Below are 48,281 nucleotides of genomic sequence, written 5' to 3' on the forward strand. Positions count from 1 at the left end.
CCCCCCCCCCCCCCCCCCCCCCCCCCCCCCCCCCCCCCCCCCCCCCCCCCCCCCCCCCCCCCCCCCCCCCCCCCCCCCCCCCCCCCCCCCCCCCCCCCCCCCCCCCCCCCCCCCCCGCCCCGCGCCCCCCCCCCCCCCCCCCCCCCCCCCCCCCCCCCCCGGCCGCTCGACCTGTCCACCCCGCCGGTGGCGACCGTCCCGGCGTCCCCTCTCCCCGCCGCACCGGCGGGCCACGTACCAGGAGCACACCCGTGACCACCCGCTCGCAGACGGCCCCTGTCCCCGGCTCCCGGGTCCGGCGCAGGGCGTCGGCCGTCGTCCTGCCCGCCACCCTGCTCGTGGGCTGCACCGCGACACCTCCGGAGCCGGAGCCGGGTCCGGGGGCCGCACCCTCGTCCACGCCCGTGGCAGTGGCCGCCGGTCACGTCCACGGGGTGGGGGTGGACCCGGGCGACGGCGCCCTCCTCGTCGCGACGCACGACGGCCTGCTCCGGCTGCCTGCCGGCGGGGACGCCGTGCCGGTCGGTCCGGTCATGGACCTCATGGGGTTCACCGTGGCCGGGCCCGGGCACTTCCTCGCCTCCGGCCACCCCGGTCCGGACGTCGACCTGCCCCAGCCGATGGGGCTGATCGAGTCGACCGACGGCGGGCGGACGTGGAGCCCGGTGTCCCGGCAGGGCGAGTCGGACTTCCACGCGCTCACCGCCAGCGCGGCCGGCGTGCTGGGCTACGACGGCACACTGGTCCGCAGCAGCGACGGCAGCACCTGGGAGCAGCTGGCCATCCCGGCCGAGCCGCACACGCTCACGGCGTCCCCGGACGGGCAGCTGGTGCTCGCCACGACCGCCCGGGGCCTGCTCCGCTCCACGGACGCCGGTGGGACCTGGGCGGCGGTGGGCGGCGCTCCACTCCTGCAGGTCGTGGACTGGGCCGACCAGGGCACCGGCGTCGCGGGGGTGGACCCGTCCGGCATCGTCTGGACCAGCAGCGACGCCGGCGCCACCTGGCAGCAGGGCAGCGAGCTGGGGTCCGCTCCGCAGGCGGTGACCCTGGCCGGCACCGACGACGGCGCCTCCCGCCTCGCCGTGGCCACCGACACGGCCCTGGTCGAATCCGTCGACGGGGGACGGACGTTCGACGTCGTGGCGGAGTGGTGACCGGCGCCTCGGCGCTGCCCGAGGTCGGACACGGCACGGTGACCCGGGAGCACGCAGCTCAGCCGGTCCGGGCCCGGCGGTAGCCTCCTCCCGGTGCGCGCAGCGGATTCGGGCAGTTCCACCCCACCGGTCCCGACGGAACGGGTGACCGCTGCGCCGGGCCACGTCCTCCGGGGCATGGCGATGGGCGTCGCCGAGGTCGTGCCCGGCGTCAGCGGGGGGACCGTCGCCCTCGTCCTCGGGATCTACGAGCGGCTCATCGACGGCGCAGGCCACGTCGTCACGGCGCTGCGCCTGTCGGTCACGGGACGGTGGGCGGAGGCCCGCGCCGAGCTGGGGCGGGCTCACTGGATGACCATCGTGCCGGCGCTCGCCGGGATGGTGACGGCTGTCCTGATCGCCGCCCGGCTGGTGGAGCCGGTGATCGAGGACCATCCGGTTGGGTCCCGCGCCGTGTTCTTCGGACTGGTGCTGTTCTCGATCGTCGTGCCGGCCCGGATGGTGGGCCGTTGGGCGACGCGGGACGTCGCGACCGCCGTGGTGGCCGCCGGCGCAGCCTTCGTGCTCACCGGCCTGCCGCCCGGCGGCGACGTCGCCCCGCGGCTGGTGGTGGTCACCCTCGCCGCAGCGGTGGCCATCTGCGCCCTCGTGCTGCCCGGGGTGTCGGGTTCCTTCCTCCTGCTCACCCTTGGCCTCTACCAGCCCACTCTCGCCGCGGTCAACGACCGGGACGTGGTCTACCTCGGCGCCTTCGCCCTCGGGGCGGCGGTCGGGCTGAGCCTCTTCGTGAAGGCGCTGCAGGCGGCTCTCCACCGACACCACGCCCTGACACTGGCGCTCATGACCGGCCTCATGGTGGGGTCGCTGCGCGCGCTGTGGCCGTGGCAGGAGGAGGACCGCGGCCTGCTCGCCCCGGACGACGGCGCGCTGCCCGTGTTCGCCCTCACGCTCGGTGCGGGGCTGGTGGTCACCGCCGTTCTCGTCCTGCAGGCGCATGCCGAGCGCCGTGCGACGGCTGCCGCGCTCGCCGGCCAGGCGCGCCGGGACCACTGAGCGGACGCCCGTCGGCTGCCTCCCTCCGTCCCGGGCCGCGCTCCTCCGAGAGGCGGTGCACCCGCCGGTGGGTGGTCGCGACGGGACGGGCCCATGGCGCCGCCCCTGCCAGGCCGGCCCTCCGCATCGCTCAGGGACGCCGGCAGAGCCTCAGGTGCCCGCGGGGGAGTCCTCTTCGGCCTCTCGACGGCGCCGGCGGACGACGTCCGCGAGGTGACCGACGACGAGGACGGCCATGCCCGCGGCCGACCACCAGAGACCCCCGATCGCCGCGACGACCCCGATGACGACGGCCACAGCCATCACCGACCAGCGTTTCGGGCCACTCCACGTCGTCGCCTGCATCCCCTGCAGGCTAGGCGCCGCAGGACGCGTCGTCATGCGGGCGGGACCGGCCCGGTGTCGCGCGCCACCGGCGGACGGGACGTCGCCCCGGGGCGTCGGCGACCGGCGGCGGTGCCCCTCCGGACGTGGGAGCCCCGGGCCCAGCCCTCCGGCTGCGGGGGTCGGAGGTCAGCGGCCGCGGCGCCAGGGGCCGATCGCGCCGGACCGGGACTACGGCACCATCTCCGTGTGCCGACTCTCCGCATCGCCCAGGACCCCGCTGCCGACGAGCTGCTGGGCCGTGACCCGCTGGCCCTCCTGATCGGGATGCTGCTGGACCAGCACATGCGTCGACGAAGCAGCTGAAGAAGTCGACTGCAGTTCGACCCGCCGCGACGAGAAGGGCCGGTTCTGACCGGGGCTTCCCGCGGAGCGGCCGCGGCGCGAGAGTCACTCGCTACCCGCGTGGCCCCTGGAAGGGCGGCAGCCGACGCGCCCGGTGACCCGTGACAGGTGGAGTTCGCGCTCCGTGCCGCATGGGCGGGAGAGGCGCTGGCGACCTTGCGGCGGTAGCGCCGGGATATTGGATCTGGCCGGTTCCTGGGGCGAGTCCGCGGAGCAGCCCCAGGAACCGTGATCCATGTCAGGCGACGAGCTTGGCGGTCACCTCGGCGAGGCGGCGGCCCTGGTAGCGGGCCGCGGCCAGCTCGGCCTGGTTGGCGGTCGCCGCCTGGCCGCCCGAGGCGTTGGAGACGCCGTAGGGGTTCCCGCCGGCCTCGAACAGCAGGGGGTCGGTGTAGCCGGGCGGCACGATGACCGCCCCGAAGTGGGAGAACACGTTGAACAGTGTCAGGATCGTCGACTCCTGGCCGCCGTGGACGTTCTGCGCGCTGGTGAAGGCGGTGGCGCCCTTGTTGGCCAGCTTCCCGGTGAACCAGAGCCCACCGAGGGTGTCGATGAACTGCTTCATCTGGGCTGCAGGGGTGCCGAATCGGGTCGGCGTGCCCAAGGCGTAGCCGTCGGCCCACTCGAGGTCCGCCGGCGTGGCCACCTCGACCTGATCGGCGGTGGTGTCCACGTGGGCGCGCCAGAGCGGGTTGGAGTCGATGGCCTCCTCGGGAGCCAGCTCGGGGACTCGACGCAGGCGAACCTCGGCCCCGGCTTCGCGGGCGCCGTCAGCAACAGCGGCGGCGAGCTGGTGGACGTTCCCGGTCGACGAGTAGTAGACGACAGCGATGTTGGGCACGGTTCTCCCTGTAGCGCGTTGGTTCGGACATGGCGGGCAGCAGTCGGCGCATCTCATTGAATGCTCAACTACTGCTCCGACGCTACCGCGCGCCGGCTCGTTATGCATGTCGGGAAGTGGCGCCCGGCGCCCAGGATGCGGACGGCGTGGTGGTGACCGGGGTGGAGCGAAGCCGGAAGTCAGCGCTCGTTCACAAAACCTGGAACGAGCTCTCTGGCAGGCACATCGTCCACCGGCGGAACCGTACGGCCCGCGGTGCTCGGTGGTGATTGCGACGGGATCGCTCTACGGCACCATCTCGGGTGTGCCGACCCTCTGCATCGCCCAGAACCCCGCTGCCGATGAGCTGCTCGGCCGCGATCCGCTGGCCCTCCTGATGGGGATGCTGCTGGACCAGCACATGCGTCAACGAAGCAGTGACCTTTCCCGAAGTGGCTCCTGAACTGGTCGGCGGTGCCGGTGGACCGGCCGATCGTGCACCGGTCACGAGGTGGGTCATCGTGACCGGTGGGCCTTCGGCCGGAAGGTGTAGGGCAGCGGCCAGGCCAGCGCCCAGATGACCACGCCGGCGGTGAGCCCGTTGATCCAGCCGGTCAGGTGCGCCGTGCGCGCGGCATCGTCGACGGCGAGGACGGCCAGGCCGAGCAGGCTGCAGGCGACCGCCCACCCGGCGAGCGCGCGGGCCCACAGCTTCCACTCGTGGCGAGCGCGTGCCTGCCCGTACTTCGGGGGGCGCACGGGTGGCGGGCCGCCTGCGAAGCGGTGGGCGAAGCGCTGATCGGCCCACCGCAGGGTGAGCGGCCCGAACGCCACGGAGAAGCCGATGTAGACGGCGGCGAGCCCGTGCGCGGCGCCGGCTGTGCTGCCCGAGCGGAGGTCGAGGACGGAGGCGATGAGCAGGACCAGGTCGAGCACCGGGGCGCCGGCCAGCAGGACCGCGCTGGTGCGGCGCAGGCGCAGGAGGTAGCGGGTGACCAGGCCGGTGCCGAGCAGGCACCAGAAGCCGATCTCGCAGGCCACGATGACGGCGATCAGGAATCCGCTCACCTGATGGGCTCCGCTCCAGCTGCCGTCCCGGTGGCGGCAGGGCCCGCGTCGGCCGGGCGTGGCGCACGGTGCATCAGCCAGGTGCGTGGACCACCGTCGGGCAGGTCGACGACGTCGGTCACCGTGAAATCGAGGCGCTGGTAGAAGCGCACGTTGCGCGCCGCGCTGGTCTCCAGGTGCACCGGCAGCCCGTATCGATCGGCGCGGGTGAGCCCTGGTGCGAGGGCGACGGCTCCCAGGCCCCGCCCTTGGTGGCTCCTGTCCACGCCGACGCTGGCCAGCAGGAGATGTTCGCCGCCGCGCCGGTGTGGGCCGAGCACGGCGTCGGCTGCGGCGGCCGTGGCCGCGCGGTCACCGGACAGGTCGGCGACCGTCGGCCCGATCTCCCGCCACACCTCGTCGGGGACGGCGGTGCCGGGCAGCCAGACGGCGACCGTCGTCAAGCGTTCGGCGCTGTAGCCGAGGTCGACGTGCCCGTAGGGCAGGGCGACGGCGGTGAGGTACAGCTCCTGCAGCGTGGTCAGCCGCCGGTCGTGGTCGTCGGCGGCGACGGTCCAGCGGGTCCAGGGGTAGTCGGTGAAGGCGTCGGCGAGGAGCCGGGCCGCGGCCGGGAGGTCGCCGGCCGTGGCGGGGCGCAGGTGGAGCGTCATCAGTTCTCCGGCTGGGGGCGGACGGACGTGAGGTGGCGGTAGGCGGCGGGAGTCCAGGCGGCGAGCACCTTGGGCCGCAGGGTGGCGCCGAGGCGGCGGTAGAAGCGCTGGGCGTCGGCGTTGTCGACCTCCATGCCCCAGCGGATGAGCAGCTGTTCGGGCGCGGCAAGAGCGGTGAGGGCGGCCATGAGCTGGCGGCCGACGCCGGCGTCGCGATGGCCGGGGCGGACGTAGAGGTCATCGAGGTTGAGCACGTCGTCGCCGGTCCACAGGTGCAGCTGGCGAAGGGCGGAGACGTAGCCGACGGCCCATCCGGCGCGCTCGGCGAGCAGCACGACGACATCGGGGCGGTGGAGCAGCCGGCGCCACTGCTCCGCATCGATGTGCACGTGTGCGCTCTGGTCCTCGTGGGCGGCGATCTCGCCGACCATCGCGGCGACGTCGGCGGCGTCGGCGGGTGCGGCCCGCCGGACCGCGACGGGCGGGGTCGTCGTGGCGAGGGCGCTGCCGTCGGGCGCGGGCAGATGGGTCATGGTCGGCTCCTGCAGTGTGGCGTGGACTCGGGGTGCACCGGGTGGAGGTCGGACGGGCTGCAGCGGGGTGGTGCCGTTGCCGGTCCCAGGGGCGGCCGGGCCCGGCAACGGGCGCTCACCGGGTGGCGATGGCGGTGAGCACGTCGAGCCGCGCGGCACGGCGGGCGGGTGGCAAGCCGGCGGCCAGGCCGCTGGTCATGGCCGCGGCGACGATGACCAGCAGCTGCCCGAGGGGAACCTCCATCACGAACGGGTTGTCCCCGGAGAGTCCGGCCAGGGTGGCCGCGGCCAGACCGAGGCCGAGGCCCAGCCCGACGACCGCGGCCACCGCGGCGATCAGCGCCGCCTCGGCGCGCACCATCGACGACAGCTGAGCGCGCGTCATGCCGACCGCCCGCAGCAGGCCGATCTCGCGGGTCCGTTCGACGATGGACAGCGCCAGCGTGTTGGTGATGCCGAGCAGCGCGATGAGCACGGCGAACCCGAGCAGCACGGTGATCAGCCCGAGCACCTGGTCGACGGCGGCGGCGCGACCGGCCGCGGCCTCGGCCTGGTCGAGCACCTCGGCGTTGGGGAAGTCGGCAACCGCTGTGCGCAGCGCCGTTCGCGCGTGGGCCGGGTCCGCGCCGTCGGCGAGCGCGACGTAGACGGTGGCATCGACGTTCTCGCTGAAGTGCTGCGCGAAGGTGTCCAGGGAGATGACGTAGCTGGTGGACAGCGCGCGGGCGCAGCCGTCCGCCATCAGCCCGACCACCCGCAGCCGCTGCTCGCCGTCGCGCGAGAAGGTCAGCGCGAGAGTGTCGCCGACGGACAGGCCGCGCTCGGCAGCAACGCTGTCGGCGAGCACTATGCCGCCGTCGGTGAGGGCGGCCAGGTCGCCGGCGGTCATGTCGATGTCGGCGACACGGGGCAGGGTGGCCGGGTCGATCGCGGTCAGCGCGCTGGTCGTGCCCGCGTCGAGCCAGTGGCCGTAGCGCACGGGGGAGACGGCGGCGACCTCGGTCAGGGCGGCGACGCGGGCGGCGACCTCCGGGGACAGGCCGCCGAGCATCTCGTCGCGGCTGCTCTGCACGAGCAGGTCGGCGGTGATCGCCTCGCCGCTGGTCGCCCCGATGGCCTTCACCGAGCTGCCGAGCACGGTGACGAAGCCGATCAGCGCCAGGCCCAGGGCCAGGGCCATCGCGGTGGCTGCGGTACGCCGCGGGTTGCGCACCACGGACTCCCGGGCCAGTCGCCCGGGCACGCCGAGGCCGGTCAGCGGCCGGCCGACCGCGCGCGCCAGCCGCGGCGTCAGCACAGGGGCGAGCACGAGCAGGCCGGTCAGCAGCAGCGCCGCGCCGATGGCGACGCCGGCGATGTCGCGGAGCAGCGCGGCGGTGAGCAGTGCCGCCAGGCCGAGCCCAACGGCCGTCCACCCGGTGATCCGCCGGCCTCGGCGGGGGCGCAGCGGCGCCGGGGCGGAGGCCCGCATGGCTTCCACCGGGGCGGTGCGGGCTGCGCGACGGGCCGGGCCGAGCACGGCCAACAGCGTGATGAGCGTGCCTGCGGCCAGGCCGACGACGATCGTGCGGGCGGTGACGGTCAGCGGGCCGTTGGGCAGCGCCAACCCGACGCCGGAGGCCAGCCCCCGCAGGGCGTGGGCGGCGCCGACACCGGCGGCGGTGCCGCCCGCGGCGCCGGTGACGCCGACCAGCAGCGCCTCACTGAGCACGGAGGCGAAAACCTGCCGGCCGGTGGCTCCGGCGGCACGCAGCAGCGCCAGCTCCCCGGCGCGCTGGGTGAGCACGATGCCGAAGGTGTTGGCGATCAGGAACCCGCCGACGACGAGACCGGCGGCGGCCAGCGCCAGCAGCACGACGCGCAGGTAGTCGATGCTCTCCTTGGCGGCGTCGGCGCTCGCGGCGGCGGCGTCCTGGGCGTTGCTGACGGCGTACTCCCCGCCGAGGGCGGTGGCCAGGTCCCCGCGCAGTTCGGTCACGGCGACGCCGTCGGCGGCGAGCACGTCGACCGAGGTGAGACCACTGCCGAGGCCGAGCAGCGCCTGCGCGGTGGGCAGGTCGAGGAGCACCACGGTGCTGGTGGCCAGGCCGTCGCCGTCGCCGACGCCGGTCAGGCCGACCACCCGCAGCTGCCGGCTCGCGGTCGCCGACACGGTGACGATGTCGCCGAGCTCGATCCTGAGCTGCGCGGCGGTGGCCGCGTCGAGCACCACCTCCCCGTCACCGGCCGGAGCGCGACCCGAGCGCAGGGTGTAGGCGGTGAACGGGGCCTCTGCCCAGGTGTCGAGGACGGTCGGCCCGGCGGGGGCGACGGCCTGCCCGGCGACCTGCAGCTGCCCGGGGCCGGAGGCGACCGCCCGGACCCGGTCGACGCCCGGGGTGGCGGCTACGCGGTCGGCGAGGTCGGCAGGCAGGGGGTCGCGCTGGACCTCGACCCCCATCGCGGCGTCGAAGGCGGCGGCACCTCGGACGATGAGGTCGACGCCGGCGGAGGTGGTGCGGAACTGCTCGTCGAGCAGCCGGCTGCTGGTGTCGGTGAGCACGAGGCTGCCGGCGGCGAACGCGACACCGAGCGCGACGGCCAGCCAGGTCAGCGCGAGCCGGGACCGGTGCGCGAGCGCGTTGGCGAGAGCCAGACGGAACATCTCGGCTCACACCCCCGCTCGCGTGTCGAGGCCGGCCATGCGGGCGAGCACCGTCTCGGCGGTGGGGTCGGGCAGCTCGTCGACGATGCGGCCGTCGGCGAGGAAGACGACGCGGTCGGCGGAGGCGGCCGCGACCGGGTCGTGGGTGACCATGACGATCGTCTGGCCCAGCGTGCGGGTGGCGTTGCGCAGGAAGGACAGCAGCGCGGCGCCGGCGCGGGAGTCGAGGTTGCCGGTCGGCTCGTCGGCGAAGACCAGCTCTGGGCGGGCGATCAGCGCCCGGCCGACGGCGACGCGCTGCTGCTGCCCCCCGGACAGCTGCGCCGGGCGGTGGTCGAGCCGGTCACCCAGGCCCAGCATCGCCACCAGCTCCTCCTGCCACGCCGGGTCGGGGCGCTTGCCGGCGAGCGTGAGCGGCAAGCTGATGTTCTCGGCGGCGGTCAGCGCCGGGATGAGGTTGAACGCCTGGAAGACGAAGCCGATCCGCTCGCGACGCAGCAGGGTGCGGTCGCGCTCGGACAGCGCGGTCAGGTCGGTGTCCCCGAGGAGGACCTGGCCGGAGTCGACGCGGTCGAGGCCTGCGAGGGCGTGGACCAGGGTGGATTTGCCCGACCCGGAGGGGCCCATGACGGCGGTGAACGCACCGGCGGGGATCGCGACCGAGGCGCCGTCGAGGGCTCGGACGGTGGCCACGCCGCGGCCGTAGGTCTTGACCAGGTCGACGGCGCGGGCGGCGATCGGCGGCTCGGTCTCCGTCGCCGCGGTGGCCGGGACGGCGGAGGTGGGGCACTCGATCTTTCCTGCAGGGGCGAGCCGCGGGGGCGGCGGGAGAAGGGGGCGGGCGGGCATGGCGTCTCCTGGGGGCGTGTGAGGCGGGTGGTCAGCGGGTGCGGCGGCGTGGGGAGCGGATCTGGGCGGCCCGGGCGAGCCGGTGGGTGCGGGCGTCGCGGAGCAGTTCGGCCTGGCGGGCACGGAAGAGCTCCTCGTGGAGCAGGTGCACGGCGGGTGTCTTTTCGTGCGGGCGGTGGAGGGAGTGGAAGGGCGCCGGCGGCAGAGGCGTGAGCTCCCGCCGCCGGGCGGTCAGGGCACGACGCGGTAGCCGGCCGCCTCGATCGCGACGGCGATGTCGGCGCGGTCCACCGGCCGGGTGGCGGTGACGGTGGCCATGCCGCTGGCCAGGTCGACGGTGACGGTCTCGACGCCGTCGACGGCGGCGATCTGCTCGGTGACCGCCTGGCGGCAGTGCGCGCAGGTCATCCCGGTGACGCGGAAGGTGGTGGCGCCGATGAAGGTGCGCGGGGTGCCGGACAGCATGGGGAGCTCCTGGTGCGTGGGTGCGGCGTCGGTCGGGAGGAGCCTCGGCGCCGGGGTGGGTGCCTCCCACCGGGGAAATTGCCGGTATCTGTGCTGGGATCGGCCGGGTCAGTGCCCGTGCCCGTGGCCGGCGGTGCCGGCCGGGGGCTTGCCGCCGGGAACGGCGAGTGCGGTGAGCACGAACAGCGCGGCGAGGACGGCGGCGGTGACGGCGAACGCCCGGCCGTAGCCGTCGATGAGCCCGGCGGAGGTGGCGAGGTTGCCGGCGACGGCGGTGAGCGCGGCGACGCCGAGGGCGGCGCCGATCTCGTGGCCGGTCATCATCAGCCCCGAGGCCAGCCCGGAGCGCTCGGCGGGCACGTCGCTCATCGCGGCGACGGCGATGGCCACGAACATCGGGCCGACGCCGGCACCGACGAGCAGGAAGCCGGGCAGCACGTGGGCGGCGTAGGAGGTGCCGCCGGCGCTCGTGGCCAGCAGCAGCACGCCGGCGGCCAGCACGACCAACCCGCCGAGGATGAGGGCGCGGGCGCCGAGGTGGCCGATGACCTTCGACGCGGCGGCGGCGGCGAGGGTGATCGCGGCGGCCAGCGGCAGGAACTGCAAGCCGGCCACGACCGGCGTCGAGCCCACGATGGCCTGCAGGTACAGCGAGGTCAGGAAGATCGCGCCGACCACCACACCGGTGACACCGGCCATCACCGCCGAGGCCGAGACCAGCGACCGCATCCGCCAGGTGGCCGGCGGGATGAGCGGATCGGCGGCGCGCCGCTCGAGCCGGGCGAACGTCGTGAGCAGGGCGGCGGCGGCGGCCAGCGCGAGCCAGGTGCGCGGCGCGGCCCAGCCGGCCGAGCGGGTGGCCTCGATGCCGAACACCAGGGCCAGCAGCCCGCCGACCAGGGTGAGCGCACCGGGCACGTCGAGGCGGCGCAGCGCACCGGTCCTCGAGTTGCTGCGGGTCACGGTGCGCAGGGTGCCGAGCACGACGGCGATGCCGATCGGCACGTTGATGAAGAAGACCGCCCGCCAGCCCAGCGCGCTGGTCAGCGCCCCGCCGAAGAGCACGCCGGCGGCGATGCCGAGGCTGCCGACGGTGCCCCACACCGCGAGCGCGGTCTGCCGCTGCTTTCCGGCGTAGGCGGTCATGATGATCGACAAGGCGGCCGGGGTGAGCAGTGCCGCACCGGCACCCTGCGCCGCCCGGGCTCCGATGAGCGTGAGCGGGGTCTGCGCCAGACCGCTGACCAGCGACGCGGCGGTGAACAGGGCGATACCGGCGAGGGCCGCGCGGCGCCGGTCGAGCAGGTCGGCGATCCGGCCGCCGAGCAGCAGCAGCCCGCCCGACAGCAGCACGTAGGCGCTGATCGTCCACTGGTAGTCCGCGGCCGACAGGCGCAGGGACTCGCTGATGGACGGCAGGGCGACGTTCACCACCGACACGTCCAGGATGACCATGAACTGGGCGGCGATCATCAGCGCGAAGACCGTCCACGGCCGGCGCGGCTCGTCCGCGGCAGGTGCCGCGTGGCCGTGGCCGCAGGCGTGCGGGTGCTGGTGAGCGGGCGCCGCCGGTTCGATGGTGGGGTGGGCTGACATGGCTCCTCCTCGGGGTGGGTCTGCGGGTCTGGCTGCCACGCTCGCCGCCGTCGGGGGCCCTCACGCCGGGAAAACCACCGGGATCGCGATTACGGGACCTGTCCGCTGCGGTCGGTACGGTCCCGTTCGTGCTGGCCGGACGGGATGCCGAACGCGCGGCGATCGCTGCGCTGCTCGGCGCCGCCCGCGCCGGGGCCGGCGGATCCCTGGTGATCCGCGGCGTGGCCGGCTCGGGCAAGTCGACGCTGCTGGCCGACGCGGTCAGCGCCGCGGCCGGCATGCGGGTGCTGCGCACGTCGGGGGTGGAGTCGGAGTCGCCGCTGGCGTTCGCCGCGTTGCAGCGGCTGCTGTGGCCGCTGCGCGCCCGCCTGGACGCGCTACCGGCGCGGCAGGCCGCCGCGCTGGGCGCGGCACTGGGCGAGGCCGACGGCGAGGGCGATCGGTTCCTGGCGTTCCTGGGGACGCTGAGCCTGCTCGCCGACGCCGCCGAGGAGGCCCCGGTGCTGGTCGTGGTCGACGATGCGCACTGGCTCGATGACGCCTCGGCCGCGGCGCTGCTGTTCGTCGCTCGCCGGCTGCAGGCCGAGCGCGTCGCGCTGCTGTTCGCCGCCCGCGAGGGCGAGGCCTACGGCTTCGAGGCGCCCGATCTTCCCACCGCTGTGCTCGGTGGCGTGAGCGGTGCCGACGCCGAGGAGCTGCTGACCGCCCAGGGCAACGGTGAGGTCGACCCGGCGGTGCGCGACCGGCTGGTGGCCGCGACCGGTGGCAACCCGCTCGCGCTCGGCGAGCTCGCCGCCGCGCTGACCGGTGACCAGCTGGCCGGGCGGGCGCCGCTGCCGACCCCGCTTCCGTTGACCGGCGGGGTCGAGCGCGGGTTCCTCGACCGGGTCCGTCGCCTGAGCGCGCCGGCCCAGCGGCTGCTGCTCCTGGTCGCAGCCGACGACACCGGCCGGCTGACCGTGGTCCGCGACGCCGCCTCGCGTCTCGACATCGCCGACGATGCCCTGGACGAGGCGGAGGGGATCGGGCTGCTCCGCGTCGACGGCGACACCCTGGCGCTGTACCACCCGCTGGTCCGCTCGGCGGTGTACCGGGCGGCCACCAGCGCGCAGCGCCGCGCTGCCCACCGAGCGCTGGCCGACGTCCTCGGCGCCGACCCCGACAGGCGCGCCTGGCACCTGGCCGCGGCGGCCGATCGGCCCGACGAGACGGTGGTCGGCGCGCTCGACGGCGTCGCCGAGCGCGCCGCCGCCCGCGGAGGACACGAGGCCGCCTCCGCCGCCTGGGCCCGCGCCGCCGAACTGACCGTCGACAGCGACGCCCGCAGCCGGCGGCTGTTTGCGGCCGCCTCCTCTGCCTGGCTCGGTGCCCATCCGTCCCGGGCCGCCGGACTGGCCGCCGCCGCCGACCTCACCGACCCCGTGCAGCGGGCCCGGCTGCTGCTGCTGAAGGGCCAGATCGAGTGGAACACCCACTCCCTCGACGACGGCTACGACCTCGTCCTGGAGGCCGCTACCCTCGCCGCCACAGCCGACGAGGCGACCGCGCGGCCGCTGGCGATGCTCGCCGCGGCGCTGTCGGCGTTCGGGGCGCGCTCCCCGCGCCCGGTCGACCCCGCCACGCTGGTCGGCCAACCTCCCGCCGACGCACCGGCCACCGGCCGGGCGGCCTGGGAGCTGCTGCAGGGGTTCGCCGCCGTCGGCCGGCGGGACTGGGCGCACGCCGCGGCAGCGTTCCGCCGCGCGTTCGACCTGACCGACGCCGAGCCGCTCGACGGCGACCACGTGCTGCAGCCAAACCTCGGCATCGCCGCCTGGCTCATCGACGACGACGAGCGCAGCCTGCGGCTGCACGAGGAGCAGTTGACCGCCGCCCGCCGCGCCGGCGCGCTGAACATGGTGGAGCACGCCCTCACCCGCGGGTTCCACGCCCAGCTGGCGATCGGCGCGTGGACGAAGGCGGCCGGTGCCGCCGCCGAGGCGCTGCCGCTGGCTGCCAGCACCGGCTCCTCCGGGCTGACCGCGCTGCCCACCGCGCAGCTGGCCGTGCTCGCAGCCCTGCGCGGGGACGACGTCGCCGACCGCCACCTCGCCGACGTGGCCGCGGTCCGCGCGGCGCATCCGGTGGGCATCACCGACAGCCTCGTCACCGACCTGGCCCACTGGGCGCAAGCGCTGCGCACCGCCGGGCAGCCGGCTCCCGCGCTGCACCATCTGGAGCAGCTGCAGAACCCGATGCTGCGCCGCATGGCCGCCCTGGACCTGTTCGACCTCGCGGTCAGGGCCGGCCGGACCGACCTCGCCGGCGCCTGGCTTGCCGAGGTCGAGGAGTTCGCCGCCGCTACCGGCACCGCGCCGGCGGTCGCCGTCACCGAGCACGGTCGGGCCCTGCTCACCGGCGGACCCGACGCCGAGAAGCACTTCCTCGCCGCGCTGGATGCGCACGCCGCCTCCCCGCGGATGCCCGACCGGGCCCGCACCCAGCTGGCCTTCGGCGAGCACCTGCGGCGCGCCCGCAGGCGAGTCGATGCCCGCGAGCACCTACGGGCCGCCCTCACCGTCTTCGAGGAGCTCGGCGCGGCGCCCTACGCCGAACGCGCCGCCCAGGAGCTGCGCGCCTCCGGGGAGACCGCCCGCCGCCGCGACGTCACCACCACCACCGAGCTGACCGCGCAGGAACGCCAGGTCGCCGGGCTGGTCCGGCAGGGGTTGTCCAACCGGGACGTCGCGGCGCGGTTGTTCGTGTCGCCCCGCACCGTCGACTTCCACCTGCGCAACGTGTTCAACAAGCTCGGCGTGGCCTCCCGCGCCGAGCTCACGGCCCTTCCGCTCGACTAGTCGTCGCGACCAGGGCCTGCTTCGGCGAGGTGCAGGCGCCGGCGACCAACCTGGCGGTTTTCCCGGCGTGAGGCCGCCGGCACGCTCGTAGCGTCCGAGCCACACCAGTTCGGACGCGAGGACCTCCGATGACCAGCACCGTCGCCACCCGCACCCCGCCAAGAACCCTGCGCCGCGCCGCCGCCGGCCCGCCGGCGTGTGCGCCACGCTCGTCCGCCGCTGGCCCACCGGCGTCGGCGTCGCGGCGGTCGCCGCCAGCCGCACCGCCCTGGCCGCCCGGCTGACCGCGGACGCCGCCGAGCCGCACCAGCGCACCGAGCCCGGTCCCGAAGCGGCGACCCCGGCGGTTCTGCCGGCGTGACGCCGGCGACGCCTTCCCAGTCCGGCCCACTCACATCCCGGCCGGACCACCGACTCGCCACTGACCCTGCCCCGACCGCCCCCGCCCTTGAGGAGCCCGCGATGACCGCCCACCGCACCACTCGTCCGCGTCCCCGGCGGACCGGGCTGCTCGCCGGTCTGCTCGCCGCCGCGGCCGGTGAGATCACCGCCTCCGCCACCCGCCGCGGCCGCTCACCTTCCTCCGGCCTGGCCCGCGGCCTGGTCGACGCTTCCCCGGCGGTGCTGGTCGACAGCGGCGTGGCCCTCGTCGGCCGGGCCGACAAGCCGGGCCTGGCCGTGCTCGCGGCCGGTGCCAGCGGCCTCGCCGCGGCCGCTGGCGGCACCCTGGCCGGCCGTCGGCCGGTGCTCGGCGCCGCCGTGGCCGCTGCTCCGCACGCCGCCGGCGGCTACCTCGCGCTGCGCCGCGGCGACGCCTCAGCCCGGGACACCGCCGCGGCCGCGGCCGCCGGCATGCTCACCGCCGCGGCCGCGATCGCCCCCGTGCCGGTACCGCCGCCGGCGGTGGTGGCCGCCGCCGCCGCGGCCACGGGCGTGGTCGTCGCCGCGGACCGACGCGTCCGCCGTCGTGGTGCCGTCGCGCTGCGCGACCAGGTGCCCTTGCCGACCGCCGTCCGGTCGCTGCCGCCGGTGTCTGCCGCCGACGCGGCGCCGCAGCTGGGCGTGGCCCCGCTTCTGGCCCAGCCCGGCGAACTGGTCGTCATCGACGTCACCGTGCCCGAGCCGCGCACCGACCTCGGCACCTGGCGACTCGAGGTGGACGGCGAGGTGGAGCGGCCGCTGTCCCTTCCCCTCCGCGAGCTGCTCGCGCTGCCGCTGGAGGAGCGGGACCTGCTGATGATCTGCGTGCACAACCCCGTCGGCGGCCACCGGATGGGCTGCGCCCGTTGGGCCGGCATCGGCCTGGCCGACCTGCTCGAGCGGGCCGGCGTCAGTGCCGACGACGGCTGGCTGGTCGCCGAGGCCGTCGACGGCTACACCAACGTGCTGCCGCTGGACGCGGCCCGCCGGCACGGCTTCCTCGCCGTCGGCATGGCCGGGCAACCGCTGCCCCGCGAGCACGGCAGCCCCGCCCGGCTGCTCGTCTCCGGCCGGCACGGGCAGGACGGCAACCTCAAGTGGCTGCGGCGCCTCACCGTCACCGCGACACCTCCGCCGTCCTACTGGGGCTCGCGTGGCTGGACCGACGGCACCTACCCGGTACACCCGGCCTCCCGGATCGACGCCCCCGGCCCGCACGCCCACGCCCAGCCCAGCGAGGTCACGATCCGCGGTTACGCCTGGGCGCCGCCCGTCGGCGTCGACCGCGTGCAGGTGCAGATCGACGGCGGCCCGTGGACCGACGCCACCCTCGGCGTCGACCTCGGCCCAGACGCCTGGCGGCCATGGACGGCCCGCTGGGCGGCCACGCCCGGCCCGCACCGGCTGCGCGTCCGATGCCGCACGACCACCGGGCAGTGGCAGGAGGAGACGGCCACGACACCCTTCCCGCACGGTGTCCGCGGCCTCCACGCCATCGCCGTCCACGTCGGTGGCAGTCCAGCCCGTGCGGCGCTGCGCCGACTGGTCGGCCTGGGCGTCACCCGTGCGAGCTGGGCGGCGCGGAGTGCCGCCGCATGGCGCCATCGGAAGCCCAGCGGTTCCGCGGCCGCCCGGGCCGCCAACCCGGCCAGCTGACCACTCGCATCGCCACGGACCCACACCATCCACTCCGACCGTTCTGCGCCGTTCGCAGGAGAGGTGCTCCGGTCAGCGCTCCGTCCTCTGGCCTGACGGGGCCTCGCTGTCACAGCGCTGCCCGTGATTGCGCCGGGCCGGGACTACGGCACCATCTCCCTCGTGCCAGCCCTCCGCATCGCCCAGAACCCTGCCGCCGACGAGCTGCTCGGTCGGGATCCTCTCGCCCTGCTGATCGGGATGCTGCTGGACCAGCAGTTCCCGATGGAGCGCGCCTTCGGTGCCCCGCGGCTGCTGGCCGACCGGCTCGGTGTGGAGACGTTGTCGGCCGGGCAGCTGGCCGACATGGACCCGGAGGAGCTGGTCCGCGTCTTCCAGGGGCCGCCGGCGCTGCACCGCTACCCGGGCTCGATGGCCGGCCGGGCGCAGGAGGTGTGCCGCGCCCTGGTCGAGCACCACGACGGGCGGGCGGAGGGGCTGTGGGCCGACGTCCCCGACGGGGCCACGCTGCTGAAGCGGCTGAACGGGCTCCCCGGGTTCGGCGCGCAGAAGTCGAAGATCTTCCTCGCGCTGCTCGGCAAGCAGTACGGCGTCACCCCGCCGGGCTGGCGCGAGGCGGCGGGCGACTACGGCACCGAGGGCTCGCGGCGCTCGGTCGCCGACATCACCGGGCCGGAATCGCTGGCCGAGGTGCGGGCCGTCAAGCAGGAGCAGAAGCAGGCGGCGAAGGCGGCGAAGCAGGCGCCGGGGAGCTGAGCGCGCGGCTCCTGCACGGGCCCCGTCCCGGTGGCACCATGGGAGTGGTCCGGGAGCCGGCGGGTCACCCCCCGCGACACCCCGGCCAGCGGAGGGAAGAGTGCCTGTGGCCTCGAGCCAGCAGTTCCACCGGTCGCGCGGACCGGAGCCGGTGCTGATCACCGAGGCGGCTCCGAGCATGACCGACCAGCAGGCGGCCCGGAAGCGGCGCTACGCCATCACCATGGGCATCCGCAGCCTGGCGCTGGTGCTGGCCGCCGTCTTCTACCAGACCGTCTGGCTGATGATCATCCTCGCGGTCCTCGGCACCGTGCTGCCCTGGATCGCCGTGGTGATGGCCAACGACCGGCCGCCCAAGCCGAAGACCCGCCTCAGGGGCGTCGACGCGCGTCCCGACCGCGTCCTGGAGAGCTCCGCCCGGTCCGGACGGATCATCGAGGGCTGACCGTCCCGGCCGGCGTCCGCATGTGGTGGCGCCCGATCGGCAGCATCAGCGGCCGGCCCGACGTCGGGTCGACCACCACCCGGCTGTCGAGGCCGAAGACCGCGCGCACGCACTCCTCGGTGAGCACGTCCGCCGGGTCGCCGGCCGCGTGCAGCCGTCCGGACGTCAGGGCGATCAGGTGGTCGGCGTAGCGCGCGGCCATGTTGAGGTCGTGCAGCACCATGACGACGGTCGTGCCGCGCGCGCGGTTGAGGTCGGTCAGCAGGTCGAGGACCTCGATCTGGTGGCTGACGTCGAGGAACGTCGTCGGCTCGTCGAGCAGCAGCAGGTCGGTCTGCTGGGCCAGCGCCATGGCGATCCACACCCGCTGGCGCTGCCCGCCGGAGAGCTCGTCGACGGCGCGGTCTGCCAGCTCGGTCGTCTGCGTCGCGTCGAGGGCGGCCGCCACCGCCGCGTCGTCCTCCGGGCGCCAGCGGGTGAAGACACCCTGGTGCGGGTGGCGGCCGCGGCCGACGAGATCGGCGACCGTGATGCCCTCCGGCGCGATCGGCGACTGGGGGAGCAGGCCGAGCGTGCGGGCCAGCTCCTTGGCCGGCATCCGGTGCACTGCCTTGCCGTCCAGCAGCACCCGGCCCTCCCGCGGGGCGAGCAACCGGGACATCGACCGGAGCAGGGTCGACTTGCCGCAGGCGTTCGCCCCGACGATCGCGGTGATCCGGCCAGGGGGCACGACCAGGTCCAGGTGCTCGATGACCGTGCGGTCGCCGTACCCCAGTCGGAGGTCCTCGGCGGCGAGGACGTGGGTGGCGGTCATGGTGTTCTCCGTTCGCTTCCGCGGGGCGCTCCGCTCCTCGCTCGCTGGCGCTCGCTGCGATGCTCACGCACCTGTCCGCTCACAGCGAGCCTCCGGCGCGGTTGGTGCGGACGATCAGGTAGATCAGGTACGGGGCGCCGAGCACCCCGGTGACGACGCCCACCGGGTAGCGCGTGCCGAGCGCGAACTGGCGGGCGAGGTCGGCGACCAGCACTAGGAGCGCCCCGACCAGCGCGGCGGGGACGAGCAGGGAGCCGTTCGGGCCCACCACCCGGGCGGCGATCGGGCCGGCGAGGAACGAGACGAAGGCGATGGGGCCGCACGCGGCGGTGGCGAAGGCGATCAGGCCGACCGCGGCGACGATCGCGACGAGCCGGGTCTGCTCGACCCGGACGCCCAGGGCCGAGGCGGTGTCGTCGCCGAGCTGCAGCGCGGAGAGGTCCCTGGTCCGGGACAGCAGCACGGGCGCGAGCACGACCAGGGCCAGCAGTGCCGGGAGGGTCGCCTCCCACGTGGTGCCGTTGAGGCTGCCGGTGAGCCAGCGCAGCGCCTCTGCGTAGTCCCAGGCGCCGGCCTTCGACAGCACGTAGGAGGTGACGCTCGTGGACATGGCCGCCACGCCGATGCCGATGAGGATCAGCCGGGTGCCCGCGACGCCGTCCTTGAACGCCAGGGTGTAGATCAGCAGGGCCACGCTCAGCGCCGCGACGATCGCGGTGAGCGAGACCGCCGCCCCGGACCAGCCGAGGATCACGATGGCGAACGCGGCGGCCGCGCTCGCGCCCGAGCTGATGCCGATCACGTCCGGGCTGGCGAGCGGGTTGCGCAGCATCGTCTGGAAGGTCACACCGGCCAGGCCGAAGCCGAGCCCGGCCACCAGGGCCAGGGTCGCGCGGGGTAGCCGCAGCCGCCCGACCGTGAACGTCGCGCCGGGGACCTCCTCCCCGAGGACGACCCGGAGCACGTCACCGGGCGGGTAGAACGTCCGCCCGACCATCAGGCTGGCCGCGTACGCCGTGACGACGATGACGGCCAGCGCGACGACGACCAGGCGCCGGCGGGAGGAGCGGCGGACCCGGCCCCGGGCGACGGCGTCGACGGTCGACGGCGGCGGGGTGGCGACGGTGGTCACAGCTCGCGCACCTTCTGCCGGCGGACGATGGCGATGAAGAAGGGCGCGCCGATGAGCGCGGTGATGATGCCGACGTCGACCTCCGTGGGGCGCGCGATGATGCGGCCGAGCACGTCGGACGCGGTCAGCAGGCAGGCCCCGGTCAGCGCCGAGAACGGCAGCAGCCACCGGTGGTCCACGCCGACCAGCAGCCGGCACAGGTGGGGGACGACGAGCCCGACGAAGCCGATCGGCCCGGCGACCGCGGTGGCCGCCCCGCACAGCAGCACCGAGCCGCCCGCCGAGACCGCCCGCGCGAGCGCGACCCGCTCGCCGAGCCCGGCGGCCAGCTCGTCGCCGAGGGCGAGGGAGTTGAGGCTGCGCGCTGACAGGACGCTGACGGCGGCGCCGGCCAGCAGGAAGGGCAGCACGGGGCTGATCGTCGCGAAGGTCGCGCCGCCGACGCCGCCGACCTCCCAGGACTGGACGCTCTCCGCGATGTCGCCGCGGGGGAGGGCGATCGCGGTGATGAAGGAGACCAGGGCGGCCGACGTGGCCGCGCCGGCCAGCGCCAGCTTGAGCGGGGTCGCACCGCCGCGGCCCAGGGAGCCGACGGCGTAGACGAACACCGCGGCGAGGGCGGCTCCGGTGATCGCCGTCCAGATGATGCTGGTCGCCGAGAACAGTCCGAACCAGGCCAGCCCGACGACCACGGCCAGCGACGCCCCCATGTTGATGCCCAGCACGCCCGGGTCGGCCAGCGGGTTGCGGGTGACGCCCTGCATGACCGCGCCCGCCAGCCCGAGGGCGGCGCCGACGAGCACCGCCAGCACGGTCCGGGGGATGCGCTTGGTCACCGCCGCCTCCTCGATGGTCTCCGCGGACCCACCGAGGGCGGCGACGATGTCCGACCAGCCGACGCCGCGCGACCCGATCGCCACCGAGGTGGCCATCAGCGCGACCAGGACGGCGAGGACCACCAGCAGCCACAGGAACCGGACCGACCCCGGACGTCGCGCGAGGGCGGCGTCCGGGGTCGGGGTGGTGTCGACCAGGGTCACGACGCCTTGGCGGCAGCCTCGGCGAGCATCCCGACATAGTCCTCGAGGACCCACGGGATGGCGAGCGGGGTCGGGTTCGCGGCGGTGCCCAGCGGGGTGTTGGGCAGCAGCACGATCGCCCCGTTGCGGACCGCGGGCATCTGCGACAGCAGCGGGTCCGCCTCCAGCGCGTCGACCAGCTCCTGGTCGCCGTAGGTCACGATTATCTCCACGTCACCGAGCGTGTCGATCTGCTCGGCGCTGATCGAGCCGGAGAACTGCTCCGGGTCGGTCGACGCCGCGGCGATGCTCCCGGGGGTGGCGAGCCCGAGGTCCTCGAAGAACGCGGCCCGGGTGTCCGCCGGGGTGTAGTAGCTGACCTCGCTGAGGTCGGTGGTGTCCACGTGGGTCATGAACATGGTCGCCGTCCCCTCCAGACCGGGGTGCTCGGCGACGGCGGCGTCGATGTCCGCCTGGAGGCTCTCGATCAGCTCCGCCCCCTCCTCGGCCATGCCCATCCCCGCGGCGTTGACCTCGATCATCTCCTGCCACGGCGTCGCCCACGGCGCCTCCGGGTAGGCCACGACCGGCGCGATCTCGCTCAGCGTGTCGTAGTCCTCCTGGGTCAGCCCGGAGTAGCCGGCGAGGATGACGTCGGGGTCGGTGTCGGCCACGGCCTCGAAGTCGATGCCGTCGGTCTCGTCGAAGAGGACCGGGGTCTCGGCGTCGAGCTCCTCGAGCCGCTCCGCGACCCAGGGCAGCAGCCCGTCGCCGTCGTCGTCACCGAAGTTGGCGGCGGCCATGCCCACGGGCACCACGCCGAGGGCCAGCGGCACCTCGTGGTTGGCCCAGGCGACCGTCGCGACCCGCTCGGGCTCCGACTCGATGGTCGTCGTGCCGAGCGCGTGCTCGATGGTGACCGGCGTCCAGTCGGCCGAGGCCTCGGACTGGTCCTCCGAGGCGGCCGAGGAGCAGGCGGGGAGCGCGACGGTCATGAACGCTGCCGCGGAGAGCGCGACCAGTCGTGAGGGGCGGTGCATGGGGTCCTTCCGGTCGGATCTGCGGATGCGCTCAGGTGAGGCTTGCCTAACCTAGGCGATGCCCCACCGGGCAGTGATCACGATCGGGTAACGGCGGGTGGATCGTGGCCGGGATCAGCGGGCTCCGGGGCGGCGCACGACGTCGGCCGCGCAGGCCAGCCCGGCGTCCAGGGCGGCAGAGGGGGAGACCTCCGGCGTCCCCAGCCAGGCCGCCAGCAGGCCGGCGGCGAACGCGTCGCCGGCCCCGGTGGTGTCCACGACCGTCGTCGGGTGGGCGGCGCGGTGCACCACGTCGTCGCCGGTCGCCCACAGCGCGCCGTCCGGCCCGAGCGTCACCACCGCGATCGGGTGCCGGCCGGCCAGGTCGCGGGCCGCGTCCTGGGGGTCGGTGCAGCCGGTGAGCAGCCGCGCCTCGTCGGCGTTGGGCAGGAGGAGCGTGGCCCCCGCCGTGTCCGCCAGCCAGCGCTCCACCCCGTAGCCGAGCAGCGGGCCGGTCGACGCCGGGTCGACCGAGACGGTGCACCCGGCGTCCGCCGCCGCCCGCAGGGCAGCGAGCCCGGCCGCACGCGGGCCGGGGTCCAGCAGCGTGTACCCCGACAGGTGCAGGTGGCCGCCCGGGGCGGGGGCGGGGACGTCCGCCGGCCGCAGCGCGAGGTTCGCGCCGCGGTCGGCCAGCATGCTCCGCTGCCCGTCCGGCTCGACCAGGCTGACGATGGTGCCGGTCGCCGCGCCCGGCACGGTGCGCACCCGCAGCTGCACCCCGGCCCCGGCCAGCTCGGCGGCCAGCCCGGCACCGGCGGCGTCGTCCCCGACGCAGCCGGCCAGCACCACGGGTGTGCCGAGCCGCGCCAGGTGTGCCGCCACGTTGGCGCCCGCGCCCCCGCCGCGGCTGACGATCCGCGCGGGCCGGTCCGATCCGGGCGCGGGCTCCCCGGACAGCACCACCACGACGTCGGTGGCCACGTCGCCGACCACGACGACGGGGGTGCGCACGGCCGTGCTCAGGCGGCGCGGGCGGCCAGCGCCGACGCGATCCGGCCGGCCAGCTCGGCGTTGCGCAGCACCAGCCGGACGTTCACCTCGAGCGTGGCGCCGTCGCTGGCGCGGTGCAGGTGGTCGAGCACGAACGGGGTGACGTCCTTGCCCCGCACCCCGGCCGCGTGCGCCGCGGCGAGCGCGTCGGCGATGACCCGGTCGTGCAGTCGCCGGTCCAGCTGCTGGTCGGCGGGCAGCGGATTGGCCACGACCACCGCTCCGGGCGCCAGCCCGCGGCGGGCCGCGAAGACCGCGGCAGCCTGCTCGGGGTCGGCGACCGACCAGTCCACCGTCGAGCCGGAGTCGGCGACGTAGAAGCCCGGGAACGTGGTGGTGCCGTACCCGACGACGGTGACCGACAGGGACTCCAGCCGCTCCAGGGTGGCCGGGACGTCGAGGATCGACTTCACGCCGGCGCAGACCACGACCAGGGAGGTGCGGGACAACGCGGTGAGGTCGGCGGACTCGTCGAAGGTGTCGGCCGCCTGCCGGTGCACGCCGCCCAGCCCGCCGGTCGCGAAGACGGCAACGCCGGCGGCCTCGGCCAGCAGCGCGGTGCTGGACACGGTGGTGGCGCCGCTCATGCCGAGCGCGGCCGCGACGGGCAGGTCTCGGACGCCGAGCTTCGCCAGGTCGGGATCGGCGCAGACCCGGTCGACCTGCGCGGACGTCAGCCCGACGTGCGGCACCCCGTCGAGCACGGCGATCGTGGCGGGGACGGCGCCGCCGGCCCGCACCGCGGCCTCGACGTCGTCGGCGGCCGCGCGGTTGTCCGGACGGGGGAGCCCGTGGGCCAGCAGCGTGCTCTCCAGGGCGACCACGGGACGGCCGTCGCGGAGCGCGTCGGCGACCTCGGGGGAGAGGACCGGGCGGGGAGCGGTGTTCGCGTCGTGCACCCTGTCATCATGGTCGGCGGGTGCGCCGAGCACCGCGGCGACCCCGGCCGCGCGGCCGCCGCACGACTGGACCGCCGAGCAGGGAGCCCGCATGAGCAGCAGCGACATCCTCGAGCGGCCGGACGTCCGCGAGTCGGACACCGGCAACGCCAACGAGGTCTTCCACTACGTCAAGAAGAACAAGATCGCCGAGAGCGCCGTCATGGGCACCATGGTCGAGGCGCTGTGCGGTGAGGTCTTCCCCGTGACGAAGAGCCCCAAGCCCGGCAGCCCGGTGTGCCCGGCCTGCAAGGAGGTCTACAACCAGCTCAAGAAGTAGTAGGGGAAGCCCCCGCCTGGTCGTCCCGAGTGGGCCCCGGAGGGGTCCGCCCAGGGACGACGGACGCGCTCAGCGCAGCGGGGGACGGCACGTGCCCGCGGTGCGGTCCGGAGGACCGCAGTGTCATCGCATGCCCAGTCGCCGGGCCTCCTCGTCCAGCTTGGCCTGGCGGCGGGCCCGGCGTCGCCGGTCGTGCCGGCTGAGGGGTGCCGGCCACCGGGACTGGATCGTGGCGTTGAGCTCCGCGCCGAGCAGCACGGCCATGCCGAAGAAGAAGCAGAACAGCAGCGCGCCGATCGGTGCCGCGAGCGCCCCGTAGGGGAGCGCCGTGGTGAGGAAGTCGCCGATGTAGGCGCGCAGCGCCAGCGCGGCCAGCAGGAAGAAGACGAGGCTGAGCAGCGCGCCGGGCAGCTGCCGCCGCCACGGCAGCCGGTTCGGCAGGATCACGTGGAAGAAGCTGGTGAGCGCCAGCAGCAGCCCGATGACCACGAGCGGCCAGTAGACCGCGTTGATGAGCATGACCGCGGTGTCCCGCCAGTCCGGCGGTACGAGGGCCGCGAGGGTGCCCCGGCCCAGCACCAGGAGCGGCAGCATGAGCACGGCCAGCAGCAGGCCGACGACGAACAGCCACAGCGCCTTGAGCCGGGTGCGGACCGGCCCGCGCACGTCCCGCTGGTCGTAGGCGATGACGATGGTGTTCATGAAGGTCGCCGTCGCCGAGGAGCCGGCCCACAGCGAGACCAGGAAGCCGAGGCTGACCACCTCCAGCCGGCCCGATCCGAGGATGTCGGCCAGCGTGGGGCGCACCAGGTCGTCGACGACGCCGTCGGTGAGGACCTGCGAGGAGGCGTCGAGGAGCTGGTCCTCGATCATCGCGACGGCCTCGCCGCCGATCAGGTCGCCCAGGTAGCCCAGCGAACCCAGCAGCCCGATGAGCAGCGGGGGCACCGAGAGGATCTGCCAGAACGCCGCCTCCGCCGACAGGCCGAGGATGCGGTCCTGCCAGGCCTTGGCGAGCGTCCGCCCGAGCACCTGCAGGGGCACCCGGAGGAACCCCGGCCAGCGGCGCAGCCGGGAGGGTTTCGGGGCGTCCGCCCGGGTCGCGCCGCCGCCCGTGGCGGGGGCGGCCGCCGTCGGCTCGTCCGCCCCGGCCCGGGCGGGCGAGTTGCTGGGCAGGACGGCGCTCACCTGCACAGTGTGCACGCGACCGCCGTCCCCGACCGGTGCGGTGCCGGTGGGCGGGTGCTCCCCGGCCGGCTCGGCCGACGGCGTCAGGCCGCCCGTGCCCGCCTGGGCCGCCGGCCGCCCGGCGTCGGTGCGCTGCCGGGGGTGGTGCCCTCGGGCGCGGGGGGCGCCGGCTCGGCCGGGACGCAGTTGATGATCGGCTCGGCCGCGTAGCGGGTCTGGAACGGCTCCCGCCGCAGCTCCGCGCCGGTCGCCAGGTCGCGGAAGATCCGGGTCACCGTGATGTCGAAGCCGACGGATCCCGCCTGCGGCTCGCAGGTCGGGCTGTCCGGCTTGTCCTGCACGACGGGCTGGCGCAGGTTGTACCGGTCGCTGCTGACCGACTGGATCTCGTAGCGCGGCGTCCCGTAGAAGGTCACGGTGAGCGAGCTGGGCGTCCAGGCCGTGTCGACGTAGACCCCGGTGTCGCCGTCGTTGCGCCACTTCAGGTCGATCGAGTCGTAGTAGACCGTCGCCTCGCGGCCGGCCGGGTAGCGGCTGATGTAGTAGCTGTGCGGCTTGTGGAAGACGTCCTCGAGCCCGGCGAAGAAGACGGCGTTGAACATCGTCGTGGCGAACTGGCTGATGCCGCCGCCGACGGCGGTGGTGAACTCGCCGTTGTTGATGACGCCGGCCTCCACGTAGCCCTGGGCCACCCCGCGCGGGCCGGTGAAGCCGTTCAGGCTGAACGTCTCGCCCGGCATGATCACCGCGCCGTCGACCTCCTGGGCCACCACCCGGATGTTCTCGCCGCTGGCGGCGTTGCCGATCTGGGTGGTGAAGCTGGAGATCTCCTCGCGGATGCCCAGCGCCTCGGCCTCCTCGGTGGTGAAGTCGGCCGGCACGGGCCCCAGCTCGGCGGTCACCGTCCGCGGCGCGTCGTCGGTCAGCACGGGCAGCAGCTGCTCGACCAGCCGCGCCGGGGCGATGCCGGTCCCGTCGACCGAGGGCACGACGCTCACCGCGCCGCCGGACACCTCGAACCGCGCATCCTGCGCCGGCGTGCCGAAGGCGCCGAGCCCGTCGCCGAGGGCCTCCTGGAGCGCCACGGGGTCCAGCCCGACGACGAGCTCGCCGTCGTCGGCCGGGGTGAAGGTGAGGGCGGCGGCGATCGCGTCGACCGGCACCTCGGCGGAGGTGCCCCCGTCCTGGCTGACGACCTGCACGGGCGCCGACAGGGCGGGGACGACCGTCTCCTCGAGGACGCGCTCGGCCTCCTCGGCGTCGACGGACACCGGGTTGACCTCGACGGGCAGCTCGATCGGCGTGCTCGGGTCGCCGCCGGAGGCGAGCGCGTCGGTGATGGCGTCGGCGGCGCCGTCGCGGTCCAGCGCTCGGCCGTCCAGCGGCTCCACCACCGACGGCGTGGTGCCCTCGACGGTGATCGTGGCGTCCTGGGGGGCCCGGTCGACCTGCGCGGCGATGCCCTCGATCTGCGCCTGCAGCGCGGTCTCCTCGCCGGTGATGACCGGCTCCACCTCGCGGTCGGAGAAGAGGGTGACCAGGCGGGTCCACGGGTTGAGGGGCTGCTCCTCGGCGGCGTCCACGGTGCGGGGGACGTCGAGGGTGATGCCCGCGGTGGCGGGGGAGAGGGTCGCCGTGACGTCGGCGGCCTCCACGGTGTGGTCGGCGACCACCCGGGGGGCGAGCTGCTCCTCGAGCCGCTGGGCCGCCGAGGCGGGCGAGAGACCACCGACGTCGACGCCGGCCACGACCGTGTTGCGGGGCATGTCGCCGGAGGACACCAGCAGGTCGGCCCCGTAGGCGCCGGCGAGCAGCACGAGGACGCCGGCCGGGACCAGCGCGGCACGACGACGCCACCACGGGCCACGGGGACCGGCTGCGGGGGGCTCGTCGCCCGGCGGGGGACCGGCGGGCCCTTCGGGGTCGTCCCCGCCGACGGGCGGGACGACGGCGGTGCTCGTGGCCTGGCCGGCGTCCGCCGGTGCGGGGGGCCCGGCCGAGAGGTCGATGCGCTGCGTCCCGTCGGCGTCGTCGGCGGCGTGCTCGTCGACGGGGCCGGGCTCGGCGGCCGGCTCGTCCGTGGACGGCTCGGGTGTGGACCGCAGCCACTCCCGGCTCACCGGGCGGGTGTCGTCGGGTTGCTCCCCGAACGCCGGCGAGGAGCCCGCCGGCTCCGGGCGCCCCTCGGCGCCCTCGGGGTGCATGCGCACGGTCTCGTCGTGCGCAGGGGACTGCTGGGACATGGGGGGTTCCTCCGGTCGCCGCCGACCGGGGGTCCCCGGAGACGACGGAGCCGCCGGCCCTCCGCCCGCACGGGGCGGGACGGAGGACGCGGCGGCGTCGTCGGGTGAGGCGGTCATCATCGCGGGCGCGACGATATCCCCTCCATCAGGCAGTTACGTGCTGGTCGCCCTCTGTGTCGATGATGTCGACAGCGATGTCACGGAGCTTGCTCTCGTACTCCCGGGCGTGGTGCCCGCAGAACACGAGGTCGCTACCGCTGGCGAGCACGACACGGACCTTGGCCAGGGCGCCACAACGGTCGCAGTGGAAGGGCACGACCAGGTCGTCGGCGGCGGGGGTCGTCGTCAGCGTCTGGGTCATCTGGGTCATCACTCGCTCTCTACCGCACGGACCCGCGGCTGCGGATCGGCCTCCTGCACAGCGCCAGGATGGCCCCTCGGATTCCCGTTCCCGCCCGGTTCATCCCGGACTCGCCGAAAGAGATGAGTCCGTAACACACCGGGCGTGGGTGGAGCGGGTCCAGCAGGGGACGTCACTGGGGTGGAACTGGTGGTGCACGTGCTGGTGGTGATCTGCCGGCTCGGTGGTGGACCGGGCCGACCGTGGGTCCGCTGCTGTTCTGACCGGACCCACGCTACGCCGTCTACCCGACACATGTGGCCGTACACCGGTCGCGCCCGCACCGGAACTCCTCCGGGCGAGGGGGGCCATGACACTGCGGTCCTCCGGACCGCACCGCGGCCAGGAGCCGTCCCCGGCCGTGTGGAGCCGTTGATTCGCGCCTGCGCGGAACTCTCCGGGCCCCACTCGGCGCGACCGCGGTGGTCGCCACCACGACGACCAAGGGCCCGGTGTGCCTGCGCACACCGGGCCCTCGTCGGGGCGTCCTGCTCAGTCGAGGTAGTCGCGGAGGACCTGCGAGCGGCTGGGGTGCCGCAGCTTCGACATGGTCTTGGACTCGATCTGGCGGATCCGCTCGCGGGTCACGCCGTAGACCTGACCGATCTCGTCGAGGGTGCGCGGCTGGCCGTCGGTGAGGCCGAACCGCAGCCGGACGACGCCGGCCTCCCGCTCGGAGAGGGTCTGCAGCACGCTGGTCAGCTGGTCCTGCATCAGCGTGAAGCTCACCGCGTCGACCGCCACCACGGCCTCGGAGTCCTCGATGAAGTCACCGAGCTGGCTGTCGCCCTCGTCACCGATGGTCTGGTCGAGGCTGATCGGCTCCCGGGCGTACTGCTGGATCTCCAGCACCTTGTCCGGGGTGATGTCCATCTCCTTGGCCAGCTCCTCCGGCGTGGGCTCGCGGCCCAGGTCCTGGAGCAGCTCGCGCTGGATGCGGCCGAGCTTGTTGATGACCTCGACCATGTGCACCGGGATGCGGATGGTGCGGGCCTGGTCGGCCATGGCGCGGGTGATGGCCTGGCGGATCCACCACGTCGCGTAGGTCGAGAACTTGTAGCCCTTGGTGTAGTCGAACTTCTCGACCGCGCGGATCAGACCGAGGTTGCCCTCCTGGATCAGGTCCAGGAACGCCATGCCGCGGCCGGTGTAGCGCTTGGCGAGGGAGACCACCAGGCGCAGGTTGGCCTCGAGCAGGTGGTTCTTGGCGCGCTCGCCGTCGCGGACGATCCAGTTGAGGTCGCGGCGCATCTGCGGCGACAGCTTCTGGCCCTCCTCCTCGACCTGGCGGAGGCGCTCGGAGCCGTAGAGCCCGGCCTCGATGCGCTTGGCGAGGTCGACCTCCTCCTCGGCGTTGAGGAGCGCGACCTTGCCGATCTGCTTGAGGTAGGCGCGGACGGAGTCGGCCGACGCGGTGAGCTCGGCGTCCTTGCGGGCCTGCCGCAGCGCCTCGGACTCCTCCTCCTCGTCCCACTCGAAGTCGGTGCCGCCCTCGGCGGTCTCCTCCTCGGCGGCGACCTCGACGCCGTCCTTGCCGGTGACGACCGTCTCGTCGAGCTTGAGGCCCTCGGAGCCGGCGTCGACGACCGCGACGGCGCCGCCCTCGGTGGCCACCGCGGTCAGCACGGCGCCCTCGCCGGTGCCCGGGGACGGGCTGATCGCCGGCTTGGTGCGGCTCTTGGCGCCGGCCTTGGCGGGCGCGCGCTTCCGTGCGGCCGCCGGCTCAGCGGCCGTCTTCCTGGCGCTGGCACGGGTACCGGCTGCGACCGTCCTGGCGGGCGAGGTGCTCGCTACGGCTGCTTCCGGTGCTGGCTGATCGGCGGGCACTCAGGTTCCTTCCCGTGCTGGGTTCGTTCCCCGGGGGACCGTGTGGTCCGCGGGCAGCGGCACCGGCCTGCGCTCTGGAGGGGGTGAGGACCCGGCGGACCGGCGCGGCGTTTGGCCACGGACGGGGCGGGGGATCCCTCCCGGCTGAAGGGCGGCGGGCTGGGGCTTCACCATTGTAACGACGTGCCCGGGCGAAACCAGCGCCTCGGATCCGAGGTCCTCGCTCCGACGGGGCGGAGCGGTCGCCCCGGGAGGGTGAGGCCGGCCACGACGGGCTCGGGCAGGTCAGGGCTCCAGGTGCTCGGCCGCGGCCAGCGCGGCCCCGACGATGCCGGCGTCGTTCTGCAACTCGGCCGGCACCACCGGGGTGCGGGTGGAGAGCAGCGGCACCCACTTGTGCGCCTTCTTGCTCACCCCACCGCCCACGATGATCAGGTCCGGCCAGAGCCCTGCCTCCAGGACGTCCAGGTACCGGTCGACGCGCTTCGCCCACTGGGGGTAGGTCAGTTCCTCGCGCTCGCGGGCGGCGGCGGAGGCCCGCCGTTCGCCGTCCTCGCCGTCGACCTGGATGTGCCCGAACTCCGTGTTGGGCACCAGCTGCCCGTCGACGAACAGCGCGCTGCCGATCCCGGTGCCGAACGTGAGCATGAGCACCACGCCACGGCGGTCGCGGCCCGCGCCGTAGCGCATCTCGGCGATGCCGGCGGCGTCGGCGTCGTTCAGCGTCTCGACCGAGCCCGGGATGCGCTGGGAGAGCCCGGCGTCGACATCGGTGCCGATCCAGCTCTTCTCGACGTTGGCCGCCGTGTGCGCCACCCCGGACTTCATCACCCCCGGGAACGTGACGCCCACCCGTCCGGCCCACCCGAAGGCGCCCACGATCTGCGCCACGACGTCGTAGACGGGCTCGGGCAGCGACGGCTGCGGCGTCTCGATGCGCAGCCGTTCGCCGACGAGTCGCCCCTCGTCCAGGTCGACCAGGCATCCCTTGATACCGCTGCCGCCGATGTCCACTCCGAAGCCCTGCACGCCGACAGGTTAGTGAGGGGCGCCACCGACCCGGACACCACTGCGGCAGGATCGCGGTCATGGCCTCTCCCCGGACCGGTGCCGCGCCCGCCCCCGAGCCCGCCGCGCTGCTCGATCTCGCCGTGGCGGCGGCCCGCGAGGCGGCCGTGCTGGTGGCCCGGGGCCGGGACACGGCGGCCGAGCACGTCACGACCAAGTCCAGCCCTGTCGACGTCGTGACGGCGGTGGACGCGGCCAGCGAGGAGCTGCTGGTGCGGCGCCTGCTGGCCGGCCGTCCCGACGACGGGGTGCTGGGGGAGGAGGGCGCCGCCCGCGAGGGCACCAGCGGGGTGCGCTGGATCGTCGACCCGATCGACGGAACGGTCAACTTCCTCTACGACGTGCCCGCATACGCGATCTCGATCGCCGCCGAGGTCGACGGCGTCGTGCGCGCCGGCGTGGTGCTCAACGTCGCGACCGGGGAGCTGTTCACGGCGACGACGGGCGGTGGGGCGTGGCTGGAGGCGCCCGGTCGCCCCGTGCGGCGGCTGGCGGTCAACCGCCCGGAGTCGCTGGACCGCACGCTGGTGGCGACGGGCTTCGGCTACCGGGTGGAGCAGCGCCGGGCCCAGGGGGCGGTCGTGGCCCGGCTGCTCCCACGGGTGCGCGACATCCGGCGGTTCGGCAGCGCGGCCCTCGACCTGTGCGCGGTGGCCGCCGGCCGGGTCGACGCCTACTACGAGCTGGACCTGAACCCGTGGGACCACGCCGCCGGCGCGCTGGTGGCCTCCGAGGCCGGTGCGGTCGTGACCGGGATGGGGACTCCGGTGGGCGAGCCGATGGTGGTCGCCGTCGCGCCGACGGTGGCGGAGCCGTTCCTCGACCTGGTGGCCGAGCTGCACCGCTGAGGCGGTGCGCCTCCGTCAGCAGTCGGCGGCGGCGTCTTCCGCGCCCGCCAGGGTCTCGGTCACCTGCTCGGGGGTGGCCAGGCTGTCCGGGAAGACGAACTCCGGGCCGAGCACCAGGTCGACGACGGCGTCGGCCCGGACGTCCCGGTAGGTGGTGGACCCGGGCAGGAAGACGGTCAGGAAGCGCGCGGCGTCGGCGCCGGGGGCGCCGTACCGCACCTCGCCGACGCCCTCGACCACCCGGTCGGTGGGGTCGTTGGCGATCTCGCTGACGGTGAACCCGCGGGCGCCGAACTCGTCGGCGACCCGCTGGGCCAGGCCGGCCTCGTCGGTCGAGTTGTAGATGCGCACCGACACGGTCGCGGGGTCCAGCGAGGGCGGTGCGTCCTCCGCCGTCTCGCAGGCGGCCGCCTCCGCGGCCTGCCGCTCGCGGTCCTGCCGCACGACCGTCCACCACACCGCGCCGGCCGCCAGGGCCAGCACGAGCAGGAAGATCAGCGGCGGGAGCGGGCGACGGCCACTGCGCGGGCGCACCGGAGGGCGGACGGTGCGCTCGGTCACGGTGATGCTCCTCGGCGAGGACCCGGCAGGAGCGGCGCCGACCGGCCCTCGGGGGGCCGGCGGAGCCAGCGTCCTGGTGCGGACAACTGTCGGTTGAGCTTAGGGGCGTGGAGCCGCACTAGATCGCATCGTCGTCCAGCGCGGCGCGTCCCAGCGCCACGCAGGGGTCGATCCGGTCGGCGTACCCGCTGGTGTCCTTGCCGGCCATGGCGCCGGCGGCGGACCGGGCCACGATGCCGGCGATGATCGCGGCGAACTTGAAGAACCCGAAGGCCACGTACCAGTTGAGGTCGGAGAGGTCGGTTCCGGTCCCCGCCGCGTAGCGCTCGGCGACCTCGCGACGGGTCGGGAAGCCGGGCAGCGCCGTGACCGTGCTCTGCGAGGACGGGCGGTCCTCGCCGGCCTCCGGCCAGTAGACGAGCATCATCCCGAGATCGGTGAGCGGGTCGCCGAGCGTGGACATCTCCCAGTCCAGCACCGCGGCGATGCGGCCGGGCGTGCCCGGGTCGAGCAGACAGTTGTCCAGGCGGTAGTCGCCGTGGGTGATCCCCGGCCGCTGGGTGGCCGGCACCGTCTCGGCCAGGCGGGCGGCCAGCGCGTCCAGCCCCGGGCGCGGGCGGTCGCGGGTGGCCTCCCACTGGGTCGTCCAGCGGCGCACCTGCCGGGCGAGGAAGCCCTCGGGCCGGCCGAAGTCGGCCAGCCCGACGGCCGCCGGGTCCACGGCGTGCAGCGCGCCGAGCGTGTCGACCAGGGCGTCGCCGATCGCACGCCGCTGCTCGGGGGTCTCGGCGTAGCCGGCGGGCAGCTCGCGGGCGGCGTGCACGCCGACGACCCGCTCCATCACGTAGAAGGGCGCACCGAGCACCTCGGTGTCGGTGCACAGGTGCAGGGTGCGGGGCACCGGCACCGGCGTGGGGCCCAGGGCCGAGATGACCCGGTGCTCGCGCGCCATGTCGTGCGCAGTGGCCAGGACCGCGCCGGTGGGCGGCCGCCGGAGGATCACGGCGTCGGCCGGGCTGCCCTCCGGGCTCACCACGTAGGTGAGGTTGGACATGCCCGCCGCGATGAGCTCGATGCGTACCGAGAGCCATCGTTCGTCCCCGAACGTGGTGGCCAGGTACGGCCCTACGACGGCTGGATCAGCACCCGGGGGAGTCGCCACCGGCGCAGGGTAACCTCTGGCGCTCCGCAGCCGCCCTCCCGTTCCCGGGCCCGATGTGTCACCTCCGCCGAGGCGGGCACAAATCGGGACCGTGCGGCGTTGGCGGGCTGCCGGCCCCGACGTCAGGAGGAGCCGGCGGAGGGGAAGGGCGCCGCACCACCGGGCTGCCCCCACACCCGACCCACCGGTCGCCCACCGGCGATCGGCCAAGGACGACGGCGCGCACCCCGCGTCACGTCAGACGAGCGGGCACGTCGCCCGCGACAACCCCGGAGGAGGGGCACACCCCATGGCCACCGACTACGACGCCCCGCGCCGCAACGAGACCGACGAGCTCGGGGAGGACTCGCTCGAGGAGCTCAAGGCGCGGCGGGCCGAGGCCCAGTCCTCGTCGGTCGACGTCGACGAGACGGACTTCAACGAGAACCTCGAGCTGCCCGGCGCCGACCTCTCGAACGAGGAGCTGACGGTCCGCGTCCTGCCCAAGCAGGAGGACGAGTTCACCTGCTCGCGCTGCTTCCTGGTGCAGCACCGCAGCCGCCTGGCCGCCACCCGTGGCGACCAGGGCTTCTGCCGCGACTGCGCCTGAAGAAGGACCCCCGTGCCCCCCGCCGCTCGCCAGCTCGCGGCGGGACCCTGCACGGGGGCCGTTCCATCCCGTCACCAGGGGGACCGATGACCGAGCAGTCGCGTACCGGCGCGCCACGTGACGTCCCGCCCCCGCGCCCGGTGCCCGCACCGGCGGGGACGCCGGCGGAGGAGGGACCGCTGACCCGGGCCGGCCGGGCCGTCGCGGACGCCGTCGCCGGACTGACCGGGGCCGGCGCCGACCGGACCGCGGGCGGCGGCCTCCGGGACGTCGTGGGCGCCGTCGCGGGAGCGGTGGTCGGCGCCTTCGGCAGCACCGGCCCGTCGGCCACCGGGCAGGCGTCGAGCGCCGACACCGGCGACCGCTCCGCCCCCGGTGACGGCCGAAACCCCGGCGCCCTGCTCGGTGACCTGCTCGCCACCGCGGTGCCCCGGCTGCCGATCCGGGACCGGGCACGGCTGCGCGCGGCCCACCCCGGCGCGTCGGACGCCGACATCGCCGAGGCGCTCGTCGAGCGCAGCGCCCGCATCACGTCCGGCATCGGTGCCGCCACCGGTGGGTTGTCCGCCGCGCACTGGTTCGCCCCGCCGTCGCTGCTCGCCGTCCCGCTGGAGCTGGGCGCGGAGACGGTGCTCGTCGCCGCCGTCGAGGTCGTGCTCATCGGCGAGCTGCACGAGCTCCACGGCCGGCCGGCCCCCGGCGACGCCGCCGAGCGGGCGCAGGCCTACCTCCGCAGCTGGTCCGAGCAGCGCGCCGTCGCCGGCCCCGGGCCGGCCGGGCTGGGCTCCCTCCTGGGGACGGCGGGGGTGCGCGCCCTCCGGCGGCGGATGACCCGCCGGCTGGCCCGCGCGGTGCCCACGGCCGCGCCGCTGCTGGTCGGTGCGGCGCTCGCCGGACGGGTCAACCGCCGGGCGACCGAGACCCTGGCCCGCCGGATCCTGGACGATCTGGGCAGCCCACCGCCGACGGACGGCGGCACGGCCGGCAGCTGACCGGCGGCCGTGCGCACCGGTGGCCGCCGCGCGGCTAGGGTCGCCGTCGTGCCCGAGCCCTCCGCCGAGCCGGACGTCCCCGTCCTGCTGACCGCGCCCGACGGTGCCCTGCCGCGCTACGCGCTGCCCGGCGACGCCGGGGCCGACCTCACCGCGGCCGAGGACGTCGAGCTGGCCCCCTTCCAGCGCCGGCTCGTCGGCACCGGGGTGGCGGTCGCGATCCCCGAGGGGTACGCGGGCTTCGTGCACCCCCGCTCGGGGCTGGCGCACCGGCTCGGCCTCAGCATGGTCAACGCGCCGGGGACGATCGACGCGGGGTACCGGGGCGAGATCATGGTCAACCTCATCAACCTGGACCCGGTGACGCCGGTGCGGCTCTCCCGCGGGGACCGCATCGCCCAGCTCGTGGTGCAGCCGGTGGCCCGGGCCCGGTTCGTGGCGGTGCGCGAGCTGCCCGCCAGCGACCGTGGCGCGGGCGGGCACGGCTCCACCGGCGGGTACCGGGCCGCGGCGCCCGGGTCCTCCGATCCATCAGCACTCGAGGGGCGGAACTGACATGCCGTTCGGACGACGGCGCAATCGCATCGACCGCAGCCTGCGCGAGCGGGGCGTCCCCCCGGAGCCCCAGCAGCGGATCCGGGACGTCGAGGAGACGACGGGGCCCTGGGACGAGGCGGACGCCCCCGACGACGGGCTGACCCGCATCGACCTGGGGGCGATCCGGCTCCCGGCGCTGCCGGGCATGGACCTGCGGGTGGAGCTCAACCAGCAGCAGAAGGTGATCGGCGCGACCCTGCGCCACGGCAGCTCGCTGCTCCAGGTCGCCGCGTTCGCCGCCCTCCGGGCGGCCGGCATCTGGGACGACGTCCGGGGCGAGCTGGCCCGCACCGCCTCGGGGCAGGGCGCGTCGCTGCGCGAGGTCGAGGGCCCGTTCGGCATCGAGCTGGCCGGCACGGTCGTCGCCGCGCCGCCGCCCCAGCCCGGGCAGCCCCCGCAGCCGGCGGTGCGCCGGCCGGCCCGCTTCCTCGGCGTCGACGGCCCGCGCTGGTTCCTGCGGGGGCTGCTCAGCGGTTCCGCGGCCGCCGGTGCCGAGGCCGAGGCCGAGGCGCTGGAGACGGCGTTCCGCGGCATCGTCGTCGTCCGGGGCGCCGAGCCCATGCCGGTGCGCGAGCCGCTGCCGCTCGCCCTGCCCCCGCAGGCGGCCGCGCAGCTCGCCGCGCAGCAGGCGTCCCAGGGCACGCCGCCGCCCGTCGGCGGCCCCGCCGCCGGGCCGGCCTGACGACGCGACGCAGCGAACACCTGTGCCTGACCCCGTGCCGTCCCGCCCGCACTACGCTGGGACCGTGACGGAGACCCGACCGGCGGGCTGGTGGTCGCGCACGTTGCAGCGACTCACCGCCGACGACCACACCATCGACGCCCAGGAGCTGCGGGCCGGGTCGGCCAGCGCCGGCTGCGAGTCGGTCAGCTCCTGCCGCAAGGGCGCGGTGGTCACGGTGACCGGGCGGCTGAAGTCCGTCGTCTACACGCCCCGGGAGACGGTGCCGACGCTGGAGGCGGAGCTGTTCGACGGCTCGGGCTCGGTGACGCTGGTCTGGCTGGGCCGGCGGCGCATCGCGGGCATCGAGCCCGGCCGCACGCTGACCGCCCGCGGCCGGTTCGCCGCCTTCGACGGCCGCCAGGTCATCTACAACCCCTGGTACGAGCTCAGCGCCGGATGACCGACGGCGGGCAGCCGCCGCGGGCACGTGCCGAGCTCGGCGGACGAGGGGGACGAGGGTGACCGCAGCAGGTCCGCCGGCCGACGGCGAGCAGGGGCGCCCGGCCGACGCCGGTGCCGACGCGCCGGTGTCGCTGTTCGACCGGGACCAGATGCTGGCGCAGCTGGGTGGCTGGCGCGGCATGGTCGACGCCACGCTGCCCACCGTCGCCTTCGTGGTGGCCAACGGCATCGGCGGGCTGCGCACCGGGATCTGGGCGGCGGTGGCCGCGGCGGTCGTCGTCTTCGTCCTGCGGCTGACGCGCCGGGAGAGCGTGCAGCAGGCGATCGGCGGGCTCTTCGCCGTCGGGATCGCGGTCGCCATCGCCGCGAACACCGGGCAGGCGCGGGACTTCTTCGTGCTCGGCATCGTGCGCAGCCTGGCGGTCGGCGTGGTGCTGCTCGGTTCCATCCCGTTCCGGTGGCCGCTCGTCGGCGTGGTCGCGGAGTTCCTCGCGCCCAGCCACCTCGGGTCGATGGCCGCCCACTCGATGCCGTGGAACCGGCGCGCGACGCCGTCCGCCGTCTCCGAGCCGGTCGCGGCGGCCCCGCCCGTCCCCGAGGCGCCGGAGCTGCACTGGCGGCACGATCCCCGGCTGCTGCGCGCCTACTCGTGGCTGACCGTGCTCTGGGCCGCCTCGTTCCTGCTGCGCGCCGGCGTGCAGTGGGTGCTCTACCGCGCCGACGAGGTCGAGCTGCTGGGCACCGCGTCGGTCGTCCTGGGCCTGCCCCTGACCGCCGTCGTGCTCGTCGTGACGCTGTGGGTGGTCGCCCGCATGCACCGCCACCGCGCGCCCGGACCGCCGGAGGTCGACCCCGGCTGACGGGGTCGGTCAGCCCTCGGCGCCGCCGGGCCCGGCGGGCGCGAAGACCTGCTGCAGCTCCTCCTCGGTGTCGCCGTGCGACACGAACAGCAGCTCGTCGCCGGACTCGAGCGGCTCGTCCGGTGACGGCGTCACGACCCGGTCGCCGCGGAGGATGGCGGTCAGCACGGTCTCGCGGGGGAGCGGGACGTCCCGAAGCGCGTGCCCCACCCACGAGGTGTCGTCGCCGAGGGTGATCTCGACGAGGTTCGCCGCCCCCTTGCGGAAGCTCATGAGCCGGACGACGTCGCCCACGCTCACCGCCTCCTCGACCAGCGCGGCGAGCACCCGTGGCGTGGAGACGGCGACGTCGACGCCCCAGGCCTCGGTGTAGAGCCACTCGTTGCGCGGGTCCTTGACGCGGGCCACCACGCGGTTGACGGCGAACTCCGTCTTGGCCAGCAGGGAGACGACCAGGTTGGCCTTGTCGTCACCGGTCGCGGCGACGACGACGTCGCAGGTGGCCAGCTGCGCCTCCTCGAGCGAGGAGACCTCGCAGGCGTCGGCCTGCACCCACTCCGCGCCCGGCACCGACCGGGTGCGCACCTTGCGGCCGTCCTTCTCGATGAGCATGACGGTGTGGCCGTAACCCAGGAGCTCCCCGGCGATGGACCGGCCGACCGCGCCGGCCCCGACGATCGCGACGCGCATCAGTGCTCACCGTCCCGGGGGCCGCGCTCGACGACCTCGTGCACGCGCGCGGTCAGCTCGTCGGTGACGGCGACGATGAGCTGGTCGCCGTCCTGCAGCACCGTGGCGGGCGTGGGCAGCTGGGCCTCGCCGAAGCGGACCAGCCAGGCCGCCCGGGCCCCGGTGGCCGCCTCGAGGGCGGCGAGCTTGCGCCCCACCCAGCCCTCGGTGACGGTGACCCGCACGAGCAGCACCTTGCCCGTGGGTTCGCGCCACAGCTCGCTGACCTTCACCGACAGCAGCTCGCGGAGCAGGCGGTTCACCGTCCACGGGACGGTCGCGACGCTGGGGATCCCCATCCGCTCGTAGACCTCGGCCCGCTTGGAGTCGTAGATGCGGGCCACGACGTGCTGCACGCCGAAGGTCTCCCGCGCGACCCGGGCGGAGATGATGTTGGAGTTGTCGCCGCTGCTCACCGCGGCGAACGCGCCGGCGGAGTCGATGCCGGCGTCCAGCAGCGTCTGCCGGTCGAAGCCCAGGCCCTTGATCTGGCGGCCGGTGAAGTCGGGGCCCAGCCGCCGGAACGACTCGGGGTCCTGGTCGATCACGGCCACGCTGTGCCCGATCTGCTCCAGGCGCCGGGCGATCGCCGAGCCGACGCGGCCGCAGCCCATCACGACCACGTGCACGTGTCACTCCCCGCATGTCCCGGTGGCGCCGGCGCCGTCCGCCCGCGCATTCCCGGCCGCGAAGCTACACCCGCGCGAGGTGCCCGAGCCCGCAGGCGGGGCGGTTCCCCCGGACGGGGCGGGCGTGCGCCGAGTCACCCGCGCGCGGGCCCCGGGCGTCCGTACCATCGCGCCGTGCCGACCCTGTCCGACCTCGGACAACTCCCGAAACGTCTCGTCCTCGGCCGCCCGGTGCGCAGCGACCGGGCGGGCGAGTCGCTGCTGCCCAAGCGCCTCGCGCTGCCGATCTTCGCCAGCGACCCGCTCTCCTCCGTGGCCTATGCCACCCAGGAGATCCTGATCATCCTCACCCTGGCCGGTACCGCGTTCCTGTACCTGGCCCCGTGGCTGGCCGCGATGGTGGTCGTGCTGCTGATCACGGTGGTGCTGTCCTACCGGCAGGTGGTGCACGCCTACCCCTCCGGCGGCGGCGACTACGAGGTCGCGATGAAGAACCACGGCCAGTTCGCCGGGCTCGTGGTGGCCAGCGCCCTGCTGGTCGACTACGTGCTCACCGTGGCCGTGTCGGTCTCGGCCGGCACCGACAACATCATCTCCGCGTTCCCGTCGCTGAACGCCTACCGCGTGCCCATCGCGCTGGGGCTGGTCGCGCTGCTGGCGGCGATCAACCTGCGCGGGGTCCGGGAGTCGGGCCGGGCCTTCGCGGCGCCGACCTACCTGTTCATCAGCGGCATCCTCGTGATGATCGTGACGGGGCTGGTCCGCTACTTCTTCACCGACGAGGGCATCGCCGCCGAGAGCGCCGGCTACGAGGTCCTGCCCGAACCCGGCTACACCTCGATGGCGGGCCTGGCGCTGGTGTTCTTCGCGCTGCGGGCCTTCGCCTCCGGCTGCACCGCGCTCACCGGGGTGGAGGCGATCGCCAACGGCGTACCGGCGTTCCGGCCGCCCAAGAGCCGGAACGCGGCGACCACGCTCGCGCTCATGGGCGGCATCGCGGCCACGATGTTCGCCGGCGTGACGGCGCTGGCCCTGCTGGCGGACGTCAAGTACACCGAGTTCACCTGCGACCTCGTCGGCTTCGCCGGGAACTGCGAGACCGATCCGCAGCGCACCGTCATCGCGCAGCTGGCCGCGGCCACGTTCGGCGGCGACACGTCGGTGGGCTTCTTCTACATCCAGGCCGCGACGGCGCTGGTGCTCATCCTCGCCGCCAACACCGCGTTCAACGGCTTCCCGCTGCTGGGATCGGTGCTGGCCCAGGACCGGTTCCTGCCCCGCCAGCTGCACACCCGGGGCGACAAGCTGGTCTACAGCAACGGCATCCTGCTGCTGGCCGGCTTCGCCGCCGTGCTGATCGTCTTCTTCGACGCCGACGTCTCGCGGCTCATCCAGCTGTACATCATCGGCGTCTTCACCAGCTTCACCATCGGCCAGTGGGGCATGGTGCGGCACTGGAACCGGGAGATGAAGAGCGCTCCCGACGCCGCGGCCCGGGCCCGGATGCGCCGCTCGCAGATCATCAACACCGTCGGCGGCTCGCTCACCAGCGTGGTGCTGGTGATCATCGTGATCACGAAGTTCACCCACGGCGCCTGGCTGGTGCTGCTGGCGATGCCGGTGCTGTTCGTGCTCATGCGGGGGATCAACCGGCACTACTCGAACGTGTCGGTGCAGCTGGAGCCCGACACCGACGCGCGCACCCTGCCGAGCAAGGTGCACGCCGTCGTCCTCGTCTCCAAGGTGCACAAGCCGACGCTGCGCGCGCTCGCCTTCGCCCGGGCCACCCGCCCCGACGCGCTCACCGCCCTGACGGTCAACGTCGACGACGCCGAGACCCGTGCGCTGCGGGGCGACTGGGAGCGGTACGACATCCCCGTGCCGCTCACCGTGCTGGAGTCGCCGTACCGGGAGATCACCCGCCCGGTGCTCGACTACGTGAAGGGCATCCGCCGGGACAGCCCGCGGGAGCTGGTGGTGGTCTTCGTGCCGCAGTACGTCGTCGGCCACTGGTGGGAGAACGTCCTGCACAACCAGAGCGCCCTGCGCCTGCGCGCCCGGCTCCAGTTCCAGCCCGGCGTCATGATCACGACCGTGCCGTGGCTGCTGGCGAGCACGGCCGGGCTCGAGGAGGCCGACGGGCGCCGCGGCGGCCCCGCGCCCGGTGACCTGCGCCGCGGGTACACCGACGACGAGCTGGACGCGACGCCGTATGGCTGACCGACGTCGTCCCGGCCGTCGTGCGGGCCGCCCGGCACCCCCGCGGGAGGACCGCGGCGGCGGCTGGACCGGGCGGGAGTTCGAGGTCGAGGTGGGCCCGGTCGCGCACGGCGGGCACTGCGTGGCCCGGCACGAGGGCCGGGTGGTGTTCGTCCGGCACACGCTGCCGGGGGAGCGGGTCCGGGTGCGGGTCACCGAGGACCGGCACCCCGGCTTCTGCCGGGCCGACGCCGTCGACGTGCTGACCGCGGCACCCGGCCGGGTCGAGCGGCCCTGCCCCTACAGCGGGCCGGGGAGGTGCGGTGGCTGCGACTGGCAGCACGTCGACCCGGCGGAGCAGCACCGGCTCAAGGCGGCGGTGGTCCGCGAGCAGCTGGTGCGGCTGGGCAGGGTCGCCGCCGACGACCCGGTCGTGACCGGTCTGGTCGTCGAGGAGCTGCCCGGCGGTGCGCTGCGCTGGCGCTCCCGGGCACGGTTCGCCGTCGACCGCACCGGGGCCGCGGGCCTGCGACGGCACCGCTCCCACGACGTGGTGGTGCTCGACGACTGCCCGATCACCGTCGAGCCGGCCGCCTCCGCGGTGCTGTCCCGCCGCTGGGCGGGCACGGGCGCGGTGGACGTCGCCATCGACGCCACCGGCGCGGTCACGACCACCCGGCTGGACCGGCGCGGTCGCCCCCAGCAGACCGAGGTGCTGCAGGCGGGGGAGGAGCTGCCCCGCGAGCCGGCCGGTCGCGCCGAGCGGCGGGCGGGGGGCCGGGACTGGGAGGTCGAGGGCACCGGCTTCTGGCAGGTGCACCCGGCCGCGGCCGACGCGCTGGTCACGGCGGTCGCCTCGTACGCCGCGGTGGGGGCCGGCGAGACCGTGCTGGACCTGTACGCCGGTGCCGGCCTGTTCGGCGGCGCGCTCGCCCCCGCCGCCGGCGAGGACGGCCGGGTGGTGTGCGTGGAGTCCGACCCCGGTGCGTGCGCGGCGGCCGACGCCAACCTGGCCCACCTGCCGCAGGCCGAGGTGTGGCAGGGCGAGGTGGACGCCGAGGGGCTCGAGGAGCTGCTCGCCGAGCTCGGTACGCCGCCCGACGTCGTCGTCCTCGATCCGCCGCGGGCCGGTGCCGGGCGGGCGGTGAGCCGGCTGCTGGCCGGCACCGGGGCGCGCGCCGTCGTCTACGTGGCCTGCGATCCGGCGGCTCTCGGCCGGGACGTCGCCGCCTTCGCCGAGGCCGGGTACCGGCTCGCCGCCGTCCGCGGGTTCGACGCCTTCCCGATGACCGCGCACGTGGAGTGCGTGGCGCTGCTGGTCCCGGCGTCGTCCTAGGCGGGCAGGCGGGTCACGGCACGGTCGGTGCGAGCCGTGACCACCTCCGCCCGGCGGGCCGGTCGGGTCAGACCAGCAGCCGGCGCTCGTCGCCGGTCCGCCACTCCAGCAGGACGATGCTCGCGTCGTCCTGGAGGTGGTCGGACTGGTGGCTGAGCACCCGGCGCATCAGCCGCCGCAGGGTCTCCGGCGCCGAGTCGCCGTCCGCGGCGGCCCGGTGGATGAAGTCCGCCAGGCGGTCCTCGCCGAAGAAGTCCCCCTCCGGCGATCGGGCCTCGACGACCCCGTCGGTGTAGAGGATGACCCGGTCGCCCGGGTGCAGCTGGGTCTCGCACACGTCGGGCTTGCGCACCTGCAGCCCGAGCGGGGGGTGCGGCTTGCAGGGCCCGAGGTCGAGCAGCGCGTCACCCCGGACGACGATCGGGTCGGGGTGGCCGGCGTTGACCCAGCGCAGCTGGCCGGTGTCCAGGTGCAGGCGGGCGATCGCGGCGGTGGCGAACCGGCTGTCGCTGAACTGGCCGGCGATCACCTCGTTCATCGCGGCGGACACCTCCGGGAGGTCCCACATGTTCCGGCGCGCGTGGCGGTAGGCGCCGACGGCCGCGGCGGACAGCAGCGCGGCAGGGAGCCCGTGACCCACGGCGTCGAGCACCATCAGGTCGACCAGCGGGCCGTTGACGGCGTAGTCGAAGGTGTCCCCGCCGATGTCGTAGGCCGGCTCGAGCGCGCCGGAGACGACCACGCGGTCGGAGCCGAAGGTGAGCGGGGGCAGCAGGTCCCACTGGATCTCGGCGGCCAGGCTGAGCGTCCTGCGCCGGCGCAGCTGGGCGAAGATGTCGGTGTACTGGTCGCTGACCACGAACACCTCGCTGACCAGCGAGACGAACGCCCGCAGCCGCCGTTCCCGCTCCGGCGTGAGATCCGGGACGAGCAGCTCGATGACGCCGAGCCGCTCCACCCCGTTCAGCAGGGGCACCCACAGGCGCGTGGACCGCGGTCCCACGGGCGAGGACAGCACCTCGACCCGGCGGAACGCCCGCCCGCCGAAGGACCCGTCGACGCTCAGCTCCTGCCGCAGGGGCACGCCTTCGCCCCGCACCGGCTGCAGCAGCAGCTGCTCGTAGTCGCTGAGGTAGACGACGGCCTCGCTGCACCCGAGCTGCCGGGCGCGGGCGCTGACGGTCGCGGCCAGCCGATCGGGCGCCAGGAGGTGGACGTCCTCGAGGAAGGCCTGCAGCGGATCCTGGTCTGTCACCGCCAGACGATCTCAGGTCGTCGGCGCGACCACACCCCCGGAGAGCGCCGACGTGACCACCGGCACAGCGGGCAGATGCCCTGGTCGCCGGCGGTGACGCGGTGTCGACGACAGGGGCCGCGGAGCGCCTCGGCTACCGTCTGGGGGTGCCCACGTGGGAATACGCCTCGGTCATCACCGCCAACGACGCCGAGTCGGAGCGAGCCGGAGTGAGCATCAAGCTCCCCGGCGGCGCGTCGGAACGGCAGCAGGGCGACACCAGCTCGGTCCTCAACAAGCTCGGTGCCGAGGGGTGGGAGCTGGTCAGCTACCACTCCAGCGGCGCCGGGACCTGGGGGTTCGAGCAGTTCTGGCTCAAGCGGCAGGTCGGTTCCTGACGGGCGGCTGCCTCGCGGGCTGAGCCGCCCGCCCGGCACGCCGTCGAACGCCTGTTCGACGCGTGCGGCAGACTGGTGTCGTGGACGCGACGGTGCCGCCGGGCTGGCCGGGGGAGGTGCGCCCGCCGGGGGCGCCCGACTGGGAGCGCACCGCCGTCGCCTGGCTGTTCGACCTCGTGCCACCGGACTACCGCGCGCACGAGGTGCTCCGCCGGTACCCGGTGCTGCTCGCCCGCTTCGCCGCCGACCACGTCGCCGCCGGACTCGAGGCCGCCCGCGCCGGGTGGCGCACGGTGCGCGTGGAGCTGGCCGACCACCTCCCGCCCGATGCCATCGAGGCGGCGATGGTGGCCTACGAGCGGGAGGGTGCGCGGCTGGCCGCCGCCGCCCGCGGTGTCGAGGTGGTCGGTGGCGCGCTGCGGGGCGAGCGGTGGGTCCCGCGCCTGTGAGCGGAGCGCCGCGGGAGCGGGGCGGGCGCTGTGACCTGCATCCGCGGATCCCGCTCGACCGGAAGAGCGGGGAAAGCGCAGTTACAGTGGGTCGGCGGCTGCCGAGCAGCTGCCGCCCGACCGAGAGGACACCGCGAGCCGTGCCGCTCCTGCGATCGCTCCGGGGTCCCGAGGACCTCCGGGCCCTGACCCCCGACCAGCTGCCCGCCCTCGCGGCGGAGATCCGCGATGCGCTGGTCACCAGCGTCGCCCGTACCGGCGGGCACCTGGGGCCCAACCTCGGCTGCGTCGAGCTGACCATCGCGCTGCACCGGGTGTTCGACTCCCCGCGCGAGCCGATCGTCTTCGACACCGGGCACCAGTCCTACGTGCACAAGATGCTCACCGGGCGCGTCGACGGGTTCGAGCGGCTGCGCCAGCGCGGCGGCCTCTCGGGCTACCCCAGCCGCGCCGAGAGCGAGCACGACTGGGTGGAGAACAGCCACGCCTCCACGTCGCTGTCCTACGCCGACGGGCTGGCGAAGGCGTTCGCCGTCCGCGGGGACTCCCGCCCCGTCGTCGCCGTGATCGGTGACGGCGCCCTCACCGGCGGCATGGCCTGGGAGGCGCTGAACAACATCGCCGCCGCTCAGGACCGCCCGGTGGTCATCGTGGTCAACGACAACGGCCGCTCCTACTCACCGACGATCGGCGGGGTGGCCGACGCGCTGGCCACCCTGCGGCTGCGGCCCGGGTACGAGAACGCCCTGCTGCAGGTGCGCCAGGCGCTGCACCGGGCACCGGTCGTCGGCTCGGCCCTCTACGACGCGCTGCACGCCATCAAGAAGGGGCTCAAGGACGTCCTGTCGCCGCAGGGCATGTTCGAGGACCTCGGCCTGAAGTACGTCGGCCCGGTCGACGGCCACGACGTCGAGGTCATGGAGTCCGCGCTGCGCCGGGCCCGCTCCTTCGGCGGCCCGGTGATCGTGCACGCCGTCACCACCAAGGGCTTCGGCTACCCGCCGGCCGAGACCGACCAGATCGACGCCTGGCACGCCACGGGGGTCTTCGACCCCGACAGCGGGACCAGCGCCCGCAAGACCGGCCGGCCCTGGACGGACGCCTTCGCCGACGAGCTGGTGCGGGTCGGTGCCGAGCGGCCCGACGTCGTCGCCATCACCGCGGCGATGCTGCACCCGACGGGTCTGGCGCCGTTCGCCGAGCGCTTCCCCGAGCGCACCTTCGACGTCGGCATCGCCGAGCAGCACGCGCTCACCTCCGCCGCCGGGCTGGCCATGGCCGGCATGCACCCGGTCGTCGCGGTCTACTCCACCTTCCTCAACCGTGCGTTCGACCAGCTGCTGATGGACGTCGCGCTGCACCGTCAGCCGGTCACCGTCGTGCTCGACCGTGCCGGGGTCACCGGTGACGACGGCGCCTCGCACAACGGCATGTGGGACATGTCGATCCTGTCGGTGGTCCCCGGCGTTCACGTCGCCGCGCCGCGCGACGAAGCCACCCTCCGCGAGGCGCTCCGCGAGGCGGTCGACATCTCCGATGCCCCGTCGGTCGTTCGCTTCCCCAAGGGCGTCCTCCCGCCGGACCTCCCGGCGCTGGAGCGGCGCGGCCCGGTCGACGTGCTGCGCCGCGGCGAGCGGCCGGAGGTGCTGCTGGTCGCCGTCGGGTCGATGGTGCCGATGTGCCTGGCCGTGGCCGAGCGCGCCGCCGACCACGGCATCGAGGTCACCGTCGTCGACCCGCGCTGGGTGCTGCCGGTGTCCGACCAGCTGGCCGAGCTGGCCGCCGGCCACCGGCTGGTCGTCACGGTCGAGGACGGCGGCCGCGCCGGGGGAGTGGGCACCACGCTGACCCAGGCGCTGCAGGACCGGGAGGCCGACGTGCCGGTGCGCACCGTCGGGCTGCCGCAGCGGTTCTTCGACCACGGCAGCCGGGGCCAGGTGCTGGCCGACGTCGGGCTCACCGAGCAGGACGTGGCGCGGCGCATCGCCGAGTGGACCGCCGTGCTGGGCGAACGCGCCGAGACCGGCGTCCCCGCCCCTGTGGACGGAGCCCAGCACTGATGATCGCCGAGATCCAGGTCGCGCCGAACCCGCCCGGCACCGCGGAGAACCCGCACGCGCACGTGGAGGCGGCGATCGCCGTCATCCAGGCGTCGGGGCTGCGCTACGAGGTGGGGGCGCTCGGCACGACCCTCGAGGGTGAGGACGACGTCGTCTGGGCCACGCTGCGGGCCGCGCACGAGGCGATGCTCGCCGCCGGCGCCTCGGCCGGGCTCTCGCACGTCAAGATCGCCTCGGTGAACCGCACGATGGACAGCCTCACCGCCAAGTTCCGCTGACGCCGGTCGCCCCCGGGGGCCTCCTGCTCGCCGGACAGCAGCCCACCTCGCGACGTGTGGCGAGGTGGGCTGCTGCATCACGGGGTCGAGGCCCCGGCTGCGGCGTCAGCTCGTCGGGAACGACCGCTCGGTCAGCCGCCAGACCTGCCCATCGGAGTCCGGCGCACCGGTCCCGGTGCCGGGGGACATCGAGTTGACGGCCACGAACACGTTGCCGAGCCGGTCGGCGACGACGCCCGCCGGCGCCGGCGCCGGCAGCGTGGCCCGGGCGCCGTTCCCCGGCACCAGCACCACCTGACCGGCCCCGTCGGCGCCGCCGAACAGCTCGCTGACGTACAGGTTGCCCGCCCGGTCCTGCGCCGCACCGGTCACCCCGGTGAAGCCGGTCCAGGTCTGCTGGATCGTCCCGGTCCGGCGGTCGAGCTCCCAGACCCGGCCCGCGCCGGGGACCAGCGACCCGAGGCCGCCCACGATGATGTCCCCGTCGCGGCTGAAGCCGAGCGCCGTCGGGACCGGGTCGCAGGAGTAGCTGCCGTCCTGGTTGGGCCGGGTGTCGCAGGCGCCACCGGTGATCGTGGGCAGGACGGCGAACACGCTGATCCGGCCGCGCTTGTCGACGGCGAGGACGGCGTTGCCCGCCGCGTCGGCGACGAGCACCTTGTCGCCGACGTCGAGCACGGCGTACGGATTCGACTCGACACCCTGGCCGTCCGGGTCGTTCGCCGCCTCGAAGGCGCGGATGTCGGCGATGACCGATGCCGGCCGTCCCGCCGCCGCGCGCAGCAGCTTGCCTTCCTGCTCCTCCGGCAGCCCCGTGATGCCGTCCGGGACGTCGACGTCCTTGGCGATGTAGATCCGGCCCAGGGTGCGGGCGCTCGCCGCGTCGTTGCCGGTCGCGCCGGCGCCGGACGGCCCGGCCTCGGACAGCAGGCCGGTCACCACGCGCTCCGCGGTGACCCCCTGGGCCTTCGCCGGGTGCCGCACGATGCTGACCGCCCCGGTGGTGCCGACGCACACCGTCTCGTCGCCCACGTCGGCGCAGTCGTCGCCGCCGGTGCCGGACTCCGCGATGACGAGGATCCCGTTGCTGGTCAGGTCCAGCTGCCGCGGGTTGTCCAGCTGCCGCGCTACCGGCACCGGGGCCCACCGCGCGTCGGCGGGACCCGCCGGCGGCGGCGCGGCGGCGGCTGGACTCATCACCAGCGTCGTGACCGCCAGTCCGGCGGTGACCGCTGTACACACGAGACGTCTCATCGTTTCCCCTGCCCAGTCCAGGAACCCGGGCCGCGGGCACGGCCCGGTCAGGGCACCGAACCTGGCAGGGGAGCTCGAAGGCCGTCAAGATCCTTCCGCGTCGCGCGCCGGAGGGCCCCGACGCCGGCGACACCGACGCTCCGCGGGACGGGTCGGCGAGGACGGCGGACGGCCCCGCACGTCGTCGTCGAGGTGCGGGGCCGTCGTCCTGGCTCACCGTGCGGGGGGGGGGGGGGGGGGGGGGGGGGGGGGGGGGGGGGGGGGGGGGGGGGGGGGGGGGGGGGGGGGGGGGGGGGGGGGGGGGGGGGGGGGGGGGGGGGG

General features: G+C 75.1%; 48 protein-coding genes. 22 read left to right on the top strand and 26 right to left on the bottom strand.

The genetic code is table 11. The features are described from left to right. Positions 1-251 precede the first annotated feature (251 nt). Both ACI79T_RS19150 and ACI79T_RS19155 read left to right on the top strand, forming a co-directional pair. A complete protein-coding gene (locus ACI79T_RS19150) occupies positions 252-1,157 on the top strand; it encodes a F510_1955 family glycosylhydrolase (protein WP_456611692.1) in 906 nt (301 codons plus the stop codon). 93 nt (positions 1,158-1,250) lie between these two features. Continuing rightward, positions 1,251-2,210: a DUF368 domain-containing protein gene (locus ACI79T_RS19155; RefSeq protein ID WP_456611693.1), complete on the top strand. Its 960-nt coding sequence runs from the start codon at positions 1,251-1,253 to the stop codon at positions 2,208-2,210. Between the two features lie 150 nt (positions 2,211-2,360). Here ACI79T_RS19155 and ACI79T_RS19160 read toward each other — a convergent pair whose 3' ends face one another. Both ACI79T_RS19160 and wrbA read right to left on the bottom strand, forming a co-directional pair. After that, entirely contained in the window at positions 2,361-2,513 is a 153-nt protein-coding gene (locus ACI79T_RS19160; protein ID WP_456611694.1) for a hypothetical protein, read from the bottom strand. A gap of 664 nt (positions 2,514-3,177) precedes the next feature. Beyond that, positions 3,178-3,780 (bottom strand): NAD(P)H:quinone oxidoreductase, encoded by a 603-nt coding sequence (gene wrbA, locus ACI79T_RS19165; protein WP_456568071.1) that lies wholly within the window; start codon positions 3,778-3,780, stop codon positions 3,178-3,180. 304 nt (positions 3,781-4,084) lie between these two features. Between wrbA and ACI79T_RS19170 the strand changes: the two genes are divergently transcribed. Then, complete coding sequence (locus tag ACI79T_RS19170; protein ID WP_456611695.1) at positions 4,085-4,222, top strand: hypothetical protein; 138 nt, start codon at positions 4,085-4,087, stop codon at positions 4,220-4,222. A 53-nt stretch (positions 4,223-4,275) separates the two neighbouring features. Here the strand turns inward: ACI79T_RS19170 and ACI79T_RS19175 are convergent, their stop codons facing one another. The 7 genes from ACI79T_RS19175 to ACI79T_RS19205 form a co-directional block, all read right to left on the bottom strand. Next, entirely contained in the window at positions 4,276-4,827 is a 552-nt protein-coding gene (locus ACI79T_RS19175) for a hypothetical protein (RefSeq protein ID WP_456611696.1), read from the bottom strand. Beyond that, positions 4,824-5,477 (bottom strand): GNAT family N-acetyltransferase, encoded by a 654-nt coding sequence (locus tag ACI79T_RS19180; protein ID WP_456611697.1) that lies wholly within the window; start codon positions 5,475-5,477, stop codon positions 4,824-4,826. The genes ACI79T_RS19175 and ACI79T_RS19180 overlap by 4 nt, the downstream gene beginning before the upstream one ends. Further along, positions 5,477-6,010 (bottom strand): N-acetyltransferase family protein, encoded by a 534-nt coding sequence (locus ACI79T_RS19185; RefSeq protein ID WP_456611698.1) that lies wholly within the window; start codon positions 6,008-6,010, stop codon positions 5,477-5,479. Before ACI79T_RS19185 ends, ACI79T_RS19180 begins: the two co-directional genes overlap by 1 nt. Positions 6,011-6,125: 115 nt before the next feature. Further along, positions 6,126-8,654: an FtsX-like permease family protein gene (locus tag ACI79T_RS19190; protein WP_456611699.1), complete on the bottom strand. Its 2,529-nt coding sequence runs from the start codon at positions 8,652-8,654 to the stop codon at positions 6,126-6,128. Between the two features lie 6 nt (positions 8,655-8,660). Next, complete coding sequence (locus ACI79T_RS19195) at positions 8,661-9,503, bottom strand: ABC transporter ATP-binding protein (protein ID WP_456611700.1); 843 nt, start codon at positions 9,501-9,503, stop codon at positions 8,661-8,663. 231 nt (positions 9,504-9,734) lie between these two features. Beyond that, complete coding sequence (locus tag ACI79T_RS19200) at positions 9,735-9,968, bottom strand: heavy-metal-associated domain-containing protein (RefSeq protein ID WP_456611701.1); 234 nt, start codon at positions 9,966-9,968, stop codon at positions 9,735-9,737. A gap of 108 nt (positions 9,969-10,076) precedes the next feature. Further along, positions 10,077-11,564, bottom strand: coding sequence for an MFS transporter (locus ACI79T_RS19205; RefSeq protein WP_456611702.1), 1,488 nt, complete (start codon positions 11,562-11,564; stop codon positions 10,077-10,079). 128 nt (positions 11,565-11,692) lie between these two features. Here ACI79T_RS19205 and ACI79T_RS19210 point away from each other — a divergent pair, with 128 nt between their 5' ends. The 5 genes from ACI79T_RS19210 (at position 11,693) to ACI79T_RS19230 (ending at position 17,678) form a co-directional block, all read left to right on the top strand. After that, positions 11,693-14,401, top strand: coding sequence for an AAA family ATPase (locus ACI79T_RS19210; RefSeq protein ID WP_456611703.1), 2,709 nt, complete (start codon positions 11,693-11,695; stop codon positions 14,399-14,401). Positions 14,402-14,597: 196 nt separating this feature from the next. Next, a complete protein-coding gene (locus ACI79T_RS19215) occupies positions 14,598-14,762 on the top strand; it encodes a hypothetical protein (protein WP_456611704.1) in 165 nt (54 codons plus the stop codon). Between the two features lie 101 nt (positions 14,763-14,863). Beyond that, positions 14,864-16,477 (top strand): molybdopterin-dependent oxidoreductase, encoded by a 1,614-nt coding sequence (locus ACI79T_RS19220; protein ID WP_456611705.1) that lies wholly within the window; start codon positions 14,864-14,866, stop codon positions 16,475-16,477. A 162-nt stretch (positions 16,478-16,639) separates the two neighbouring features. After that, the gene (locus ACI79T_RS19225; protein ID WP_456611706.1) at positions 16,640-17,233 is read left to right on the top strand and encodes an HhH-GPD-type base excision DNA repair protein; all 594 of its coding nucleotides are present in this window, start codon (positions 16,640-16,642) and stop codon (positions 17,231-17,233) included. A 106-nt stretch (positions 17,234-17,339) separates the two neighbouring features. Beyond that, positions 17,340-17,678, top strand: a complete 339-nt coding sequence (locus ACI79T_RS19230; protein ID WP_456611707.1) for a DUF3099 domain-containing protein — start codon at positions 17,340-17,342, stop codon at positions 17,676-17,678. On the opposite strand, the gene ACI79T_RS19235 is transcribed toward ACI79T_RS19230, so the two are convergent. From ACI79T_RS19235 to ACI79T_RS19260, 6 genes are all read right to left on the bottom strand, one after another. Then, the gene (locus tag ACI79T_RS19235; RefSeq protein WP_456611708.1) at positions 17,665-18,492 is read right to left on the bottom strand and encodes an ABC transporter ATP-binding protein; all 828 of its coding nucleotides are present in this window, start codon (positions 18,490-18,492) and stop codon (positions 17,665-17,667) included. The genes ACI79T_RS19230 and ACI79T_RS19235 overlap by 14 nt on opposite strands. A gap of 79 nt (positions 18,493-18,571) precedes the next feature. After that, positions 18,572-19,624: a FecCD family ABC transporter permease gene (locus ACI79T_RS19240; RefSeq protein ID WP_456611709.1), complete on the bottom strand. Its 1,053-nt coding sequence runs from the start codon at positions 19,622-19,624 to the stop codon at positions 18,572-18,574. Beyond that, positions 19,621-20,664, bottom strand: coding sequence for a FecCD family ABC transporter permease (locus ACI79T_RS19245; protein WP_456611710.1), 1,044 nt, complete (start codon positions 20,662-20,664; stop codon positions 19,621-19,623). The genes ACI79T_RS19240 and ACI79T_RS19245 overlap by 4 nt, the downstream gene beginning before the upstream one ends. Then, positions 20,661-21,683, bottom strand: a complete 1,023-nt coding sequence (locus tag ACI79T_RS19250) for an iron-siderophore ABC transporter substrate-binding protein (protein WP_456611711.1) — start codon at positions 21,681-21,683, stop codon at positions 20,661-20,663. The genes ACI79T_RS19245 and ACI79T_RS19250 overlap by 4 nt, the downstream gene beginning before the upstream one ends. A gap of 114 nt (positions 21,684-21,797) precedes the next feature. After that, entirely contained in the window at positions 21,798-22,676 is an 879-nt protein-coding gene (locus tag ACI79T_RS19255) for a carbohydrate kinase family protein (protein WP_456611712.1), read from the bottom strand. 8 nt (positions 22,677-22,684) lie between these two features. Beyond that, positions 22,685-23,614 (bottom strand): pseudouridine-5'-phosphate glycosidase, encoded by a 930-nt coding sequence (locus tag ACI79T_RS19260; RefSeq protein WP_456611713.1) that lies wholly within the window; start codon positions 23,612-23,614, stop codon positions 22,685-22,687. A 91-nt stretch (positions 23,615-23,705) separates the two neighbouring features. On the opposite strand from ACI79T_RS19260, the gene ACI79T_RS19265 reads away from it, so the two are divergent. Further along, positions 23,706-23,933 (top strand): DUF3039 domain-containing protein, encoded by a 228-nt coding sequence (locus ACI79T_RS19265; protein ID WP_166755632.1) that lies wholly within the window; start codon positions 23,706-23,708, stop codon positions 23,931-23,933. Between the two features lie 123 nt (positions 23,934-24,056). Here ACI79T_RS19265 and ACI79T_RS19270 read toward each other — a convergent pair whose 3' ends face one another. The 5 genes from ACI79T_RS19270 to ppgK all read right to left on the bottom strand — a co-directional run bounded on the left by ACI79T_RS19270 (position 24,057) and on the right by ppgK (position 30,620). Next, positions 24,057-25,121: a YihY/virulence factor BrkB family protein gene (locus tag ACI79T_RS19270; RefSeq protein ID WP_456611714.1), complete on the bottom strand. Its 1,065-nt coding sequence runs from the start codon at positions 25,119-25,121 to the stop codon at positions 24,057-24,059. Between the two features lie 83 nt (positions 25,122-25,204). Further along, complete coding sequence (locus ACI79T_RS19275; protein ID WP_456611715.1) at positions 25,205-27,364, bottom strand: VanW family protein; 2,160 nt, start codon at positions 27,362-27,364, stop codon at positions 25,205-25,207. A gap of 145 nt (positions 27,365-27,509) precedes the next feature. Continuing rightward, complete coding sequence (locus ACI79T_RS19280) at positions 27,510-27,734, bottom strand: DUF7455 domain-containing protein (RefSeq protein WP_456611716.1); 225 nt, start codon at positions 27,732-27,734, stop codon at positions 27,510-27,512. Between the two features lie 522 nt (positions 27,735-28,256). Next, a complete protein-coding gene (locus ACI79T_RS19285; protein ID WP_456611717.1) occupies positions 28,257-29,591 on the bottom strand; it encodes an RNA polymerase sigma factor in 1,335 nt (444 codons plus the stop codon). A gap of 285 nt (positions 29,592-29,876) precedes the next feature. Then, positions 29,877-30,620, bottom strand: coding sequence for a polyphosphate--glucose phosphotransferase (gene ppgK, locus ACI79T_RS19290; protein WP_456611718.1), 744 nt, complete (start codon positions 30,618-30,620; stop codon positions 29,877-29,879). Positions 30,621-30,679: 59 nt separating this feature from the next. Here ppgK and ACI79T_RS19295 point away from each other — a divergent pair, with 59 nt between their 5' ends. Next, complete coding sequence (locus tag ACI79T_RS19295; RefSeq protein ID WP_456611719.1) at positions 30,680-31,507, top strand: inositol monophosphatase family protein; 828 nt, start codon at positions 30,680-30,682, stop codon at positions 31,505-31,507. A gap of 15 nt (positions 31,508-31,522) precedes the next feature. Here the strand turns inward: ACI79T_RS19295 and ACI79T_RS19300 are convergent, their stop codons facing one another. Both ACI79T_RS19300 and ACI79T_RS19305 read right to left on the bottom strand, forming a co-directional pair. Beyond that, entirely contained in the window at positions 31,523-32,068 is a 546-nt protein-coding gene (locus ACI79T_RS19300; protein ID WP_456611720.1) for a LytR C-terminal domain-containing protein, read from the bottom strand. 118 nt (positions 32,069-32,186) lie between these two features. Beyond that, complete coding sequence (locus tag ACI79T_RS19305) at positions 32,187-33,230, bottom strand: phosphotransferase family protein (protein WP_456611721.1); 1,044 nt, start codon at positions 33,228-33,230, stop codon at positions 32,187-32,189. A gap of 289 nt (positions 33,231-33,519) precedes the next feature. Here ACI79T_RS19305 and ACI79T_RS19310 point away from each other — a divergent pair, with 289 nt between their 5' ends. From ACI79T_RS19310 to ACI79T_RS19335, 6 genes are all read left to right on the top strand, one after another. Beyond that, positions 33,520-33,819: a DUF4193 domain-containing protein gene (locus tag ACI79T_RS19310; RefSeq protein WP_456568085.1), complete on the top strand. Its 300-nt coding sequence runs from the start codon at positions 33,520-33,522 to the stop codon at positions 33,817-33,819. An 86-nt stretch (positions 33,820-33,905) separates the two neighbouring features. After that, a complete protein-coding gene (locus ACI79T_RS19315) occupies positions 33,906-34,811 on the top strand; it encodes a hypothetical protein (RefSeq protein WP_456611722.1) in 906 nt (301 codons plus the stop codon). Between the two features lie 48 nt (positions 34,812-34,859). Then, positions 34,860-35,366: a dUTP diphosphatase gene (dut, locus tag ACI79T_RS19320; protein ID WP_456611723.1), complete on the top strand. Its 507-nt coding sequence runs from the start codon at positions 34,860-34,862 to the stop codon at positions 35,364-35,366. Between the two features lies 1 nt (position 35,367). After that, positions 35,368-36,090 carry a DUF3710 domain-containing protein gene (locus ACI79T_RS19325; RefSeq protein WP_456611724.1) on the top strand — a complete coding sequence of 241 codons (723 nt, stop codon included), beginning with the start codon at positions 35,368-35,370 and terminating at the stop codon, positions 36,088-36,090. 64 nt (positions 36,091-36,154) lie between these two features. Next, positions 36,155-36,532, top strand: a complete 378-nt coding sequence (locus tag ACI79T_RS19330; protein ID WP_456611725.1) for an OB-fold nucleic acid binding domain-containing protein — start codon at positions 36,155-36,157, stop codon at positions 36,530-36,532. 58 nt (positions 36,533-36,590) lie between these two features. Further along, positions 36,591-37,394, top strand: a complete 804-nt coding sequence (locus tag ACI79T_RS19335; RefSeq protein WP_456611726.1) for a DUF3159 domain-containing protein — start codon at positions 36,591-36,593, stop codon at positions 37,392-37,394. 9 nt (positions 37,395-37,403) lie between these two features. Here ACI79T_RS19335 and ACI79T_RS19340 read toward each other — a convergent pair whose 3' ends face one another. Next, positions 37,404-38,084 carry a potassium channel family protein gene (locus ACI79T_RS19340; RefSeq protein ID WP_456611727.1) on the bottom strand — a complete coding sequence of 227 codons (681 nt, stop codon included), beginning with the start codon at positions 38,082-38,084 and terminating at the stop codon, positions 37,404-37,406. After that, positions 38,084-38,752: a potassium channel family protein gene (locus tag ACI79T_RS19345; RefSeq protein WP_456611728.1), complete on the bottom strand. Its 669-nt coding sequence runs from the start codon at positions 38,750-38,752 to the stop codon at positions 38,084-38,086. Before ACI79T_RS19345 ends, ACI79T_RS19340 begins: the two co-directional genes overlap by 1 nt. A 174-nt stretch (positions 38,753-38,926) precedes the next feature. Between ACI79T_RS19345 and ACI79T_RS19350 the strand changes: the two genes are divergently transcribed. Continuing rightward, complete coding sequence (locus tag ACI79T_RS19350; RefSeq protein ID WP_456611729.1) at positions 38,927-40,972, top strand: APC family permease; 2,046 nt, start codon at positions 38,927-38,929, stop codon at positions 40,970-40,972. Further along, positions 40,965-42,287: a class I SAM-dependent RNA methyltransferase gene (locus ACI79T_RS19355; RefSeq protein WP_456611730.1), complete on the top strand. Its 1,323-nt coding sequence runs from the start codon at positions 40,965-40,967 to the stop codon at positions 42,285-42,287. Before ACI79T_RS19350 ends, ACI79T_RS19355 begins: the two co-directional genes overlap by 8 nt. 67 nt (positions 42,288-42,354) lie before the next feature. On the opposite strand, the gene ACI79T_RS19360 is transcribed toward ACI79T_RS19355, so the two are convergent. Then, a complete protein-coding gene (locus tag ACI79T_RS19360; protein WP_456611731.1) occupies positions 42,355-43,542 on the bottom strand; it encodes a PP2C family protein-serine/threonine phosphatase in 1,188 nt (395 codons plus the stop codon). Between the two features lie 146 nt (positions 43,543-43,688). On the opposite strand from ACI79T_RS19360, the gene ACI79T_RS19365 reads away from it, so the two are divergent. The 4 genes from ACI79T_RS19365 to ACI79T_RS19380 all read left to right on the top strand — a co-directional run bounded on the left by ACI79T_RS19365 (position 43,689) and on the right by ACI79T_RS19380 (position 46,706). After that, on the top strand, positions 43,689-43,919 hold the full coding sequence (locus ACI79T_RS19365) for a DUF4177 domain-containing protein (protein WP_456611732.1): 231 nt from the start codon (positions 43,689-43,691) through the stop codon (positions 43,917-43,919). 80 nt (positions 43,920-43,999) lie between these two features. Further along, positions 44,000-44,368: a hypothetical protein gene (locus ACI79T_RS19370; RefSeq protein ID WP_456611733.1), complete on the top strand. Its 369-nt coding sequence runs from the start codon at positions 44,000-44,002 to the stop codon at positions 44,366-44,368. Positions 44,369-44,508: 140 nt separating this feature from the next. After that, positions 44,509-46,428, top strand: a complete 1,920-nt coding sequence (gene dxs, locus ACI79T_RS19375) for a 1-deoxy-D-xylulose-5-phosphate synthase (protein ID WP_456611734.1) — start codon at positions 44,509-44,511, stop codon at positions 46,426-46,428. Beyond that, complete coding sequence (locus ACI79T_RS19380) at positions 46,428-46,706, top strand: thiamine-binding protein (RefSeq protein WP_456611735.1); 279 nt, start codon at positions 46,428-46,430, stop codon at positions 46,704-46,706. Before dxs ends, ACI79T_RS19380 begins: the two co-directional genes overlap by 1 nt. A 105-nt stretch (positions 46,707-46,811) precedes the next feature. Here the strand turns inward: ACI79T_RS19380 and ACI79T_RS19385 are convergent, their stop codons facing one another. Next, positions 46,812-47,960 carry a ScyD/ScyE family protein gene (locus ACI79T_RS19385; protein ID WP_456611736.1) on the bottom strand — a complete coding sequence of 383 codons (1,149 nt, stop codon included), beginning with the start codon at positions 47,958-47,960 and terminating at the stop codon, positions 46,812-46,814. Positions 47,961-48,281 lie beyond the last annotated feature (321 nt).

This window comes from Blastococcus sp. SYSU DS0619 (assembly GCF_054051035.1).

Coding starts and splice junctions, on each gene's coding strand:
- ACI79T_RS19385 (WP_456611736.1), bottom strand. CDS start 47,960: ATGAGACGTCTCGTGTGTACAGCGGTCACCGCCGGACTGGCGGTCACG.
- ACI79T_RS19295 (WP_456611719.1), top strand. CDS start 30,680: ATGGCCTCTCCCCGGACCGGTGCCGCGCCCGCCCCCGAGCCCGCCGCG.
- ACI79T_RS19355 (WP_456611730.1), top strand. CDS start 40,965: ATGGCTGACCGACGTCGTCCCGGCCGTCGTGCGGGCCGCCCGGCACCC.
- ACI79T_RS19275 (WP_456611715.1), bottom strand. CDS start 27,364: ATGTCCCAGCAGTCCCCTGCGCACGACGAGACCGTGCGCATGCACCCC.
- ACI79T_RS19195 (WP_456611700.1), bottom strand. CDS start 9,503: ATGCCCGCCCGCCCCCTTCTCCCGCCGCCCCCGCGGCTCGCCCCTGCA.
- ACI79T_RS19205 (WP_456611702.1), bottom strand. CDS start 11,564: ATGTCAGCCCACCCCACCATCGAACCGGCGGCGCCCGCTCACCAGCAC.
- ACI79T_RS19315 (WP_456611722.1), top strand. CDS start 33,906: ATGACCGAGCAGTCGCGTACCGGCGCGCCACGTGACGTCCCGCCCCCG.
- ACI79T_RS19185 (WP_456611698.1), bottom strand. CDS start 6,010: ATGACCCATCTGCCCGCGCCCGACGGCAGCGCCCTCGCCACGACGACC.
- ACI79T_RS19265 (WP_166755632.1), top strand. CDS start 23,706: ATGAGCAGCAGCGACATCCTCGAGCGGCCGGACGTCCGCGAGTCGGAC.
- ACI79T_RS19160 (WP_456611694.1), bottom strand. CDS start 2,513: ATGGCTGTGGCCGTCGTCATCGGGGTCGTCGCGGCGATCGGGGGTCTC.
- ACI79T_RS19340 (WP_456611727.1), bottom strand. CDS start 38,084: ATGCGCGTCGCGATCGTCGGGGCCGGCGCGGTCGGCCGGTCCATCGCC.
- ACI79T_RS19180 (WP_456611697.1), bottom strand. CDS start 5,477: ATGACGCTCCACCTGCGCCCCGCCACGGCCGGCGACCTCCCGGCCGCG.
- ACI79T_RS19235 (WP_456611708.1), bottom strand. CDS start 18,492: ATGACCGCCACCCACGTCCTCGCCGCCGAGGACCTCCGACTGGGGTAC.
- ACI79T_RS19280 (WP_456611716.1), bottom strand. CDS start 27,734: ATGACCCAGATGACCCAGACGCTGACGACGACCCCCGCCGCCGACGAC.
- ACI79T_RS19380 (WP_456611735.1), top strand. CDS start 46,428: ATGATCGCCGAGATCCAGGTCGCGCCGAACCCGCCCGGCACCGCGGAG.
- ACI79T_RS19310 (WP_456568085.1), top strand. CDS start 33,520: ATGGCCACCGACTACGACGCCCCGCGCCGCAACGAGACCGACGAGCTC.
- ACI79T_RS19325 (WP_456611724.1), top strand. CDS start 35,368: ATGCCGTTCGGACGACGGCGCAATCGCATCGACCGCAGCCTGCGCGAG.
- ACI79T_RS19200 (WP_456611701.1), bottom strand. CDS start 9,968: ATGCTGTCCGGCACCCCGCGCACCTTCATCGGCGCCACCACCTTCCGC.
- ACI79T_RS19190 (WP_456611699.1), bottom strand. CDS start 8,654: ATGTTCCGTCTGGCTCTCGCCAACGCGCTCGCGCACCGGTCCCGGCTC.
- ACI79T_RS19220 (WP_456611705.1), top strand. CDS start 14,864: ATGACCGCCCACCGCACCACTCGTCCGCGTCCCCGGCGGACCGGGCTG.
- ACI79T_RS19250 (WP_456611711.1), bottom strand. CDS start 21,683: ATGCACCGCCCCTCACGACTGGTCGCGCTCTCCGCGGCAGCGTTCATG.